Below are 57,504 nucleotides of genomic sequence, written 5' to 3'. Positions count from 1 at the left end.
CAAGAAAAAGCCTTGCCGGTCATTGAGATCATTCCGAAAAATGAATTTTATGACTACGAGTCAAAATATGCAATCGGTGGATCGGAACATATCTGTCCGGCGCAGTTTAACGACAAGACGACACAAATCTTACAGGAATGGGCCGTTTTAGCCCATCAAGTGTTAGGATGCGCCGGTTATTCGCGGTCCGATTTCCTTGTTCCCGATGAAGGGGCACCGGTTATTCTGGAAACGAATACGTTACCGGGGATGACCTCTACGAGTCTGTTCCCAGATGGTGCGCGAGCTGTCGGAATCGACTATCCGGAACTGGTCGAAACATTTATTGAACTGGCGATTACGCGTCATCAAAGTGAATCGGCAAGCAAAAAAAAGTGAAAATGAAGTAGATGGTAGAAAGCGCTTACAAATATGGTGACAACCCCTTTCATTACGGCTCGGAAAAAGGTATACTTTATCCGAACAAGGAAACGGCATAGGGGATGCCACTTATGGGGAGGAACGTTGGAATGATCACTGACCAACAACACGCAAATCATCGCAAGAATGTACTCGAAGCAACACAAGAAATCGTCAAGGAAGCACTTGAAAAACTTGGTTACCCAGACGAGATGTATGAACTGTTGAAAGAACCACTTCGGATGTTGACAGTCCGGATTCCGGTTCGAATGGATGACGGATCGACCAAAATCTTTACCGGTTACCGTGCTCAGCATAATGATGCTGTCGGTCCGACGAAAGGTGGAATTCGTTTCCATCCTAACGTAACGGAAGTCGAAGTCAAGGCATTGTCCGTCTGGATGAGTCTCAAGGCAGGAATCGTCGATTTACCTTACGGCGGGGGTAAGGGCGGAATCATCTGTGACCCACGTGAAATGAGTTTCCGTGAAATTGAACGGTTAAGTCGCGGATATGTTCGTGCCATCAGTCAAATCGTTGGTCCGACGAAAGATATTCCGGCACCGGACGTCTTCACGAATTCACAAATCATGGCGTGGATGATGGATGAGTACAGTCGAATCGATGAATTCAACTCACCAGGCTTCATTACAGGGAAACCATTAGTGCTTGGAGGTTCCCATGGTCGTGAGACGGCAACGGCAAAAGGTGTCGCCATCATGATTCGAGAAGCGGCTGCCAAAAAAGGAATCACGCTTGAAGGGGCACGTGTCGTCGTTCAGGGATTCGGTAACGCCGGAAGCTTCTTATCGAAGTTCATGCATGACCTCGGTGCGAAAGTCATCGCCATCAGTGATGCATACGGAGCATTACACGATCCGAACGGTCTTGATATTCCGTATCTACTCGATCGTCGCGATTCATTTGGTACTGTGACGACCCTTTTCAAAAATACGATTTCGAATAAAGAGTTGTTGGAACTGGAATGTGATATTTTAGTCCCGGCAGCCATTGAAAATCAAATCACAGAAGACAACGCCCATGACATTAAAGCGAGTATCGTGGTCGAAGCGGCGAACGGTCCAACGACGAACGAAGCGACGAAGATTTTAGCGGAACGTGATATTTTGATTGTTCCGGACGTTCTCGCTTCAAGTGGTGGCGTAACAGTCTCTTACTTTGAATGGGTTCAAAATAATCAAGGATACTACTGGACGGAAGAAGAAGTGCATGAAAAACTTGAAAAAGTGCTCGTAAATTCCTTTAATCAGGTGTATCAAACGGCTCAGACAAGAAATGTCGACATGCGACTTGCGGCATACATGGTAGGTGTCCGGAAAATGGCGGAAGCGTCACGATTCCGTGGTTGGGTTTAATCTAAGTCAAGCTCACTTCTAAGTGAAGTGAGCTTTTTTTGTATGGTTATTTCTTTCTTCGGCCGGAAAGATTTGCTAAGATGAAAAAAAAGCAAGCGGAAGAGGCGAAAGAGATATGTTGGATTGTATCGTCATCGGCGCAGGACCTTGTGGGTTATCAGCTGCAATTGAAATGCAGGAACGGGGATTGTCCGTCGAAGTCATTGAAAAAGGAAATATCGTGGAAGCCATTTATCAGTACCCGACACACCAGACGTTTTTTTCAAGTAGTGAAAAGCTGGAAATCGGCGGTGTGCCTTTTATTAATAAAGAATTGAAACCGAAACGACAAGATGCACTCGTCTATTACCGGGAAGTAGTACGGCGAAAAGAAGTTACCGTGCGACCATTTGAAACGGTTCAACACGTCGCGCGCATCAACGGCGGGTTTAACGTGACTTCGCTTCGCAATCAGCAAGTCGTGACACGGGAAGCCAAATCGGTTGTTCTCGCGACCGGTTATTATGGACTGCCGAATAAGATGAATATACCGGGCGAAGAGTTGCCACACGTTTTCCATTACTTCAAAGAAGGTCATCCGTTTTATGGCCAGGATGTTGTCGTAATCGGCGGGAAGAATTCGAGTGTCGATGCAGCAATTGAACTTGAAAAAGCAGGTGCCCGTGTGACCATGTTGTATCGCGGCGAATCGTATAGTCCGTCGATTAAACCATGGGTCCTGCCGAATTTTGAATCCCTGGTCCGGGCAGAAAAAGTGACGATGGTGTTTGACGCAACAATCGAAGAAATTACGAATGCGGAAGTGTTATATTCTGTTCACGGCGAACAGTTGGCCGTCAAAGCTGATTTTGTCTTCGCGATGACGGGTTATACACCGGATATCGGACTGTTCGCCGATGCCGGAATTGAAATCGATTCAGAAACAGGAATCCCTGTATTTGATGAAGCGACGATGGAGTCGAACATCGACGGCATCTATATCGCTGGTGTTGTTGCAGCTGGATATGATGCCAATAAAATCTTCATCGAAAACGGACGATTCCATGGTGAATTGATTGCAGACAGTCTTCTGTATCGTCTGAAACAAGAAACTGCACGATCATAATGTATATGCACACAAAGGGAGAGGCGTTCATAGCCCCTCCCTTTGTTGTCTGTTCTTCTATTCGACGCGGAAAGATTCTTCCAAAGCATGGTGCGTCGCACTAATCTCAAGTTCGATCATTAATTTCAACCGTGCTTTTTGAGAATTCAGTCCATTTGAGAAAATCACACCGAGTTCTTTTAATTGTTGTCCGCCCCCGGTATACCCGTATACATCCTGGACGATCCCGTTGAAACAACGACTGACGATAACGATCGGCATTTGTTGTGTCAGTGTCTGAATCGCATCTACCAGGCTCGGCGGCACGTTTCCTTGACCGAGTACTTCTAGCACAAGGCCATCGTAACCGAGTTCGCTGACCGCAAGCAGTAAATCAGGCTCCATCCCGGCATAGACTTTGAGGACGGCAACGCGTTTGCTCAATTGTGTCACCATATGGGTCGGTTTGAGAAGCGGTGTGTTAAATAAGTAAACATGATCTTTCGTCACCATACCCAGATTTCCGAAATGGACGGATTTAAAAGTATCGACTGAAGAGGTATGAGTTTTTGTGACGTTAAACGCAGAGTGGATTTCCCCGTTGAAGACGACGAGGACCCCTTTGTCTTGAGCAGCCTTACTGACGGCCACCCGTAAGGCGGTAATCAAATTAAATTCACCGTCTGATCCGACCTCATTGGAAGAACGCATCGCACCAGTCAAAACGATCGGGATAGGCGCTCCAATCGTGAGCTGGAGAAAGTATGCTGTTTCCTCTAACGTATCCGTGCCGTGTGTGATGACGACGCCGTCATACGAGCCATCCTGTAATTCCTTACCGATGAAGTGAGCAAGTCGTAACATGATTTCTGGTGTGATATGCGGAGACGGCAGATTGGAAAAGTGACGTGTTGTAATGTCAGCAATGTCGGTCGCTTTGGGCAATGAGGCATCCAGCGGATTGATTTCATTAGGTAAAACGTGACCGGAATGGTTTTGCGCCATGGCGATGGTGCCTCCGGTATGAATCAAAAGTAGTTTTTTCATTAAGTAGTCGTCGTCGTAAAACGAGCAACCTTCACCTTCTTTCCCGTCATTTTCATTAACATTGTACCCTTTTTTTCCAGAGAAACAATGGGTGCTGTTTTCTTTTTCGACAGAAACCTTTATTCTAAGAGAATAGGAAGGGGGAGGAGACGTGTTACCAATCGTTTTCTCAGGAATTGCCCCAGGAATTGCATTGTTGACATATTTTTATCTGCGCCACGAACATGAATCAGAGCCCGTAGGGTATATCCTACGTAGTTTTATTTTCGGGATACTTCTTGTTTTTCCTTTAATGTTCATCGAATACATCATTCAAAATGAGTTTGGAGGACTGGAACCGATTCAATTGGTTCGTTCTGCCGTGACGGAAGAATTTGCAAAATGGTTTGTTGTGTTTTATACCGTCTATATCCATCAGCGGTTTAATGACTATTATGACGGTATCATTTATGCAGTCGCTTGTTCCTTAGGATTTGCGACACTGGAAAATATTTTATATTTAATGGTCAATGGGACGGTTGAACATATGATTTTCCGTGCGTTGTTACCGGTCTCAGGACATGCTTTATTTGCAGTCATCATGGGATTTTTTATGGGAAAAGCTAAGTTTTCGAATCATCCGTATCGTTGGCTCGGATTATCGATTTTTGTTCCGATGATTGTACACACTATCTTTAATTTGTTAATATTGGAAAATGGTGGTATATCTATTGTGCCGATTTTATTTATGATTGGATTATGGACGGTCGGTCTGTATCAAATTCGAAGTGCGAATCGTTTGAACCAACGCCACAATAGAAAAAGTAACTGAATAGAATGGGCTGGGAGAGAGTAAGATGATAGAAACTGGAGATTTAGTCATGTTGACCAATCAAGAGGACCGGCAAGGGCGAACGAAAGTGACAGCCGTGACGAACCGACTGATTTGGATTGAGGCACCAAGTGAAGTCTCGACGTTAAAAACTTTTATCTTGTCGGATCAAGAACAAGTCGGATTTTACTTTTTTAAGGAAAAAGGAAAGCTGTATGGATTTGAGACGGAAGTCGTCGAACGTCAAAATGATCCGTTACGAGGTCAACGGTATGCGTTACGTCGACCAAAAGAAGACATGATTCAGCGTGTCCAGCGCCGACAGTTCGTCCGCGTGCCTCAATTATTGGATGTAGCTGTTCATCCACATAAAACGGCTTTTGAACCGTTCACTTCTGTGACGCTCGATTTATCGGCAGGCGGAATTTTAGTATTGGCTAATCAAATTCCAATTGAAGTGAAGGAAGAGCTGGAATTAACCTTTTTACTGCCGACGGGAGACGGTGTGACACATACAGTCGATGTTTTGGCAGAACTCGTCCGTGTTGACCCGAGAGAAGCCCGTTATGAATTAGCCTTTCAGTTTACTCGGATCAATGACCGAAGTCGTGAACTGGTCTTACGGCACTGTTACCAAGCGCAAATGAAAAATTCACGACGTGGAACGAATCCATTCACGTAAGGGCTTTTTTTTGCTATGATAACGGTCGATACTATACACCACTTACGTTGGTGATGATGGAAGGAACGAAATCACTCATGAAGAATATTCAAATTGCCTTAGACGGACCAGCAGGAGCCGGGAAAAGTACGATTGCCAAACAATTAGCAGCACATCTCGATTATGTGTACATCGATACAGGAGCCATGTATCGTGCCGTCACGCTTGCCGCGTTAGAACAGGGGCTTGATTTAGAAGATGGACCGGTCCTTGGAGAATTGATGAAATCACTCGATCTTCGTCTGACACCGGGAGAACACGGACAACGGGTCTTCATCGGAGAACGGGAAGTGACGGAAGCGATTCGAACGAATGAAGTGACGAATAACGTTTCGTTTGTCGCCCGCCAAGCAGAAGTCCGGTCGGCGCTTGTCATTGCCCAACGCAAACTGGCAGAACATGGGGGGATCGTCATGGACGGTCGTGACATCGGGACGGTCGTCTTGCCTGAAGCCGAACTGAAAGTCTTTCTGACGGCATCGGTCGAAGAACGAGCGAGCCGCCGTCACCGTGAGAATGTCGCCCGTGGAATAGACAGCGACTTAGAAGCATTGCAGGAAGAAATCGCCCTGCGCGATCAGCGGGATAGCGAACGGAAGGTTTCGCCGCTTAAGCAAGCAGAAGATGCCATTTACCTCGACACGACAGAATTGAACATTGATCAGGTCGTCGCCCGGTTAACTGAACTTGCAGAAGGTGTCCTGAAATGAAAAAGAACGAATTTGTTTATCGATTAGCACGATTCATCGTCCTGATGATTGCTAAAACGGTCTTCCGTTTAAAAGTGACGGGGAAGGAAAATATTCCGTCTGACGGATCACTCTTAGTCTGTGCCAACCACAGTTCCAACTGGGACCCGGTCTTTTTAGTCAGTGCTATTCCGACCAGCCGCTCCGTACGCTACATGGCGAAAGAAGAATTGTTCAATATCCCGGTTCTCAAGCAAATCATGATTTCAGCCGGAACCTATCCGGTCGGTCGCGGACAAGGTGATCGCCAAGCACTGAAGCGGACGATTGAATTGTTAAATTCGGATGAAACGGTCGGAATTTTTCCGGAAGGGACCCGATCGGCACCAGGAGAGTTTACATCAGCCCAACCCGGCGTCGGATTCTTCGCTTTGCGTTCACCGGCCCAAATCTTACCGATTGCAATCATCGGGGATTACCGTCCGTTCCGAAGAATGCGCGTTGCCATCGGAAAACCGGTTGACATTACGGATTTAAGAGATCAGCGAGGGGCGGCGAAGGCGATTTCCGAACGGATTTTGGAAGAAATCAAAACCGTCTACTTCAATCACGCGTAATGCCTTGACAAATAGTCAGAATTGTAAGAAGTTAGAAGAAGGATAAACGTATTCATACGTTTCTTGTACTCATCGTGAGGAGGTTGTGTTGGAATGGTCGAAGAAATGAAAGATATGCCTGATTTTGAAATTCATCGGGACCAGGTGATAACCGGAACGGTCGTGAAGATTGAAGACAAGCAAGCACTCATTGATATCGGATATAAGACAGAAGCAATCCTGCCGATTAGCGAAGTATCGAGTCTCCACTTGGATGACATTCAAGGTGCGCTCAAAGTCGGTGATGAACTACAAGTAAAGGTCAAGAAAATAACAGATGAAGAAGTAGTTGTTTCCAAACGTGAAGTGGATGCCTTGCAGGCATGGGAAAAAGTCGAAGCGAAATACGCATCAGGTGAAATTTTTGATGTTGTTGTAAAAGATATCGTCAAAGGCGGACTTGTCGTCGATATCGGTGTTCGTGGATTCATTCCGGCTTCTCTTGTAGAACGACATTACGTGGAAGACTTTTCGGATTATATTGGTCGAACGATTGCTGTTAAAGTCGTCGAACTGGATCAAGAAAAAAATCGTGTCATTCTCTCGCATAAAGCCGTTGTCGAAGGCGAACTGAATGCGAAGAAAAAAGAAACCCTCGAGCAGCTCGAAGTGGGCCAGATTTTAGAAGGAACGGTTCAACGCTTAACGGATTTCGGTGCGTTCGTTGATATTGGCGGTGTGGATGGTTTAGTCCACATTTCTGAAATGGCACATCATCGTGTGGAACGGCCGTCTGATATCGTCACGGAAGGACAACAAGTCGAAGTGAAAGTACTTGGTGTCGACCGCGATACGGAAAAAGTAAAACTTTCGATCAAAGAAACGCAGCCGGGTCCATGGCAACAGATGGAAGGTAAAATCGAAGCGGGAGATATCGTCAAAGGACGTGTCCGTCGAATCGTCCAATTCGGTGCGTTTGTTGAACTAGCGCCACAGGTGGAAGGACTGCTTCACATTTCGCAAATCGCGAACCGTCACATCGGGTCGCCGTCAGAAGTGCTTGAAGAAGGTCAGGAAATTGAAGCAAAAGTTCTTGAAGTGCATCTTGCGGAGCATAAGATTTCCTTGTCAACACGTGTGCTGGAGCAGGAAGAATCGTCGGAAGATGACTATTCTCAGTATACGGATCAAAACGAAGGATTTTCAGTTGCTGATCTTGCTGAGAAAGAATCGGATTCAAAAGAATAACGTAGTAAAAGTGAACACGAAACGTGTTCACTTTTTTTATGTTCCGATAGATATGGTATAAAACCGCTTCATTTGGTACAATAGAACGGCTATGAAGCGAGAGAAGAGAAAGAAGGTGTTGGGATGGCAATTCCAGTAGTGGCGATCGTAGGTCGCCCAAATATCGGAAAGTCGACGATTTTTAACCGGGTGATTGGAGATCGGGTTTCGATCGTAGAAGACAAGCCAGGCGTTACCCGCGACCGTATATACGGAACTGGAGAATGGCTGAATCGTCATTTTCATTTGATTGATACAGGTGGAATCGAAGTCGGGGATGAGCCCCTACTTCAAATGATGCGTCATCAGGCGGAACTCGCTATCGATGAAGCGGATGTCATTATTTTTATGGTCAACGGCCGTGAAGGCATTACATCAGCAGATGAAGAAGTCGCAAATATGTTATTCCGTTCAAATAAACCCGTTGTCATTGCGGTCAACAAAGTCGATAACTTTGAAATGCGCGATTTGATGTACGAGTTTTATTCATTAGGATTTGGTGATTTGTATCCGATTTCCGGAACGCACGGTTTAGGACTCGGAGATATGCTTGACCGTGTGCTTGAGCTTGCACCGGATAAAGAAGAGATCGAATACGATGAGGACACGATTAAGTTTGCTTTAGTCGGACGTCCAAACGTCGGGAAATCAAGTATGACGAACTCGATTCTCGGTGAAGAACGGGTCATCGTGTCTAGTGTCGCCGGTACAACGCGTGATGCAATCGATACACCGTTTTCACGGGATGAACAAGAGTATGTCATCATCGATACAGCTGGTATGCGCAAACGCGGAAAAGTCTATGAATCAACAGAACGATTCAGTGTCATGCGTGCACAAAAAGCCATCGAACGGGCGGATGTCGTCTGTGTCGTATTAGATGGTGAAGAAGGCATCATCGAGCAAGATAAAAAAGTTGCCGGTTATGCCCATGAAGCAGGTCGTGCTATCGTGATCGTCGTCAATAAATGGGATGCCGTTGAAAAAGACGATAAAACAATGAAAAAAATGGAAGAGGAAATTCGCGAAGAATTCCGGTTCCTTGATTATGCACCAATCGTTTTTGTCTCGGCGAAAACAAAACGTCGTTTACAAACGTTACTTCCTGTCATCAAACAAGCAGCGAAGAGTCATGCACAACGCATTCAGACAAGTGTCTTGAATGATGTCATCGTAGATGCGGTAGCAATGAATCCTGCACCAACGGATAAAGGTGTTCGTTTGCGGATTAACTATGCGACACAGGTCGCTTCTCGTCCGCCTACATTCGTTTTATTCGTCAATGATCCGGAATTGTTACACTTCTCATATAAACGTTATCTGGATAACCGGATTCGTGAAGCTTTTGATTTTACAGGAACACCAATTCGGATTTTGGCACGTCAAAAACAATAAGGACAAGGTGAATCATGATGAAAAAAATCGCAGTCATTGGAGCCGGGAGTTGGGGAACCGCACTCTCACTCGTTTTAGCCGATAACGGTCATGAGGTCACTCTCTATGGTCGGGATCAAAAAAATGTTGATGCCATTAATCAAAATCATGAAAATACGCAGTTCTTACCAGATGTGACGTTGCCGGAATCACTTCGGGCAACAACTGTTTTAAGCGAAGCTGTTGAAGGGGTCTCACATATCTTGATTGTGACGCCCTCTTCTGCGATTCGTTCTGTATCGCGTCAGCTGAATGAATTGTTGACGGAACCGGTCGTGTTGATTCATGCCTCGAAAGGGATTGAACCTAAAACACATTTGCGGCTGTCGGAATTGATGGAACAAGAAATTGATGCCTCTAAACGTTCAGCAATTTGTGTGTTGACGGGTCCATCCCACGCGGAAGAAGTCGCATTACGGAAGCCGACGACTGTGACGGTTGCTTCCACTGATATGGCAGAGGCGGGACGTGTGCAGGAATTGTTTACGAATGATAACTTCCGTGTCTATTTGAATGCCGATATCATCGGAGCAGAACTGGGCGGAGCATTCAAGAATATCATTGCTTTAGCAGCCGGAATGGCAGACGGGTTAGGGTACGGTGATAATGCCAAAGCTGCCTTGATCACCCGTGGAATGGTTGAGATCGCACGACTCGGCACATTGTTCGGCGCTAATCCGATGACCTTTACCGGATTGACCGGCATGGGAGATTTGATTGTGACGTGTACATCGGTCCACAGCCGGAACTGGCGTGCAGGAAATGCGATTGGCCGGGGGGAAAAACTCGAAACTGTTCTTGAAAACATGGGGATGGTCGTCGAAGGTGTCCGGGCGACGCAAGCTGCTTACGATTTAGCGGAAACCAAACAATGTGAGTTACCCATCACGACAGCGCTCTATCATGTCTTATTTGACGGACACACTCCGGCAGAAGAAGTACAGAAGTTGATGCGCCGTCCGCAAAAAAATGAGATTGAACATCTGTTTACAATGAAAGATTAACGGAGTGGGGTGGAAACCTTGAGTCCTGGATTACTAAAAATGTGGATTTCGTTCGCCGGGATCGGTTTGTTTGCGATCAGTGTCTTATTGGTCACAATCAGTCGGACGAAATTATCCGGAGGTTGGCAATTTTTGATGTCGACCATTGCTTTTCTTTGTTTTATCGTTGCATCGATCATCATGATCTTTATCGTCATGGCAGGTCCGAGCGCATGAAAAAACTTTTGGTGGTTTTCATGTTGGTCCCGGTCATGTTGTTATCCGGTTGTCTGTTTCCAGACAGTCAAAAACCGTCGAATCGGGTTCCTTATCCGGAACAGATTCGGACGGTACAAAATGCAGTGGACGCGTATCAAAAGGATACGGGAGTTTTACCAATCAAAACAAGAGAAGCAGATACGCCATTAATGGAACGCTATCAAATCGAACTGGGACGTCTGATTCCGCGATACATGAGTGACCCGCCTCCAAACAGTTTTGAAGGTGGCGGTACATTCATTTATTTACTCGTCGACGTCGAGAAAAAACCGACAGTCAAATTGATGGACTTGCTTGTAGCAGAAGAACTTCAAAAGCTCCAAGTCCGAATTGATACGTACCGTAAGAAAAATGACAAGTATCCTTTCAAAGGTTCGATCGGGAAAAATCAGTTTACGCTGGATTACAAAAAGCTGTTTATTAAAGATGAACCAAAAGTGCCGAGTCCGTATTCAGACGAAAAACTGTCGATCTATGTAGACGGGCAAGGACAGTTGTTTATCAACTACTTGCCTGAACTTAAAAAAGCCGTCGAAACAGCGAAGAAAAAGCCGAAAGTCGGCCAAGATATTCGGCATTTGCTCTACGATGAGCAACCTTTTGTTCCTGCGTACTCCCAAAGTTACACAATCAACAAAAAAGGCGAACCTGTGTTTTCTGAGAAATCGATCGAAGAATCAGAAAATTAATGGGGATTCTAACGAAAATGTTGTAATATCAACGTTTATAAGGTATGATTAGCCTCGAAGAAGTGATTGGGAGGGGGTGAACGTAATGAACAAAACTGAACTCATTCAAGCAGTTGTCGAAAAATCAGGTCTGACTAAAAAAGACGTGACGAAAGTTGTAGAATCAACATTCGAATCGATCACTGAGACACTTCAGTCTGGAGAGAAAGTCCAATTGATTGGCTTTGGTAACTTCGAAGTCCGTGAACGCGCAGCTCGTAAAGGTCGCAACCCACGTACAAAAGAAGATATCGAAATCCCAGCAAGCAAAGTACCGGCTTTCAAACCAGGTAAAGCATTGAAAGATGCGGTTAAGTAATTCGGCTACATAGTCGTTCGAGGAAATCCTCGGACGGCTTTTTTTGTGGACATTGAGAGACGAGAAAACGGACTGATTATGGTATATTAAAAAAGAAGAAAATCCATCAACGAGATGGCACTGGAGATCGGGGGGTAAAAGCATGAATCATCAAGAGCTGCTCGTGGAAGAAATGGTCACTGCACTCACTACAAAACAAACAACACAATTGGCTCGGCATGTGGATTTCCCTTCCATCAATCGTGAACAAATCAGTTGGTTGATCGATGTCGCCCAAAATGAAACGTTGGCTTGGCAATCACTTGTCAAAGGTGTGCACTATGCACAAGTGGCCTTACTGTTACATGAACGTGTCGGAGAGACCGAGAGAGGTTCAAAAGAACGACAATTGCTGGTTTTGGCCGGAGATTTGTTTTCGAGCTATTTCTTCGAAGAATTGGCTTCTCTTCCCCAAACGGCACTCGTAACACTCGGACGGACCGTTCAGCATGTGAACGAAGCAAAATGTGCCCTTCATGAGGAAAACTACGATTCGACCGAAGAGTATGTCTTATTGTGGTTAAAGGCAGAATTCGGATTGGTTCAAGGACTAGCAACGATTAGCGGAAGAGACTGGTTGACGGAGGACGGACAACGTTTAATCCGTCAACGGGCACGAAGCTTACAGGCAAGTGCTCAACAACTGTTATTATCTCATCTGGAACAGATGGCAGTAGCGTAATATCTTCGAAAGGGTGAACTGCGTGCAGACACAAGAAAAAGAGAAAAAAGTATATGAAGTGTTTCAATCGATTTCAAGTAATTATGATCAGATGAATTCCATCATCAGCTTCCGCCTTCATAAATTGTGGAGAAAAGAAACGATGCGGCGGATGAATGTGTTTCCGGGAGCAAAGTGTCTCGACTTATGTTGCGGAACTGCCGACTGGACGATTCAACTTGCGAAAGCAGCCGGTCCGACGGGTGTGATCAAAGGACTCGATTTTTCTGAAAACATGTTGAAAGTCGGCGTGGAAAAAGTTGAAGCGCTTGAAATGAAAAATGTCGAATTGATTCATGGAAACGCGATGGAGCTTCCGTTTGGCGACCATTCGTTTGATTACGTGACGATTGGCTTTGGGCTGCGGAACGTTCCGGATTATCTGCAAGTCATTAAAGAAATGCACCGGGTCCTGAAACCGGGCGGGACGGTCGTTTGTCTCGAGACGAGCCAACCGACAGCACCGTTATTTAAAGAAGCATACGCACTATATTTCGGGAAAATCATGCCGCAAGTCGGTCGTTTGTTTGCGAAATCCTATGATCAATACAATTGGCTACAAGAATCAACAGAAGTCTTTTTAGATCGTGTCGAGCTGAAGCAACTGTTTGAACAGGCCGGTTTTATGCAAGTTGAAGTAAAAGCATTTGCAGGTGGGGCGGCTGCAATGCACCTCGGAAAGAAGTGGTGAGATGTCACTGCATTCAATTTATCGGGATGTAACAAAAGAAGTGAATTTAGTGGATGAATTTTTGATCAGTCACATCGCATCGAACGATCCGACAATCGATGCTGCCGGACAACAATTGCTTCAAGCAGGCGGCAAACGGATTCGGCCTGCGTTTGTTCTGTTGGCATCAAAATTCGGTCGGGCGGACCGTGATGAACTCGTGCGAGTCGCAGCCAGTCTTGAACTGGTTCACATGGCTTCGCTCGTGCATGATGATGTGATTGATGATGCCGAATTGCGACGCGGAAAACCAACCGTCATGCAACATTTTGATGAAGAAGTTGCCCTCTATTCCGGTAACTTTTTATTTGGGGAAGCAGTTAAGTTGATTGGTGAAGTCGGGAAACCGGAACTTGTTCAAGTGATGGTCCATGCGATGCGTGAAATCTGTGAGGGCGAAATCGAGCAGATTTACGATCAGTACGACTGGGAACAATCCATCAAACGGTATATCAAGCGGATTGAACGGAAAACGGCGATCTTGATTGAAGCCAGCTGTCACCTTGGGGCGATTGTCGCGAACTGTTCACCGGAAGATACAAAAGCGTTACGACAATTTGGGCGTGACATCGGTCTAGCTTTCCAAATTGCAGATGATTTGCTCGATTTTACGGCCAAGCGGACGGAACTCGGAAAACCTGTCGCGGAAGATTTGCGGCATGGTCATAAAACTTTGCCTGTGTTTTATGCTTCGGAAGATCAAGACTTCTTTCGTGAGTTACAAAAGATCCGTTCGATGCCGAGTCATGAAGAAGTGGCTCCTTTACTGGACCGGTTGCAACAATCAGATGCGTTGGAGCGCACGCAACAAACCGTTGATTTATACATCCGACGGGCGATTCTCCGCTTGAATCATCTGCCGAAATCGTCAGCAAAACGTTCCTTGGAAGAAGTCGCCCGGTATGTCGGAAAACGCAAAGGTTGAAAAAATGTAAAAAATTTCTTGCCGCTTGTCCATTTACGCAGTAAACTTACTATGTAAGCGCTTTTTTATCTGCATTTCATAGGGGGAACTAGTAATGGAACAAACGTTTTTAATGGTAAAACCGGATGGCGTTGAACGAGGTTTGATTGGGGAAATCATCGCTCGTATCGAACGTAAGGGATTTGTAATTCGTGAAATGAAAATGATGCAGGTATCTGAAGAATTGGCTCAAGCTCATTACGCGGAACACGCAGAAAAACCATTTTTCGGAGAGTTGGTCACTTTTTTGACATCTGGTCCAGTCGTCGCGCTTCGTGTTGAAGGCGAAGATGTCGTCACGGTTTCACGGATGATGATCGGGAAAACGAAACCGACGGAAGCACTGCCAGGAACGATTCGGGGCGATTTCGCGAACACGATGAGCGAGAATGTCATTCATGGTTCAGACAGTGTGGAAAGTGCCGAGCGTGAACTCGGTCTTTGGTTTCAAGGACAACCATTAAACGTTTAATGTTGGCAAGACGATTGAGCAACTGCTCAATCGTCTTTTTTTGTTTTTTGGAAAGGAAATGGCTTTATGCTAAGATAGAAAATAAGATAGGGAGTGTGTTAGAAACAATCCCGACAGAGAGAGGATTTGTGAGGTGGACTATGCAGGACTATGAGCTTTTCATCCAGCGTTTCTTAAAAAAATCAGGAATTGATTTAGGACAATATAAAGAAGCCCAGATGAAGCGACGATTGACAGCGCTACGCGATAAAAAAGGATACAGTACATTTGCTTCTTATATGCAGGCGATGGAAAAAAGTGCGACATTGTATGACGAATTTTTGGATCGCATGACGATTAACGTCAGCGAGTTTTTCCGGAATCCGATTCGGTGGCAACAACTCGAACAAGATATCTTGCCTGTATTGCAAGCCCGTGCTCACGGACGAATCCGGACCTGGAGTGCTGCCTGTTCGACAGGGGAGGAACCGTATTCGTTAGCGATGATCTTAAACGAAAAGATGGATCCTGCACAATTTACGATTCAGGCAACGGACTTGGATGACCTGGTTCTCGAAAAGGCGAAACAAGGCCGTTACGGGGCATCCGCTTTAAATGAAGTGGAGGAAGCACGAAAAAAACGGTATTTCATCGAACAAGAACAACAGTTTGAAGTCGTTCCCGAAATCAGACGTCTCGTTCGGTTCAGTAAACACAATTTGTTGGGTGACCGATATGATACCGGATTTGATTTGATCATCTGCCGGAACGTCTTGATTTATTTTACAGAGGAAGCCAAGGCGCATGTCTACCGTTCATTCGTCGATGCCTTAAAACCGGGCGGCATTTTATTCGTCGGTGGAACAGAACAGATTTTCCAACCAGAACGATTTGGTCTGAAGATGAAGCAAAGCTTTTTTTACGAAAAAATCTAAGGGTAAGAGGGGATGAGGCAACATGCGTTATATGACAGCAGGTGAATCACACGGTAAAGGATTATCGGTCATCATCGAAGGAATCCCTTCTGGTCTTATCATTGATTTTGACAAAGTACAACGTGAGATGACACGTCGCCAAGGTGGTTATGGTCGAGGACGGAGAATGCAGATCGAACAGGACGCGGTAGATGTCCGTGGGGGAATCCGCCATGGCTATACGACGGGCGCACCAATCAGCCTGTTCATTGAAAATAAAGATCATACCCACTGGACGCAAGTCATGCAGGCAGAACCGTTGCAAGAAGAGTTGGATCGTCCGCGGACGCTAACCCGTCCAAGACCGGGACATGCGGATTTAGTCGGCGGATTGAAGTATGGGCACCGGGATTTACGGGATGTCCTCGAACGTTCGTCTGCCCGGGAAACGGCGGCACGTGTCGCTGTCGGTGCGATTGCCAAACAACTGTTGAGCCAACTCGACATCGATTTATTCTCGCATGTCCGTTCGATTGGTGGCGTCGATGCGGATGTCATCAATCCACTAACATATCGTGACGCGATTGAGACATCACCTGTCCGCTGTGCCGACGAAGCGGCAGCGGAGCGAATGATGGCAGCGATTGATCAAGCCAAAAAAGACGGAGATACGTTAGGCGGGGAAGTCGAAGTGGTCGTGACGGGTGTCATGCCGGGAATCGGCTCCTTTACGCAAAACGAGACGAAACTCGACAGTCGTATCGCCCGGGCTGTCATCAGTGTCAATGCGATGAAAGCAGTCGGATTCGGAGACGGATTTGAGCTGGCTCGACGAAAAGGCAGTACCGTCCAAGATGAAATTCTGCATGATGAGACAGGTTATTTCCGTAAAACGAATCATCTGGGAGGAATCGAAGGAGGTATGTCGACCGGAATGCCGATTCGGGTCCAAGTAGCGATGAAACCGATACCGACTCTGTATCGTCCCCTGCAGTCAGTCGACATTGAAACAAAAGAACCGTTCGTTGCCCAAATCGAACGAAGTGACGCGTGTGCCGTTCCGGCTGCTGCGGTCGTACTTGAGGCCGTCGTAGCCGTTGAGATTGCTGCAGCTGTCCTTGAGATGTTCGGTACATCGACGCTTGGTCGTCTTAAGCAGGCTGTTACAGACTACCGGGAGGAGGTGCGTCTCTTTTGACGCATCTGATCATCGAGGCAAGCCGTCCTTATCCGGTCTATGTCGAAACGAAGGCTATCCATCATATTCGTGAAATCAAACAAGCGCAAGAAGCAGATCAGTTTTGGATCATTACGGATCAGACCGTAGCGGATTTGCACATGGTGTCGATTCGAAGTCAGCTCGAAAGCTGTTTTCCATTGACAGATCAATCTGTCAGTATCGTCGAGCCGGGAGAAGACAGCAAATCATTATCTGTCTATCAACGGTTATTGGAAGAGGGAATTGAGCAGGGAGCAACCCGTAAGACGATGATCCTTGCAGTCGGAGGCGGCATGATTGGTGACTTGGCCGGATTCGTCGCGGCGACTTTCCTGCGCGGAGTTCCGTTTATCCAAATCCCGACGACCCTGCTTGCTCACGATTCGAGTGTCGGGGGAAAGGTTGGATTAAACTTACGTTGGGGTAAGAACTTAGTAGGTGCTTTTTATCAGCCTTCTGCTGTTTTGTACGATCCCGCCTTTTTACAAACATTGCCTGACCGCGAATGGAGAAGCGGTTTTTTTGAATTATTGAAGCACGGATTATTGGCGCGTCCGACATTTGCTGAAGATTTGATCGGACTTGAATTGGCAGATATCAAACAGTTAGCGCTGGCAGACTGGATTTCAGCCGGGATTAAAGTGAAACAACATATCGTCGAGCAGGATGAACGTGAGGCGGGCATCCGCGCCTTTTTAAATTATGGACATACGTTTGGCCATGCGGTTGAATATGCGAGTGCAGATCTTTCCCACGGAGAAGCGGTCGGAATTGGACTGGTCTTTGTATCGTTACTCGAAGGAAATGAGCGTCAAGCCTGTCAGCTGGTGGAACTGATTGGTCGAATCGGTGTCGTATTACCGGAACGTCAACCGTTTGAAAGATACTTGGAGTTGATGAAACGGGATAAAAAAAATGATGCGTCGATTCGATTTGTCTTACAAGGTCAAGACGGATTTGGCTTAGAAGCAATCAACCGGAAACGTCTAGAAGAAGCATACGATCAAACAGTGAGGTGTTTAAAGTGGGGTTAAAAGGGACAGTACGCGTACCAGGCGATAAATCAATGACCCATCGTGCATTTTTGATGGGCGGAATCGCAGAGGGGACAACCGTGATTTCAAACGCCTTGCTAGGAGCAGACTGTCTGGCATCACTCGCAGCAGTCGAGGCACTCGGGGCACAAATTCACCGGACGGAACAAGACATTCGGATTACCGGTACCGCTACTCTGAAGGCGGCAACGATTGACTGCGGCAATTCAGGAACGACAATTCGTTTGTTGAGCGGGATTTTGGCCGGCGGACAGGAAACATACATTTTAACAGGAGATGCTTCGCTACAGCGACGGCCGATGGACCGGGTGACTGTTCCGCTTGCGACACTTGGAGCGGACATTGAGGGCACATATGCCCCGCTGACGATTCATGGTCAACCGCTTGTCGGCACGACCTACACATTGCCGGTAGCGAGCGCTCAAGTCAAAAGTGCGGTGTTATTGGCCGGATTGTTTGCAACAGGAGAGACGACAGTCGTCGAACCGATTTTATCGCGGGATCATACGGAACGGATGTTACCGAAATTCGGAGCAGATCTGACGATTCAAGAACTGGAACAAGGCCGACAGATTCGTCTGCAAGGACCGGTCCGACTAAAGGCAACGACGATCGATATTCCGGGTGACCCTTCTTCTGCGGCTTTTTGGTGGGCAGCAGCGGCTTTAGGAGACGACAGCCAAATCACGACGGAACATGTCTTGATGAATCCGACCCGGACTGGATTTTTGCAAGTGTTACGCCAAATGGGCGCCAGTGTCGAAATCACAAATCGCCGTGAAACGGCGGGAGAAGAGACGGCGGATGTAACCCTGACGACGACTCACTTGCAGGCAGTAGCCATCGAAGGGGAGCAAATTCCCTCGTTAATTGATGAAATCCCGTTGCTTGCTTTGCTTGCGACACAAGCAGAAGGGCGGACAGTCATCCGGGATGCAGCAGAACTGCGTGTCAAAGAGACAGATCGAATTGAGACGGTCGTATCCACCCTTCAAAAAATCGGGGCAAAGATTGAAGCAACGGAAGATGGCATGATTATTGATGGACCGACACCACTCACAGGAGCGACGGTCGACAATGCGGGGGACCATCGTCTGGCCATGATGTTGACGATCGCCTCAACATTACAGCCGGAAATTCAAGTCCTTGGGAATGAAGTAGTTGAAGTCAGCTACCCAACGTTTTATGATGATTTAAAGACACTGCAACAAACGAATCCCTGAAAAAGATCGCGAACAGTGAAATAGAGGAAAGTGAGGCGTTTGCCTTGAACGAAAACGTATTAAAAGAGATCGTCGAAAGTCTCGAACATGGTCACACGTCAGAAGCATTAACGGCGCTCGAACAGCTCGAAAAAACCGGGACGGATGAAGATCGTTTAGCGGTCGCCGATTTGTATATCGAATTGGGCTTATCCGATCGGGCAGTCGATTTACTGGCACCTTTGTATGTCGATTATTCGGGAAATGCCGGTGTAGCTTTATTACTTGCAGAATGTTACATCGATTTGGACCGAGAAGAAGAGGCCATCACTGTGCTTGAGCAGGTCGATGTGACGGATATTGAGAATGGTCCCCGGACATTGGTTTTGCTGGCTGACCTGTATCAGTCCCAAGGGCTCGATGAAGTAGCGTTAGCTAAATTAAAACAAGCGCGTGACTTGGCCCCAAACGAACCATTGCTGGCGTATGGACTGGCGGAACTCTATATGACACTCGGTGCTTTTGATCAAGCCGTTCCTTTGTTTGCGGAAATCGCGGCCGATCCGCTCTTACGCGAAGAGTTACCGCTTGATGCCCTCTATGCGGAATCACTGGCGATGATCGGTGAGTTTGAAGAAGCGATTCCACTATATGAACGCGCGGTTGCCGAGCGCTCGGATCTGCATACGTTATTCGGTCTCGCCATGACGGCCCACCGGGTCGGACAACACCAAAAAGCGGTCGAGACATTCCAGCAACTGATTGCGCAGGATCCCGACTATACGTCGGCCTATGTTCCATACGCGGAAAGTCAGTCGGAACTCGGCTTGACGAAAGAAGCGCTCAATGTCATCAAGCAAGGAATCGAACGTGATGATTACAACGACGAGTTACGGACGATGGAAGCCTTGTTCCTCTTGAAACTTGGTGATCGGGAAGGCAGTGTCAAAGCGTTACGTGAAGCATTGGCCCTCAACCCAGAATCCCTTGTCGCAGCCGAACGGCTGTTGGCCTTACTCGCAGAAGACGAAGATCATGACGCGACGCTCGAGACGATTTCCGCCATCGAAGAACATGTGACGGCACCGATCTTAACGTGGTATCGCGCCCGGTCGTTATACGCGCTTGAAGAATATACGCAGGCGATGGAGAAATATGCGCAAGTGGAAGCTGCTTTTGCAGATGATGCATTATTCTTAAAAGAGTACGGGTATGCTCTCGTAGAAGAAGGGCGCCGCGACGAAGGACTGGTCTTATTACGCCGGGCAGCCAATCTGACACCGGAAGATGCCGATTTAGTCGACTATGTCGAACGAATGGATGGATGATTTCACTGGAGAAGGGAGTAGGATTAAGATGACAGAGAGAAAGCAGCGTTTCTTGCGCCGCATCTTGACCTATTATACGTTGAAACGTCGGGAATCAAAGTGGATCATCGATTATTGGCTTCGAAACGATTCGAAGCTCGAACAGGTTCATTTTGTTCAAAATGCCATGTTTGCGCCCAAGGCAATAATCATTACGACCTATGGATTTGATGCAGACCCTTTTCTCTTTAAAAAAGGAGAGGTCAAGACGACCGATCCGGAAAAAGCCTATCATGATATTCGTTTGACCGATGAGCCGATCTATATCGAGTTAAACTTTCAAGGAATGATGATGGATGACGAGTACCTCTCGCTGTTAGAGGAAAATCCTTTTCGACCGGAAGTGGCCGTTGAACCGAAATTGGCAGATGCGGCAATGAATTTTATTGCGGCGACCGTCAACCGTCAAGAAGAAGAACGTTTGGTCCGATTGATTGACGAGGCGCTCGACGCCCGGGATAAAAATCGTTTCCAATCGCTTTCGGACGAATTGCGGATTATTCGCAGTCAACTTTGATCGGAAAATCGAGTCGTTTGCCTTCCTTCGACTGAACCGAAGGAAGGCTTTTTTTCGAAATCGAAACTAAGGGGAAAATATGAAGAAAAATTGTAGCTAATTTCATAAAACGTTCACATTAAAGAAGCAGTTCCAAAAGCGGATATGATACATTAAATGTGACGAAATGTAAGTGAACAGGAAAGGGGGGAATGACTTGCGTTTCAAACCATCCGATGTTCAAAGGACGAGAAACGAACAAGCGTATATCGATACGTTGATTGTCCCATTGATTCCCGTCGGATTCGACGAAGCGATGCATGCTTTCTCGGAATGTGCAGATATGACGATGACTGTCGCGACGGAAGTCGAACGGCAATTGTCGGGACGGGCGATGCTTGTTCCGCCAATGACATATATTGGTGAACCGTCCATTGACCAGCTCACCAGTTGGGAGCAGGCCGCATCTTCAGAGCAGTTTCGATTTGTAACGTTCATTACTGCCGATTTACGGTGGAAAGAGACATCGGTCACGGACATCATTTATGTCCCACGTTTATCGCTTGAGACGATGAGTCGCGATCAACAAGGTCAGATGGTCGGGAATTTTGTCGGGCAAGTCTTAGAGCAGTTAGGAAACCGCTGGACCGCGCTATGAAGCGGTTGACGCAATGATTTTATTAAGATACTATTACCATGTGAGAAATTTGTGTGAAGTACTGTGGTCTTGGGGCACAGCGTACATCACGAGGGGGGATCGAGATGGCTCAAAACGGGTCTAACGTAACACGTCGTCAATTCTTGACGTATACATTGACTGGAGTCGGCGGCTTTATGGCGGCGACGATGGTCATGCCGATGGTCAACTTCGCAGTTGACCCAGTCCTGAAGAAATCAGGAGCAGGCGATAAAGTAAAAGTAATGAAGTTGTCGGACATCACGACAGAACCAAAACGGGTCGACTTCAAAAAACAGACACAGGATGCGTGGTATGAGTTTGAAGAAACGCTATCTGCGTGGGTGTTTAAAAACGATAAAGGCGAAGTATTGGCCTTATCACCGATCTGTAAACACTTAGGATGCCAGGTCAGTTTTGGAGCGGATCCGACGCACCCAGAACAATTCTATTGCCCATGTCACTTCGGCCGGTATACGAAAGATGGCGTTAACGTACCAGGTACGCCTCCGACGAAACCGCTTGATGAATATGAAAAGCAAGAGAAAGATGGTTTCCTTTACCTAGGTAAACCAGTCGAAAGAGGTGCGTAAGCGATGATGCAAAAAATTTATGATTGGATTGATGAGCGCGTTGATATTACGCCACTTTGGCGCGATATCGCCGATCATGAAGTTCCAGAACACGTTAACCCGGCCCATAACTTCTCAGCATTCGTTTATTGTTTTGGCGGGTTGACATTCTTCACGATTGTCATCCAGATTCTTTCAGGGATGTTCTTGACAATGTATTACGTACCAGACATCATCAATGCGCATGCGTCCGTGTACTATCTTCAAAATGAAGTAGCGCACGGTCAAATCGTCCGTGGTATGCACCACTGGGGTGCATCGGTCGTCATCGTAATGTTGTTCCTACATACATTACGTGTCTTCTTCACAGGTTCATACAAAAAACCACGTGAATTGAACTGGGTTGTCGGCGTACTGTTATTCTTCGTTGTCTTAGCACTTGGTCTGACAGGATATCTGTTGCCATGGGATATGAAAGCATTGTTCGCAACGAAAGTTACGATTCAAATTGCGGAAAGTATTCCTGTCATCGGTGGTATCGCGAAAACACTCCTGGCGGGTGGGGAAATCGTCGGTGCAAGCACAATCGCTCGATTCTTTGCGATTCACGTCTTCTTCCTTCCTGCAGCATTGTTCGTCTTGCTCGGGGCCCACTTCATGATGATCCGTAAACAAGGGATCTCTGGACCACTTTAAACCGACACTTATCATTAGACAACTAAAAGGGGGAGAACACGATGCATCGTGGTAAAGGAATGAAATTCGTCACCGATTCACGGGTGTCGATCAACAACCGGATGCCGAATAAGTCAAAAGACTATTCGGAGTATCCAGGTCGGACGGAAGCGTTCTGGCCAAACTTCTTGCTTCGCGAATGGATGGTAGGAGCGGTCTTCCTGATCGGCTTCATGACATTGACTATCGTTGAAGCAGCACCGCTTCAAAATATCGCTGACCCGACGAATACGTCGTACATTCCACTTCCGGACTGGTACTTCTTATTCCTCTATCAGCTCTTGAAATATCAATTTGCGGCTGGTCCGTATATTTTGATGGGTACCGTCATCCTTCCTGGGCTTGCGTTTACGGCACTGTTAGTTGCGCCTTGGCTCGATCAAGGACTCGAACGTCGCCCGGCAAAACGTCCGATCGCGGTCAGCATGATGTTACTTGCGATCGTATCGATCGTCTTCTTGACATGGGAATCAGTTCAGACAACACACTGGGATACTATCCATAAACAAGGTGAGTTGACAATGAACGAAGGTCCAAAAATCGATACAGCAGCAAAAGGTTTCGAGATTTACTCGAATCAATCATGCGTCAACTGTCATGGTAAGAACCTCGAAGGCGGCGCAGCAGCTCCAGCCCTCGTCGGGACGAAGAAGACAGAAAAAGAGATTTATGATATCGCAGTTAAAGGTATCGGTTCGATGCCTGCTGGACAGTTCAAAGGTTCAGATGCAGATCATAAAGAACTTGCTAAATTCATCGCATCATACGGTGAAGGCGGAGAAAACAATAAATAAGACAACCGGCCGGGGGAATTTTCCTCCGGTTTTTGTCTATCATGAGGTGACGATATATGCCGTTCATTCATATTTTAAAACATAAAGCTGTGCTTTGGCCGCTTGCATTGATCAATCTGGGCGGAACATTATACGGCTATTACTGGTATCAGCCGCAACTCGCGCAGTCGAAATGGTACTATTATCCGTTCATTCCGGATAGCCCGACAGCCTCGCTCTTTTTTACGATTATCGTCTTTTTATGGATTTTCAATCGACGATCGCGTTTATTTGAAGCCCTTGCTTTCGTCACCTTGATTAAATACGGGGTTTGGGCAGTCGTCATGAATGCGTTGATGTTACAGGAACTCGGGACGGATGATTCCTTTTTGACCGCAATGGCTTTGATGCTGATGGTTTCACATGGTGCGATGGCATTTCAGGCACTCTTGTATGCGCCTGTCATGACGTTTCGGATCAAGGAACTGGTTCTCGTCTCAATTTGGGTCATTCATAACGATGTTGTGGATTATGTGCTCGGACAGTGGCCGCGGTATCCGGCACTTGCCGAACATATCCAGTGGATCGGATACGGTTCGTTTTGGTTGACCGGATTATGTCTTTTGATGGGATATTGGTTTGTCGCACGCGATTCGATTGACAATAAGTTCGCTTGAACATAAAATAAGACTATAATCTTTTTTTATGAAAGGAAGCGATGATATGGCGAACTATTTAATCTATCTGGCAATCATCATCATCGTGCCGATTTGGGCACAGATGCGTGTCAGAAAGACGTACAAAAAATATCAGGAAGTTCCGATTCACAGTGGAGTGACGGGAGCGCAGGTCGCAGACTTCATCATGAAGCAAAACGGGATTACCGATGTTCGTCTTGAGCCGATTGGCGGGACGATGTCCGATCATTACGACCCAACGAACAAGGTCGTCCGCCTGTCGGAAGATGTCTATTACGGTTCGACGGTATCAGCGGTTTCGATCGCGGCACACGAAATCGGCCACGTCATCCAAGATGCGACGGATTACGGAATGATGCGGGTCCGTCACCGGATTGCTCCGGTGGCTTCGATTACGTCTAACTTGTCATTCCCGTTACTATTGATCGGTTTCTTGGCGGGTATGAGTGGACTGGCGATGCTTGGAGTCATCTTGATGCTCGGAGCAGTCATCTTCCAACTCGTGACGTTGCCGGTTGAGTTTGATGCTTCAAAACGGGCGATGGTCCAGTTAACGGAACATGGAATCATCGATGCAGAAGAAGAACGCGGTTCGCGCCGTGTCCTGAATGCAGCGGCTTGGACATATGTCGCTGCGACGCTCGTTGCGGTTGCTGAGTTTATTCGCTTAGCATTGATTGTCTTTGCACCGTCAAGCGATGATTAAAAACAGGTAAATAAAAAGACGAGGAATCCAATCGGATTTTTCGTCTTTTTTTTGTATGCTGCCCAATCACGTTTCTTTGATCGGAATTCGGTTTTCATCGAAGGTGAATCCTTCTCCGGTCACTTCATAAACGTCATGCAGGGTGATGAAGGCATGTTGATCGACTGATTTGACAAGTGTCTTCAATCGTGTGATTTCATTTCGGGCGACGACGACGTACAGTACTTCCAAGTCGCGTCCTGAATACCCGCCCTTGGCGATCAAGCGAGTCGTCCCGCGATTCATCGTCGCATGAATACCATCCGCGATTTCCGTTCGTTGATCACTGATGATCATCGCGGCTTTTCCGGCATACGTCCCTTCTTGCATCCAGTCAATGACGCGAGCACCGACATAGACGGCAAGTAACGTGTACATCGCCTGTTTGTAATCGAGATAGCTCAGTGATGCGATAATGACAAAAAAGTCGAAGACCATGAATGTCCGGCCGATCGACCAGCCGAAATACCGTTTTGTTAAGCGGGCGATGATATCGACACCACCGGTCGTGCCGCCGTTATTGAAGATGATGCCGAGACCGACACCGATAAAGACACCGGCAAATAAAGCTGCGAGGACCATATCATCTTTCAAGAAAATTTCAAGCGGTGAGTATTTGGCAATCAATCCATACCAAATTGAAAAACTGAACGTCCCAATCAACGTATAGACGAACGTCGTCCGCCCGAGCAATTTATAACTGACGAAGAATAATGGAATGTTGAGCAACAAGTTCGTGACAGATGGGGAAAACCCGAATAATCCTTTTAAAATCAAGGTGATCCCTGTAAATCCTCCCTCGGCCAACTCGTTCTGCACGTTAAAATGATAGATACCAAAAGCGAAAATAAATGATCCGATCAAAATCCAAATGATATTTTGAATACGAATCGGAAACTGAAATGGGGGTGCCATCTGATTGCTCCTCTCTGACATGACTCTTTCTCTAGGGTAACGGCAGACGTCAAAAAAGACTAGCTTTTCTGATGAAAATCACTTGAAAAGTGGCAGATGTAGTTTTTAGTCGGCAATTTGATTACAATGAGCAGGGGACAGGACATTACTTAATGAAGAGAGAGTGAACTAGATATGAAAAAAGCGATTGGGATTCTCTGTTATCCATCGGTCGGTGGCAGTGGTGTCGTAGCGACGGAACTCGGCATGAAATTAGCAGACCGGGGACACGATGTACACTTCATCACATCGAGCATTCCGTTTCGACTGACGGAGTACCGGCCGAACATTACCGTCCATCTCGTCGAGGTGAATCAATATTCGGTTTTTAAATATCCACCGTACGACATCACGCTGGCGTCGAAAGTAGCGGAAGTCATTGACTTGTTTGATCTTGATGTCATTCATGCCCATTACGCTGTGCCGCATGCCGTTTGTGCGGAGCTCGGGCGAAACATGGCGAAGAAAAAGGGTGTGGCTGTCGTAACGACTTTACACGGGACGGATATTACCGTCATTGGACAGGATTTAGAGATGCAACCGGCGATCCGGTACGGCATCGAAAGTTCGGATGCCGTCACGGCAGTTTCCGAAAGTCTGGCGCTTGAAACAAACATGACATTAAACGGACAGTATACGATTGAAGTCATCCCGAACTCAATTGATGAAAGTATGTATTATCCGATGCGGGATGAACGATTGAAACGCCACTACGGCATCGAGCCGGATGAGGTCGTTGTCATCCATATTTCGAATTTCCGACCGGTCAAACGAATCGATGATACAATCGCTGCCTTTGCGATTGCTTCAAAGGATCGTGCCATGCGCTTGTTATTGGTCGGAGACGGTCCGGAAATGGGGCAGACGCGACGCCGGGCAAAGGAACTGGGGATTTACGACAAAATTATTTTTGCCGGCAAACAGGAGCATGTCGCCCAGTTGCTGGCGATCAGTGATATTCATTTACTGTTGTCGGAAAAAGAAGCATTCGGACTTGTCGTCCTCGAGGCAATGGCTGTCGGTGTGCCGAGTGTCGTCTCGAGTGCCGGTGGATTGCCGGAAGTGATTCAAGACGGGAAAACGGGATTCATCGTACCGACGTATGATGTCAAGGCCGCAGCGGACCGGATTGGACAGTTGGCGGATGATGCGACACTGCGGGAAGAATTGGCAGAGGAAGGGATTCGCGATACCCGGAGACGGTTTGATTCCAATCAAGTCGTTCGTGCCTACGAACTGCTGTATGAACGGGTGTGTGCACGCTATGAAAATGCTTGACTACGCCAATCAGATCATTCGAACGATTGAAGAAGCGGGCGGCGAAGCTTATATCGTCGGTGGAGCGGTCCGGGATATGTTGCTCAAACGGGAACCCGGAGATTATGACCTGGCCACTTCGCTTCTTCCGGAAGCAGTCATGCACCTCTTTCCGGTCGTGATTCCGACCGGACTCGATCATGGCACGGTCACGGTTGTCCTCGATCATGTCCCGTTTGAAGTGACGACATTTCGTTCGGAAAGCACGTACAGTGACCGCCGGCGTCCGGATGAAGTGACGCTCGGTGTCAGCTTGGAAGAAGACTTGACGCGTCGTGACTTTACAATCAATGCGATGGCATTGAAGCCGACCGGACTCGTGGATCTGTTTGGCGGTCAAGACGACTTGGCAGCAAAAGTCGTCCGGACGGTCGGTCGAGCGGAAGAACGCTTTAATGAAGATGCCCTGCGGATGATCCGGGCATTTCGATTCATGAGCCAGTTGGAATTTATGCTCGACCAGGAGACGGAACTGGCGATCAAAAACCAAAAACAGCATCTTCAATCGGTTGCCGTTGAGCGCATTGCGATTGAGTTCGAAAAACTGTTGTTAGGTCCCGGACGTGAAGCGGCTTTAGCGGCGATGCTCCGAACCGGAATCCAGCAGTATATGCCCGATCTGAACGAGACGATCATCAAGCAGTTGATGACGTTCCCGTTTAATGGTGTATCGTCAGATGACGTCTGGACACTCGTCTTAGTCGCAGGACTCCGACCGGAATCGTTAAGGGCCTGGAAACGTTCGAAAAAACAGGAAGGGCGTGCGAAGACACTGGCTCCGCTTGTTCAGGAAGCGACGTTATCCGATTGGCAACGTTACCGGCTATCGGACGAAGAGTTGGAACATTTGAACGAGATGACAGGACGCCGACATGAAGGGCGGATGTCCTTGCCGATCCGTCGTCTGCAAGACTTGACGGTCAACGGGCGTGACATGATCGAGCTCGGGTTGCAAAAAAACCAGATTAAAGAAGCGCTTCATCACCTGGAGCGACAAGTCGTACACCGCCAACTGGACAATCAACGCGAGATTCTGTTAAAGGAAGTGAAGAGTTGGAAAAATCAACACGGGACCGAGTCCTCCACGCACTGATGCAGACCGACTGGATATCGGGACAAGAGTTGGCTGATCATTTAAATATTTCACGTACCGCCATTTGGAAACAAATTGCGGCATTAAAAGAAGCCGGATACATCATTGAAGCGAATAAAAAAACAGGCTATCATTTAGCCGATCAAGGTGACCGGTTGACCCCGCTTGCGATTCAGCAACATTTGCGGACGCAGGCGCTTGGACAACAGATCATCCATCTCGAACAGACAGAAACGACGCAACGCATTGCCCATGAACAAGCTCAGCAAGCAGCAAACGAAGGCTCACTGATTGTCTGTGACTTTCAAACCGGCGGTCGGGGGCAACTCGGACGCACGTGGTATGAGACGCGGGGAGCGGGCATTGCGATGAGTTTGATTTTGCGACCGGCAACACCGCTTCACCAAGCCGGTCAATTGACATTACTTGCCGGTATCGCCTTAGCTGAGACGTTCCGGACACTCGATGTTCCGGCGACGATTAAATGGCCGAACGATTTGCTGATCGGTGGACGAAAAGTAGCCGGTATCTTGACAGAAATGCAAACGGAAGCGGATCGTATTAATTCCGTCATCATCGGAATCGGTATCAACGTTCATCACGAACAGTTTTCGGAAGTATTGGCAGACCGGGCGACATCATTAAAAATAGCGACAGGGAAATCAATTGCCCGCGCTGAAATCGTCGCGTTGTTTTTAAATACGTTTGAGCCGATGTACCGGAAGTGGTTGACGGACGGATTCGCATCATTTGTTCCGGCGTGGGAGAGACATGCCGACCGGTTGAACGATCTAGTAACGTTACGCACACGGCAAGAAACCGTGACCGGAATCTTACGTGGAATTCGGACGGATGGTACTTTGCAGATCGAAACAGAGACGGGCCTGACAACATTTCATTCCGCCGAATTGATTTACTGGACGGAAATGTAAGCTCGGACGTTTGCAGTCTGCTTTTTGAATCATGTATAATGAATGCGAGGATGATAGCCATTTGGAGTCATACCGGTTAGAGGCTTTTATTCATAACGTTTATTTGACTGCCTTGATCCTACTCGGACAGGGACAGAAGGATGATATTGCACTTATCCACGCCTTCTTTCCTATGGATTATTTTAGGAAGGAAGGCGTTTCCTTTTGTCCTCTCTAAACTACGAAGGAGAGAACACACATGCACACGATGACACCTTTATTAAAAAAACAACAGGCGGGCGAAAAACTCGTCATGCTGACGGCATACGATTATCCGTCAGCCAAACTGGCAGAAGCCGGACAGGTCGATTTGCTACTTGTCGGTGATTCACTCGGGAACGTCATTCTCGGCTATGATTCGACGATTGCCGTGACCGTAGACGATATGGTCCATCATGCGAAAGCCGTTCGGCGCGGGGCGCCGGCGACATTCATGGTCGTCGACATGCCGTTTGCCAGTTACCATGGTTCGTTTGACCGGACGCTTGAAGCAGCAGCCCGTATTTTCCAAGAAAGCGGAGCAGACGCCCTGAAACTTGAAGGGGCCGGAGACATCTTGACGACAATCCGCCGTCTTACCGATACCGGGATGCCGTGTGTCGCGCACTTAGGACTGACACCACAATCTGTCGGGGTGCTCGAAGGGTTTAAAGTCCAAGGGAAATCGCTTGAAGCAGCGGAACAGTTGATTGCCGACAGTTTGGCAGCAGAACAAGCCGGAGCGAAGATGCTCGTCCTCGAATGTGTACCGCATCCCCTCGCAAAACGTGTTCAGGAACTCCTGAAGATTCCTGTCATCGGGATTGGTGCAGGGGCGGATGTTGCGGGTCAAGTATTGGTTTATCATGATCTTTTGACGTACGGTGTCGGCCGGCTTCCGAAATTCGTCAAAGCGTACACGGATTGGAACACATCAGGTACGGAAGCGATTGCGCAGTATGTCCAAGAAGTCAAAAACGGAACTTTCCCTGAACTCGCCCATTCCTTTATGATGGATGAAGAATTGATCGGGGCGTTATATGGAGGATCAAAAGAATGAAAATCATGCAGAGTGTTGAACAACTGCGGGAAGCGTTGGCAGGACAAACATCGATCGGATTCGTTCCGACGATGGGGTTCTTGCACGAAGGACATGCCTCATTATTGAATCAGGCACGTCAGGAAAACGATATCGTTGTCTTGAGTATCTTTGTCAATCCGACCCAATTCGGTCCAAACGAAGATCTAGACCGTTATCCGCGCGATGAACAGCGCGATCAACAACTGGCGCAAGCAGCAGGTGTCGATTACCTCTTTTATCCGACGAATGATGTCATGTATCCGCTCGATATGGCGCGGGTTACCGTTCGTTCGGGTGATGACGTCTTATGTGGCGCATCACGTCCGGGACATTTTGACGGGGTCTTAACGGTCGTCAGTAAATTGTTTAATATTGTCCAACCGACGCGTGCCTATTTCGGATTAAAGGATGCACAACAATTGGCATTGATTGAAGGATACGTCACAGATTACTTCGTCCCGGTCGAAATCAAGCGGTGTCCGATCATTCGCGAAGCGGATGGACTGGCGAAATCGTCGCGTAACGTCTATCTGTCGGAAGCAGAACGCAAGCAAGCGCCGGGGATTCAACACGCATTGCAGGAAGCAAAACAAGCGCTCGACTCCGGGAAACCACTTGAAACCGTTCTTGCACAAACCCGTACGTCCCTTCAATTTGAAGGAACGACGATTGATTATGTGGAAGCCGTCGCCTATCCGACGCTCGGACCGGTTGAAGCGACAACGGAAACGATTTTACTGGCGGTTGCCGTTCAATTTGCATCGGCCCGGTTGATTGATAACTTACTATATACGAGAGGAGCATGATTATGTTACGCACATTCATGCATGCAAAATTACACAAAGCCCGTGTCACGGAAGCAAATCTCCATTACGTCGGCTCGATTACGATTGACGAGGATTTGCTCGATGCGGTCGGGATTCTCGAAAATGAGAAAGTCCAAGTGACGAATAATCAAAACGGCGCACGGATTGAGACGTATGCGATCAAGGGTGCCCGCGGTTCTGGCGTGATTTGTTTGAACGGAGCAGCTGCCCGTCATTTCCAGATCGGAGATGAAGTCATCATCATGGCCTATGCGCAGTTGACGAACGAAGAAATCTCATCACATGTTCCGAAAGTCGCGGTCCTTGATCAGGATAATTCAATCAAGCAGATGTTATCGCAGGAAATCGCACATACGATCTTATGATTTTTGAGGGACCCGAGATACATTCGGGTCTCTTTTTTGTTAAGATGGAACTTGAGATGCCATATATATAAGATATGGATGGTTAAAGGTGGAGATGAGTCGTGGAAAAGAAGTTTGTTGTAGTGGATTTAGAGACGACCGGACATTCGATTAAATCCGGCGATGAGATGATTGAAATCGGAGTGGCAGTAATTGAAGATGGTCAGATTACAGATCGTCTGTCGGCATTTGTCCGTCCGCAAAAACCGATTCCGCCGTTTATTTCTCAGTTAACCGGTATTAAAGATGAGGACGTGGCGCAGGCGGAGTCCTTCGCGACCATTGCACCGCGTGTTCTTCAATTACTCGATGGCGGTGTGTTCGTAGCCCATAATGTGCAGTTTGATTTGACCTTTTTGAATGAAGCACTAGAGGAAGAAGGGTATTTACCGTACTCCGGTCCTGTCATTGATACAGTGGAGCTGGCAAGAATCTTATTGCCGACTGCCGAAAGTCATTCCTTGTCCCATTTGACGGAAGCGTTACAACTGACGCACCATGAAGCACACCGGGCTGGGAGTGATGCCGAGGCAACAGCGGAATTGTTGCTCCATCTACTTACGCGTCTACAGGATTTACCGCTCGATACATTACGACACTTACGTCGGTTAGCGGGAAAGCTGTTTAGCGCCATTGAAGAAGAAATCGATCAAGCGATTCAAACGGTGGGACTGGAGCCGGATGACCGTTTTGATTATTTCCGTAAGCTGGCTTTAAAGAAACGCACCGAACCGGAAGAATGGATGGAACGGACAGAACTGGAACCATTCAGTCCGTTCGTCGACCGCTTGAATGAAACGGTATTCCCGCAACTGTTTCCTGGATATGAACCGCGTATGGGACAACTTGAAATGATGCGTCACGTCTATCAATCGCTTGATCAAGAAACGCCATTACTGGTCGAGGCAGGAACGGGAACCGGGAAATCGCTTGGGTATCTTGTACCGGCGGCGCATTATGCGATTGAACATGAAACGCCGATCATCGTCAGTACGCACACGATTCAATTGCAGGAACAGTTATTTGCCCGGGATCTGCCGCTTTTACGCCAATTGTTTGAAGCACCGGTTGACATCACCCTGTTAAAAGGCCGCAGCAATTACATGGACTTGCGCAAGTTCGAGTTTTTTCTCAGTGAAACGGAAGAACCGTATAACTTCACGCTCGCTAAAGCGATTTTGTTAGTCTGGTTGACGCAGACCGAGACAGGAGACCTGGAGGAAGTCAGTTTACCCGGCGGGGCAGCGCAAGGTAATATCGCCATCAAACAACTGATTCAGTCGGACAGCCAGTCGCAACTCGGACGGTTTGACCCCTGGTACAGCCGTGATTTTTTCCATCATGCAGTCCGACGGGCAAAACAAGCGACGATTATCGTCACGAACCACGCTTTGTTGTTTAGTGATATTCAATATGAAGCCGGCGTCTTACCAAAGGGATGCCCCTTGATTTTAGATGAAGCACATCAAATCGAAGAAGTGGCCAGTCATCATTTTGGATTGGTTTTTGACGGCCATTCCTTTGACCGGATTTTCAGACAGCTTGGATTCTCTTCCGATAAAAAATTATTAACGCGTCTGATTAGTTTATCGGATCAATATGACTTGACGGAGTTGGTCGAAGCGCACAGTGAAACGATCGATGAGACGTTGACAGCACTGCTTGAAGAAGCAGACGGACTGTTGACGATCATTCAAGCCTACGGTCTTGAACTCGCATCACGAAAAGAACGGCGTGAAGGACGGGTCACGGTTCGTTTCAAACGACTGGATCATTCAATGCGTGCCGTACAGGAGAGCGCGAAACGGGTCGAACTTGTCTTAAGACGGTTACGGCAAGCCATTCGGGCGATTCATAAACTGTTCCATGATCAACGGGAACATATGAGTTACCGTGAGCGCTCGGTCGTAGCCGATCTAAAGGCTGTCATCGGCCAACTGGAGGAAGTCGAACAGGCGATTTTCGAGACGATGCTCGCACCTCACGACGAGACGGTTTCCTGGATTGAAACGACAGCTAAAAATCGAAAGTTAACAAGGATTTATACGCAACCGATTGATATTTCAGACCGTCTGCACCGGGAAGTGTTTTCGAAACGGACCTGTATCTTAACGTCTGCGACCTTGACGGTTTCGAATAAATTCCAGTTCATCGAAAAACGGCTTGGACTATCGGAACTTGAGACACGACGTTTCATCGTTCCGTCACCGTTTGGCTATGCAGAAAAAGTCCGGCTGATGGTCCCGACCGATTTACCGTTATTGCAGGACGTGCCGCAAGCGACGTATTCTGAAGTCATTGCGGACGCTATCATCCGGATTGCCGAAGTGACGGAAGGCCGGATGTTGGTACTCTTTACGTCAAACGAGATGTTGCGTCAAACGCATGATGCGACGAAAATGGCCTTGCCGGAACGGTTTACGCTACTGTCCCAAGGAATCACCCAAGGGTCACGACAACGGTTGATGAAACAATTCAAACAGCTCGATGCCTGCATCCTGTTCGGTACAGCCAGTTTCTGGGAAGGCGTTGACGTTCCGGGTGATGATCTCAGCTGTCTTGTCATTGTGCGTCTGCCGTTTGCACCACCCGATCAACCAATCGTTCAAGCACGTTCGGAGCAGATTGAACAGCAAGGCAAATCGTCGTTCTTCGAATACAGTTTGCCGCAAGCGATCATTCGCTTCAAACAAGGATTTGGCCGCTTGATCCGGACGACAAATGACCGGGGGGTCGTCTTCATTTTTGACCGCCGGATCGAGACGACACGGTACGGAAAACGGTTCGTTTCCAGTCTGCCCAATGTCCCGCTTTTAGCGCAACCGCTCGACGAATTAACGGCCGAGTTGGAATTGTTCTTAAATGAGACGGATTGAGTCTGTTAAAATAAGCATTATCGCATTATAATAGATGTAGAAAAATGAGGGAGGATATAAGATGGATTCGAAAATCGAGACGCTAGCAACCGTCAAGGTCAACCGCCATGACGATACGTACAAGATTGTAGACTTATTGAATCGCACGTTAAAAACAGAAGATTTGATGTTTGGTCTGGCATTGGACGAAAAAGATAAGGAGCAGATGGTCTTTACCATCTACCGCACATGAAGTGGAAGATCGTCATTGGTCTGATCGGCTTCATCCTTTTGATTACGCTCATCGGGACAGGTGTGTATCAATTCACCGTTGCTGAGGCAAAAGAACGCGAACAAACCGTTGCCGTACAGGCGGAATCACGTTTGAAAAAAGAAGTGGCACCGCAACAGATTCAATTTGATTATGTATTTAATGGAAAAACCCAGTATAGTGTCTTTACGATTAAACAGGATGGTCAAGCATTACGGGCATTCGTTCCGAAAAAGGGTAAAATCGAGACGAGACGTGTCAAGGATGGGATGAAGATTGCCGATGTCATTCGACAAGCGGGCAATCCGGAGAACATCGTTTCAGCGAAATACGGTTTTGAAGACCGGGCGCTGATTGAAATTGTCACTAAAACGACGACCGGATACGATTATTCGTATTATACCTATCAAGAGGGATCCTTCATCAAACGATTACGGATCAACTAAAAAAGGAGTGGGCAGGATGTTATCGAAACGGGTACAACAACTGACACCGTCAACGACACTGGCGATTACTGCAAAAGCGAAAGCCTTGCGTGAAGAAGGACAAGATATCATCGGACTCGGTGCAGGCGAACCGGATTTCAACACTCCAGAATTTATCATCCAAGCGGCATTTGCAGCAGCTGAAGCAGGCGATACGAAGTACACGCCGTCCGGCGGAACAGTGGCTCTAAAAGATGCAATCATTGAAAAAACCCGCCGTGATTTATGGGTATCATATGACCGCTCGGAAGTCATGGTCGCTTCCGGAGCGAAGCATGCCTTATCGACATTGTTCCAGGCGATTTTAGATCCGGGCGACGAAGTCATCGTCCCGGCTCCGTATTGGGTCAGCTATCCGGAACAAATCAAACTGAGTGACGGCGTTCCGGTCATCCTCGAGACGACGGAAGCATCACGCTTTAAAGTAACGCGTGATCTGCTCGAGCAGCATATCACGCCGAAAACAAAAGCACTTGTTTTAAACTCACCTTCGAATCCGACAGGGATGGTCTACACGAAGGAAGAACTTGAAATGGTCGCAGATGTAGCGATTGCCCACAATTTGCTTGTCATCAGTGATGAAATTTACGAAAAGCTGTTATACAACGGTGTGACGCATTTATCGATTGCGACGTTACCACATATGCGCGAGCGGACGGTCATCATCAACGGCGTGTCGAAATCGCATGCCATGACAGGCTGGCGGATTGGTTATGCCATCGGACCGAAAGACATCATCAGTGCGATGACGAACCTTGCCAGTCATTCGACTTCAAATCCGACATCGATCGCGCAAGCGGCATCGGTCGCAGCCTATGCGGAAGGTGACGCACCGGTCGAGGCGATGCGTGTTGTGTTTGAAGAACGCTTGGAACAAATTTACGACCGGTTGATTCAAATTCCAGGCTTAACCTGCCTGAAGCCGGAAGGTGCTTTTTACTTGTTCCCACATGCCTTACGGGCAGCCGAAATGTGTGGCTTCTCAAACGTCGATGACTGGTGCACAGCGGTCTTGTCGGAAGCGAAGGTCGCCCTGATTCCGGGCTCCGGCTTCGGCGCACCAGAATATGTCCGGTTATCGTATGCGACAGACCCGAAACGGGTACTTGAAGCATTAGACCGGATCGAAGGATTTATCACGGCACATACGGCCGTTTAATAGAGAGAGGATGTTGACTTTTGAAAGCAATGATTCGGGATGTAGAGAAATACGTAGGCGAGGAAATCACGATTGGCTGCTGGCTCGCAAATAAACGTTCGAGCGGAAAAATCACGTTTCTTCAATTACGCGATGGTTCAGGCTTCATGCAAGGAGTCGTCGTCAAGGAAACAGTCGGGGAAGAATTGTTCAAAACGGCGAAAGGCTTGACGCAGGAAACATCAATGTGGGTGACTGGCGTCATCAAGTCGGATGGTGGACGGACAGCAATCGGTCACGAAATGGAAATCACAGCGATCGAAGTGATTCATGAAGCGGTCGATTATCCGATTACACCAAAAGCGCACGGAACGGATTTCCTGATGGATAACCGTCACCTCTGGTTACGATCGAAACGTCAACATGCCGTCATGGTTGTCCGGAACGAACTGATTCGGGCGACATATGAATTCTTTAACCAAGAAGGATTCATTAAAGTTGATCCTCCGATTTTAACCGGCAGTGCACCGGAAGGAACAACTGAATTGTTCCATACGAAATATTTTGACGAAGATGCCTACTTGTCGCAATCCGGTCAGCTTTATATGGAAGCAGCTGCGATGGCACTCGGCAAAGTCTTCTCATTCGGTCCGACGTTCCGTGCCGAAAAATCAAAGACACGCCGCCACTTGATCGAGTTCTGGATGATGGAGCCGGAGATGGCGTTTTATGATCACGACATGAATCTCGAAGTTCAGGAAAACTATGTGTCGCATCTTGTTCAATCGGCTTTGAAAAACTGTCGTCCAGAGCTCGAGTTGCTCGAGCGTGACTTGACGGTTCTCGAAAACATTCAAGCCCCGTTCCCGCGTGTAAAATATACGGAAGCGATTGACATGCTGAAAGAACAAGGTTTTGACGATATCGAATTCGGCGACGATTTTGGTGCGCCTCATGAAACGGCAATCGCCAATACGTTTGCGCGTCCCGTCTTCATTACACACTGGCCGAAAGCCATCAAACCATTCTACATGAAAGAAGATCCGGAAAACCCGGGCTTCGTATTATGTGACGATTTGATTGCGCCGGAAGGCTATGGAGAAATCGTTGGTGGTTCACAACGGGAAGAAGACTATGAGAAGTTGCTTGCCGGTATGAAGGAACATGACCTGGATGAAACCGGTGCTTACAAATGGTACTTGGAAACACGTAAATATGGATCAGTACCGCACAGTGGTTTTGGTCTTGGACTTGAACGGACTGTCGCCTGGATCACAGGAGTCGAACACGTCCGCGAGACGATTCCATTCCCGCGTCTGCTGAACCGATTGTATCCGTAATAGTGATCGAAATCGACCCATCCCTCGGACGGGTCGATTTCTTGCTTACAATAAAGAATCGAGGAAGTATCATGGATCATAATTTAATTCAGCTGTTTGAAGAAGGAACGGTTGTCCTTCCCAAACGATTGTTTACAGAAGCCAAACGTCTTGGCATCAGTTTTGTTGAGTTTACGCTGATTGGACAATTGTTTGCCTGTCGCGCCGAAGGGATGGAGATGCCGTCGCCAGAGGAGCTCAGTAACCGGCTCGGACTTTCAGAAACGGAAACAATTGAGACGACACTCGGATTGCTTCAAAAAGGATTACTCGCCATGGAGAACGTCGCCGGCTCGGAACGTTATTCCCTGGTGCCGCTCTATGAAAAGTTAATGGCACCCCCGGAACAGGAAGCGCCAAACTTCGATACGATCAATCCGTCTGTCTTCCAGCATTTTGAGCGCGAACTTGGGATGATGTCCCCGTTTCAGATGGAACAGATCATTCAATGGTTGACGATTGAAAACATTGCAGAAGAACTTGTTCTCGCAGCTTTACGGGAAGCCGTCTACCATAATGTCCGGAAGATGACGTACATCAATCAAATTCTCCGAACGTGGGAACGAGAAGGCATCAAGACGCTCGAAGATCTTGCGACGAGAGGGAGCTGACAAGGATGTTACGCAAAGCAGAGATTGATCGAATTGAATCGACACTCGAAGAGATGTTTCCGGAAGCTTTCTGTGAACTGGTTCATCAAAATCCGTTCGAACTCGTCGTCGCCGTGGCGCTCAGTGCGCAAGCAACCGACGTCTTGGTCAATAAGGTGACCCCGGGGCTATTTGCCGCTTATCCGACACCGGATCAGTTGGCTGCAGCACCGGTCGAAGAGATTGAGGAAAAAATTAAACGGCTTGGTTTGTACCGCAACAAAGCAAAAAACATTAAAGCGTTAGCGGAGCAATTGCTGGTGTTACACGATGGTGAAGTCCCGACGGATCGCGCAGGGCTTGAAGCCTTACCGGGCGTCGGACGAAAAACAGCGAATGTTGTATTATCCGTTGCATTTGACGTGCCGGCCTTCGCGGTCGATACGCACGTCGAACGGGTATCGAAGCGCCTTGGCATCTGCCGCTGGAAAGACAACGTCACGCAAGTCGAACAGACCTTGATGAAACGCTTTAAGCGGGAACGATGGTCGAAGCTGCATCACCAGTTCATCTTTTTTGGGCGATATCACTGTAAGGCTCAACGACCGAACTGTCTGGAATGCCCGTTGCTCGATATGTGTCGGGAAGGGAAAAAACGGACAAAAGGATTATTGCCGCCTGTTGAGGGAGAATGACAAAACAGCGTCCTGCCACTTTTGGCGGGACGCTGTTGTTGGTTGGAAAATTACCCGTTCCACGGTGTATCGGACCACTCGCGGCGCTTTTTTGTAATCGGAACCTTTTTGAAGCCCCAGTTTCGGAAATCCTGATCGGGACTGTCACGGCGGATATAAATTTTATTTTTGATGGCTTTGAAAATTCGGTTTTCGTCCCCATAATGGACAAACCGGGGTTTCACCTCAATGACACCACGTCGGACGCGGGAAAGAGGAAGACAGACGAGATCGGCAATCTCAAGACCCGATTGGTAGAGGTCGCTATCTTTTTCAGCAAAAATAAAACCTTTGATTTTTTGACGGCTTTTCTCCACATCCAAATGAACGGTACCGGAGTTAAAGATATCAAAAAATGCTTTTTGAATCAGTAGATTCTGATAATCATCCCGACTTTCAAGCACGACACGGGCGCTTGTTGCTTCCGTCTCCTCAAGAAACGCGTAAAACGATTTCATCAGGTGGGCAAAGGCAACGACATACGGATCTTTCGGTGTCGAATAAAATTCCTGTAGTTTTTGTTTATCGACTTCGACGCTGACGATCGTACAATCAATGTCGACTAAAAAGTCCGGTAAGGCGACCCAAAAATGCCGTAACATATCAATCGTGATTCCGTCTTCTTTGCCATACGGGTGTTCCGCCTTTAAGATTTCTTTCAGATGAAGCGGAATATGCGGATCTTCAAAAACAGACGATTTGAATGCCATTAATCGTTTGCGTAATGGACTGGGTTCACCGGTTTCGTCTGAGTCGATGGCGTATTTATATTCCATCAAGACACCGGTCAGGTTAAATTGGGTGTTTCCTTTTGGTGTCCCGGTCTCATCAACGAACATGACGTATTTTTTGGCTGTTGGGTTTGTAGTCCTAGGAAATCCTTTGACATCAACGTTTTTCACGTTTCTTGGTTCTCTTTTATTCAAGCGAATCTCCTCCAATTGCACACATACTGCACACTTTTATTAAAACCAAGCACATTTATTACCTCTTTATGTAACTTTACACTGACACGGCTATATAAATCCATGGTTATTGCACAACTTGCATGACCAATTTTTTCTCGACACGGTTCTGTGGACTTCGTCCAGACAGACGAGGATGTGTCTCAGTATCGCTTTTCTCGTTCATCGCATCCAAAGCAGATTCGGACTGCCCGTTTACCGGTAGTGGGGGTCTTTTTTTATATTCGTCATATAGCTTCTGCTTCCTGCCTGATTATGACAGTGGGGATATTTTTCGTGAAATGGACGATGGATCAAATGGCACCACACCCCCCATAAAAAAATGAGAAGCGTAACGTGATGAAGTGACCCGGTCATTTACTCGAATAGGAGAAGCTTCGGGAAAAGACAACAGGATGTTTCTTGTTAAAAAAGGAATGAGCAGCTCGATAGAAGAGGGGGGAGATTGTTTTTAATTAGACTTGTTATACAAAAAAGCCGTCCTATAGACGGCTGGGATGTTACCATTCAAATCCTTCTTCACTGTAAGATCCATCAGAATTAAAGAATTTTTCTTCTGCTTTACCGCTTGACGTATTCGTATAGATGACATAGACATCGAGTTGATCGTACGTATCCGCCATTTTTTTTGCGGCTTTACGAGCATCCGCCTCATTCGTAAACGTTTCAGTCATAGTTGCTTTTTGATGGTTCTCTACACCGTGCTCTTCATAACCTTCTACCGACCACATTTTTTTGGATGACATAAACAACTTCCTTTCGTAGCAGAGCGAGTTGTGTAACGCTTTGCTGTTTCTCATTATGCTTTGTTTGATTAAAATCCGTCAAATTGTCATTCTGACATTTGTAGAATGAGTCTCCTTTCGGAGTGTATAAAAATCCTTATTTCACATTGAAAATATATCAGAAGATGATATGCAAAGAAAGGTATCACGAAACTTTCTAAATTGCCTATCTGAAAACAGAAGTCCTCTGACTCATTGCATTAGTTGATCGATATAACGGACAGACTTGATGGTTTCGTTAAAGCGTTTTAAACTGGTTTTCGGTTGAAATGCCTGGACGGACAGTTGTTTTAACTGGTCAACGGCACTCTCGACCATCGCCGGGCGCAAATAAGGACTGTTCTGTGCATTTTGTTGCCAGGCTTCAATCAGGACGTCTGCTTGTGCGACGAAGGGGATGACATCCGTTTGAAAGTCATATTCCTGACCATTTCGTCCAGCCTGGTAAATCCGTTCGATATCCTGAAGTAACGGTTCTATTGTCATTTGTTTTTAACTACTCCTCTCGGCCGATACGATACAATCACATATCATGGTACAATAAACGCGTTAGGAGGGGAATCCTTTTGAATTACCCGAACGGTAAAAAATTTCAGAAACCAGTAGAACCGCATGGTATGGCGATCCGAAGTGCACGCTCTAAGGAATCGACTTTTTCAAATCGCGGAATGAAGCTTGAGAAACTCATCAATGAAAGTAATATGTTTTATTTGACGCATAATCGGGCAATCATTCACAAGAAACCGACCCCTCTACAAATCGTCCAAGTCGATTATCCGAAACGGTCGGCAGCCGTCGTCAAGGAAGCGTACTTCAAGCAACCTTCGACAACCGACTATAATGGTGTGTACCGCGGAAAATACATCGATTTTGAAGCGAAGGAAACCAATCATAAAACATCCTTCCCCTTAAAAAACTTTCATACCCATCAAATCGAGCATATGCGTCAATGTATCGCACATGGAGGAATTTGTTTTGTCATCATTCGATTCAGTATGTATAATGTGCAATATGTGTTGTCTGCAGAGCATTTGTTCCCCTGGTGGGAGCAACTGGAAACGGGCAGAAAATCGATTCCGCTAGACGAAATCGAACGGCATGGAAAAAAACTCGAGACAGGTGCGTTTCCTGCGATTGATTATTTACCAGCAGTGGACGAGTTATATTTCACTTGAGAAACTTTACAGATTGAAGGAGAAGGATAGCATATGGAAAGAAGTCGTGTCGCACGTCGTGAAGAAACGAAGACGTCAGCCAAACAAACGAATCGGACAAAACGTCCGAAAAAGAAAAAATCAGGCGGGACCGGCGGTAAAGGTCCACTTTGGAAAAAGCTCCTACTGATCGCGACAGGATTGTTCATCCTGATGATGATTGCAGGTGGAGGATTCGCAGCATATGCTGTCGCGACCGCACCGGAACTTGATGAATCAAAGTTACGTGATGCACTCCCGCTAAAAATTTATGCGAGCAATAAAGAAGAAATCAAAAAGGGTGGGACGAGTCGGGAGTATGTGTCGATTAAAGAAGTTCCTGATGTCGTAAAAGATGCCTTTATTTCAATCGAAGATCGACGCTTCTATCAGCATAACGGAATCGACTTCCGTCGCTTGGGCGGCGCCATCATTGCCAACATCACAGATGGTTTTGGTTCTGAGGGAGCTTCAACGATCACGCAACAGGTCATCAAACAATCGTTTTTAAGTTCAGACAAGACCATTACCCGGAAAGTCCAGGAACAATGGTTAGCGATCCGGTTGGAACGGGACTACACGAAAGAACAGATCCTTGAGATGTATTTGAATAAAAACTATTACGGTCAAGAATCATACGGAATTCAAACGGCTTCAAAAGCCTACTTCGACAAGACGGTCGATAAGTTGAACTATGCAGAAGCGGCGATGCTTGCCGGCTTACCGCAACGTCCATCGGCTTACGATCCGATTCAAGGAGATCCGAAGTTAACGAAATGGCGTCAAACGCAAGTCTTGGATGCGATGTTGACGACAGGTGTCATCACGCAACAACAACGTGATAAAGCAGTCAATCAACCGATTTCAAAATTGATCAACCCAGCACCAAAATCAAAAGACGATGCGGCTTACGACAGCGTCATCTTTGATATGGTGTCGCAAGAGTTGGAAGACGTCTTTGGCTTAGAAGGCAAGGATATCTACGGTCAAGGATTGAAAGTTTATACATCAATTGATAAGCCGATGCACGATTATATGAACGAAGCGATTAAAAAAGATCAAGTCGTCCAGTTGCCGGATTACGCGGAAGCAGCGGCCACGGCGGTCAATACACAAACGGGTGAGATTTTAGGGATTGTTGACGGGAAAAAACCGGGTACAGGCACTTCGCGGCGTAACTTTGCCAAAGAACCGCATCAACCCGGTTCATCAGCGAAACCATTTTTCGCATATGGACCAGCCATTGAAAATGAGAAATGGTCAACGGCTAAAATGATGACCGACCAGGAAACAGAAGTAAACGGCAAAAAAATCGGCAACTACTATGACGGTTACCGTGGAACAAATACAATTCGCTACTGGCTGAAGATTTCTGCCAATACGCCTGCCATTCAAACGTTCCAACAAATCGGCGGCGATACGGTTGAAAGTTTTGCAGCTAAGTCCGGATTAGGTTTAGAAAAAGACGAATCGATTTCACCGGCTTATGCAATTGGCGGGATGAAACACGGCTTCAATACGACGCAAATGGCTTCTGCCTATGCGACGCTTGGTAATGGCGGTGACTACATCAAACCGCATATCATCAAAACGATTGAATACAGCGATGGTTCAAAAATCAAATCACCGGTCAAACCGAAAAAAGCAATGCAGGATTATACAGCCTATATGTTAACGGATATGTTACGTGATGTTCTCAAACCGGGCGGGACGTTCCCGAGTGCCGCTCTTGCTTTTGACGCAGCAGGTAAAACCGGAACAACCAATGCCTACAAAGATGTTTGGTTTGCCGGTTACACCTCTGATGTCTCGATCAGTGTCTGGACGGGAACAACGAAGTCGGGTAACAACAACGGTGCCGGTTTAAGCGGACCGACAAACAGTACGATGGCGCAAAACATTTGGAAAGATTTTGTCACGAAAACGCGTGACCGGACACCTGCTCCGTTTGAGCAACCGAGTTCTGTCCTCAGTATCGGGGAGGAACTGTATGTCAAAGGGACAAAAGAGCCGGTTGTCGAAAAAAAGGCAGTACCAGCTCCGACTGGCTTACAAGCATCTTACAATGAAGACTCGGAGTCTGGTGAACTGACATGGAGTTACAATGATTCTGCCCTTCGGACAAACGGCTATGACAGCGTGTCGTTTGAAGTGACGATGACGGATCCGGATGGAAAACAGTCGGTGCTTGGCACCAGCTCAACGAATCGGATGGGCATTAATCGACTTGATCCGGGTCGGACGACGTTCACAGTCGTTGCGAAAGCATCCGGGGAACAGTCTGGTCCGGTATCAACGACTGTGACTGTTGCAGACGTCGAAACAGAAGAACCGACGACGGACGAGCCGACGACGGACGAACCGACGACGGATGAACCGACAACGGACGAACCGACGACGGACGAACCGACAACGGACGAGCCGACAACGGATGAACCGGCAACGGACGAACCGGCAACGGACGAACCGGCGACAGACGAACCTGCAACGGACGAACCGGCGACAGACGAACCGGCAACGGATGAACCGGCAACGGATGAACCGGCAACAGATCAACCGGCAACGGATGAGCCAGCCTCAAGCGACGGAGCATCTACTCAGTCGGACAGAGGAAATTCATCAAACGGCAACCAAGGGCGCGGTCAGGATAATGCGCCCGCCGAGCAACAATCAGAATCAGAAAATCAGCAATAACGAGTAAAGAGATTACTTGAAGAAGATAAGACCGAAGAAACACACCCGTTTCTTCGGTCTTGCTTCTCTTTTTTTGTATAATGGAGGTCAGGAAGGAAGTGGGGCAATGGAATCAAGACAATCACTTGTTACCTATTTAGAAGAATTAAAAGCCGATCGTTCCTTCATGGAACGTGTCACATATATGAAAACGATGGAAGCGACTGCCGGACGTTATGAACCGTTTCCGAAAGCGATGCCGGAGCGTTTACGCCAGGCACTGGAAGGCAGAGGCATCACATCGTTGTATCGCCATCAGGAATTAGCGTTTCGAACCGTCCAAAGCGGTGCATCAACGGTGATTGTAACACCGACGGCTTCAGGGAAAACCTATTGCTTTAATTTACCGATTTTATCCTATCTCTTAGAAAATCCGAATGCACGGGCACTGTATCTGTATCCGACTAAAGCATTGGCCCAAGATCAAAACAGTGAGTTGTTGGAGCTGATTGATGAGATGGAAGCGCCGATCCGTTGTTTTACGTACGATGGGGATACATCACCGACGATTCGGACAAAAGTTCGAAAAGCCGGGAACATCGTCATTACGAATCCGGATATGTTGCATTCCGGAATCTTGCCACACCATACGAAATGGATTGAATTGTTTGAAAATCTATCGCATATCGTCATTGATGAACTGCATACGTATCGTGGGGTATTTGGAAGCCATGTAGCGAATGTCATTCGCCGGTTGCGACGGATCTGCCGTTATTATGGAAGTGATCCGATCTTTATCATGACAAGTGCAACGATTGCCAATCCGCAAGAATTAGCGGAACGTTTGACAGAGAAAAAAGTCCAATTGATTGACGACAACGGGGCACCAACCGGTCGGAAACATTTTATCGTCTATCAACCACCAATCGTCAATGCACAGCTTGGTATCCGTCGTTCGGCAACCCTTGAGACAAAACAATTGGCATCGCGATTTATTAAAAAGAAATTCCAAACGATTGTTTTTGCCCGCTCACGGGTACGGGTCGAAGTGTTATTGACCTATCTCCGAAGTTTGATCCGGTTTGAACTGGGACCGAAATCAATTGAAGGATATCGAGGCGGATATCTTCCGAGTGAACGCCGGGATATTGAAAGACGGTTGCGTAAAGGTGAAATCACCGGAATCGTTTCGACGAATGCGTTAGAGCTCGGTGTCGACATCGGGCAACTACAAGTCTGTATCATGAACGGTTATCCGGGAACGATTGCTTCGTTATGGCAACAAGCCGGTCGAGCCGGTCGACGACAAGACGACGCGTTGATCATCTTAGTCGCTTCTTCCGGGATGCTCGATCAGTATGTCGCCGAACGTCCTGAATTGTTTTTAAATCAATCACCGGAAGCGGCACGGCTCGACCCAGATAATCTGATTATTGCAGTCGATCACATTAAATGTGCGGCATTTGAACTGCCGTTCCGGCAGGGCGAGACGTTCGGGACATTGGAGACAGAAGATATCCTCGAATACCTGGTCGAAGAACGTGTTTTGCATCAACGCGGGGAACGTTATTATTGGATGAATGATGCGTTTCCGGCTCATGGTATTTCTCTGCGCTCCAGTGATCAGGAAAATGTCATCATCGTAGACCAAACAGAAGTCCCGAATCGTGTTATCGGAGAAATGGATACGTTCAGCGCGATGACCCTGTTGCACGATGAAGCCATCTATTTACATGGGGCGGATCAATATCAGGTCGAGGTCTTGGATTTTGAAGAGAAAAAAGCCTTTGTTCGTGCCGTCGACGTCGATTACTATACAGATGCCAATTTTTCAGTCGAACTTTCCGTGCTCGATGAGGATGACAGTTACACGAACGGAGATTTCAGTGTCGCCAGAGGGGATGTCAGTGTCCGCGGTATGGCCACGATGTTCAAGAAAATAAAGTTCGGAACACATGAAAACATCGGATCAGGTCCGATTCATCTTCCGGAACGGGAAATTCACACGACGGGTGTCTGGTTTTCGTTGCCGGAAGAAGCTTCCTCGAGTACGGAACTGGAACAAGTCATCGAAGGCGTCGCGAACAGCTTAAGACGTGTCGCCCCGCTGTATTTGATGTGTGATGCCAGTGATGTCTTCGTTGTGCCCCAGGTCAAAGCGACGCATACACAAAAACCGACCATCTATTTGTATGACCGTTATCCTGGTGGTGTCGGATTGGCAGAATCGATTTACAAACAACGTGGTGTCATGCTAAGGGCTGCCCGGGACTCGATCGAGACCTGTCCTTGTCAGGATGGTTGTCCGGCGTGTATCGGAATGATTGGTTTGTCTGATGAAAAAGAGCGGACAATCAGAATGCTAGCTGAAATGGAGAAGGAATTATCATGAAAAATAAGCTGAGACGGATGTTGAAGACGACCGAGACCGAGCCGACAAGCTCCTCATCGACGGATCAGGAGCAAATGACATCAGCGGAACAAACCGCATGGCTGGATCGAGGAGCAGATATCCTCACGTTTGAAGAGGAATGGATTGTCCGGATCGATCACCGGTATCCACTGGAAGCCAAACATGGACATCGTTCGTATGCCGAAGTGTTTGAATCGTTGCAGTTGCCGCATCCGCCACTCGCCCTCGATGTCCCGCTCGAACAGGTCATATTTTTCGATACGGAGACGACCGGATTAAAGGGAACGGGGACGACGATTTTTTTGCTCGGATTTGCCCGCTTTGAACAGGGGGAGTTGCTGATGCGGCAGTATTTTTTACCGCACCCGCATTATGAGGCGGCTCTCTATCACCATTTTCTGCATGATATCGGGGATGATGTCCGATTCGTCACCTACAACGGAAAAAGTTTTGATTGGCCGCAGATTAAGACACGTCATGTCTTTGTCCGCGAACGTGTTCCCCGTCTGCCGAAAGTCGGTCATTTGGATTTACTCCATGTCTGCCGGCGAATGTTCAAAGGTCTGTACGATTCGTTCCGCTTGACGGCGATGGAAGAGCGGATCGGATTTGAACGAACAGATGATTTACCGGGATTTTTAGCGCCGATGCATTATTTTCAATATGTTGAACACCAGAATCCGGCGATTATGGAAGGCGTACTTGAACATCATCTGCACGATTGTTTAACACTGGTGAGTTTATATGATGAATGTAATCGGCTCGTGACGCACCGTCAAGAAGCCACGTCACGGATCCGTGAGAATATCGGGGTCTGGTTAGCGGATTTAGGTATAAATGAACAATCAGCCGAACATTTTGGACAAGCTGACGAATTGACGGCTCAAGGCTGGTTGCGTCAAGGGCGCTTATATAAAAAATTGCACCAACATGAGAAGGCCAAAATCTGCTTTGAAAAAAGTGAAACGTATGAAGGATTCATCGAACTGGCAAAATGGGCCGAGCACATTGCCAAACAACCATCCGTTGCTTATGATTATACTGAACAAGCCAAACGTCTATTGGAAAACCAGCAGTTGTTAGCTTCGCGGCGAGAACGATTGTCTGCTGAGTTAGCCCATCGGAGCTTACGCCTGCAAAGGAAGTGTCGCGGATGAATGTCGTCGCAGTAACAGGATATAAACCGACGGAACTCGGGATTTTTGATCAAAAACATCCAGGAATCAACATTTTGAAAGCTGCTTATCGGGAACGGATAATCCGTTTGATCGAAGACATGGGTACGACCTGGTTCATTACAAGTGCCACGCCGGGATGTGAACTTTGGGCATGTGAAGTCATTCTGGAACTTAAACAGGAGTATCCGGAAATACGGTTGGGAATCCTGCTTCCTTTTTTGGAACAAGAGTCAAAATGGAAAGAGCCGGTTCAAGCGCAATACCTGGCTGTGTTGAATCAAGCGGACTTCGTGGATGCCATCAGTCAAAAACCGTATGAAAATCCATCCCAGTTCCGAAATAAAACAGAATTCATGATTCAAAAGAGTCAGGGATTGTTGTCTGTCTATGATGAAGAACACGGTGGATCCGCCAAGTATTTAGTGGAACGTGCTAAACTAGAGATGGAACGTTCGGATTATCAATTGTTTCTGATTACGCAAGATGATTTAGCGATGATGGAACAAGAGCAGAACTACAATGAACAGTGGGAGTGAAGCATATGTATAAGCCGTTATTGACAGCAGATGATATTTACAAAAAAGAGTTCAAAACCGGACTACGCGGATATGTGATTGAAGATGTCGATGGTTATCTTGATCAAGTCATCAAAGATTATGAAGGATTTGAACGGGAAATCGAGCGTTTAAAACGAGAACTGGAAGAAGCGAAATCTTCATCATCTTCTTCTGTCGGTTTCAAACGGGAAGAACGAAGAGTGGAACCGGAAGTGACGGCTCCACCATCTAATTCGTCAAACTACGATATGTTGCGCCGGATTTCTAATCTTGAAAAAGCAGTTTTTGGACGTCCCCATCAAGAAGATTGATTTCTGTCTTACTTATAGCAAATATCATGGTATGCATGAAAAAACGGATTCTCTGCATAGAGAATCCGTTTTTCGTATTACGAACGATGCAAAAGCACTTCTGCTTCCGGTAACTCTTCTTTTAAGACATAAAGTGCTACACGATCATCTAAATCCTTACTGAATCTACGGAACAGAAACGATGTTTTGACGCCGCGTTCCATCCGGACATGAAGTCCTGCTTGTTCGAGCCGGTCATGATCACGGGCCAACCGTTCTCCCTTTTCTCCAAACTCTTCGCCTAACAGCACCCAACGCAACGATTCTTTTGTCCGCCGTGTCACGATGAAGAGAAAACATAAAACAAGTACTACAATCAATATAATCCGAATCGTATTAAAGTCCATGAAAATCTCACCTCATCTTTATCATACGTTCTTAACGGGCATAAAGTAAACGTTCAAGATAACGTGAGAAGGATTGAATCTTCAAACCTTGTTGACGATACGCAATGTACCCGTCTGGTCGAATCAAATAGAGACCGGCTTGTTTGATTCCGAACTTCCGGGCGAGTTCGCCACCTTGGTCGACGACACCGTCGTCTTTCAGTTCCTGATGAATCGGAACGGTCTCAAACAGATCTGGATAAGAATAAGCTAATTCCTTAAACGGCAGGAGAATTTGTTCGTTCGCTTCCCGGGGGAGAAACAGCAAGAGCAGGAAATTGCGGTCCGCACGCCGTAATAACAGTTCATTTTTTTTCGTTCGCGGATTCACGACTTCACTATAAGGCATCGGTTCTCCCGGACGTGGTGTCAAAAGAGGGAACCGTCCTTGTGTAACAAACAACCGTGACGTTTGATAGTTGCTGTTAAGTTGCGCGATCCGGTTCGTGACGTAGTGATGTAACGGTGTAATCTTTAGGCTGTTCCGAATGACTTTTTCCTGGAGCGGTAGTAAAAATGGAACGTTAATCTGTAATAATTCAGTCGCGAGGTTCGTAGAACGTAGAATACCGCGTGCCGCTTCACGCCGCTCGACGCTGTAAGAATCGAGTAAGGGGAAACTTGCCTTGAAGCGGTGAACACACCAGAGTTTCCAGGCTAAATTCATCGCATCGGCGATTCCGGTGTTCATGCCCTGCCCGCCAACCGGTGAATTGATATGGGCAGCGTCACCTATTAAATAAATCCGGTGGTGCCCGAATTTTTCAATGATTCGGTTGTGCACCCGGAACATGGAATACCAGTGGACCTTCTTCAATGTAAATGGAACCTTTGCGCGATTTTTTAAGAAATCTTCAATGGCAGAATGATCGGTCGGGACAGTCCCGTTTGTCAGGTTTCCTGTTATCCGGAAAAGATTCGACTGAAGTGGGAAGGATTCAATGACACCATGATCAGAGAAGAAGATATGCACTTCTTCGGAAGATAATGGCCAATCGACTTCAATGTCGGCCAGTGCCCAAGATTCCTTAAAAGACTTACCGCTGAACGGAAGTCCGAGTTCGCGCCGGACGAAGCTGTTGGCTCCATCCGCCCCGATGATAAAAGAAGCATCAACGGTTTCCGTGACATCGTTTTTTCGAATCGATGCGGTAACGAACGTCGGAAATTGTGCGAAGCCGGTCAACTCTGTTTCACGTTCGACTGTATGACCGTCTTCTTTTAAACGCGTTTCAAGAATACGCTCTGTTTCGCTTTGCGGCAACAACGTGACGAAAGGAAACGGTGTATTTAAATCCGTAAAATCAAGTTTGGCCTGCCAGGCTCCATTAACATATAAGTTCCCTTGATTGATTTTAATGGCATTCTCCATCAAAGCATCCGCTACACCAAGGCGTGCAAACAATTCGAGCGACCGGGCCTGAATGCCGATTGCTTTTGAAACGACAGATGGACCGCTTGCGCGTTCGATGATTCGAAACGTCAGTCCGTAACGGGACAAGGCAAGCGCTAATGTTAAGCCGGTCGGTCCAGCCCCAATGATCAGTACATCTATTTTTTTCTTCACGGATAGCCCCCCTTATTTTACTTCTTAGCCGAAACTCGCTACCATTAAACTATCGACTGGACGGCAAACCGTCTGAAAGGATGAGAGCAGTGAACGAGCAATTATTTACGACAGAACGTTTGGTGACTAACTTTAGAGAATACATGCAGCAAAACGAAGCGTACATGACGAAAATTCAAGCGTTAAATGCCTATTATAAGGTTGTAGCCGGATCAATTTTAGCGGATCGAATTGCCAAAAATGCCGATTTAATCGTTCGGATGCGCCATCTCGAAGAAGCGTATCAGAAAGTGGCACAGGAAACACGATGAAGGATTTCCAATTAAATGATGTCAAGCGTGCATTTACGTCTTCGACGGAACAACTTCCTAAAAATGCCGCTGCAGTTTTAGTTCCTTTAGTGGAGCGGGACGGAGAAGTGCATCTGTTGTTCCAAGTTCGGGCGAAGACGTTACGATCGCAACCGGGAGAAATTGCTTTTCCGGGTGGAAGGATTGATCCGGGCGAACAACCAAGAGAAGCGGCGATTCGTGAAACGGTGGAAGAACTGAACGTCAGTTTTACGGATATTGAGATCATCGGGACATTGGAACCACTCGTGACTCCCAATCGCTCCATCATCTATCCGTACCTCGGCATTCTGACAGCGGAGGAAATCGACCCATCCCCGATGGAAGTCGACCACATCTTTTATGTAGCGCTCGCTGACTTACTTGCAGCGGAACCGATTCAAGGCGAAATGGAGTGGCGAATTCGTCCCGGTAAAACCGTGCCGACGGATCGTCTGGCGAATCGTGATGCATACGTCGACCGGACGTATAAAACGGTCGAACATTTTTATGAACATGAAGAGTATTTAATTTGGGGGCTGACAGCCAAAATTTTACGGCAGATGTTACGGACGTTGACGCAATACTAGCTTTTTCACAGGTTCTTTTATATGATTAAGAATATCTGAACGTGTCAGGAGATGAAGAAGATGGAAGAAGAAGAGTTATTTGATTATATCGTCGGTGATATGGTAAAAACAAAAGAAGGTTGGGTGGCAGAAGTCACAGCTGTATTAACCAATACAGTAGTGGGTGACCTCTCGCATACTAAAAACTTTGAATCTCTCGGTTTTGAATTCGAAAAACAAGTTTTGATCAAATCAGAGATTGAATTATTAGAGCGTAAAACAAAATAAACAGCGAACCGGACAGAATCTTCTGCCGGTTTTTTTGTGTTTTCCATTCTTGTAAAGCAGGTTTCAGAAAAGTTAAATGAGGGAAATTTTACAAAGATAATTAAAGAATAGACTTGATTACATTAAGGTGTTGGAGGGATCGTACGTGATTGAATTTAAAGCAGTTGGAAAAACATATCCAGATGGAACGAAAGCGGTCCGCGATTTAAACTTTACAGTCAATCAGGGGGAAATCTTTTGTCTGATTGGTCCGTCCGGTTGTGGGAAAACAACAACGATGAAAATGGTCAATCGATTGATTGATCATACGGAAGGACAAATTTGGATAAATGGTCAACCGATTATGTCGATCGACGAACATGAGTTACGTCGTCAAATTGGTTACGTCCTTCAGCAAATTGCCTTATTTCCGCATATGACGATCGAAGAAAATGTAAGTGTCGTGCCGCATTTACTGAAGTGGGACAAAAAGAAGGTGGAAGAACGTGTCCATACCTTGTTCCAACTCACAGGATTAAATGAGAATTTAAGAAAAAAGTATCCGGGTGAACTTTCAGGCGGACAACAACAACGCGTCGGTGTCATGCGGGCGTTAGCGGCAGAACAAGACGTCATCTTAATGGATGAGCCGTTCTCGGCACTCGATCCGATTTCGAGAGATCAATTACAAAATGATTTATTGCGATTGAACGCAGAACTCGGTAAAACAATCTTATTCGTAACCCATGACATGAATGAAGCGTTAAAACTCGGCAGCCGGATTTGTTTAATGAACGAGGGCGAGATCGTTTTAATCGGGACAAAAGAAGAAATCTTGGCCAGTAAGGATGAATTCGTTCAAGAGTTCATGGGGCAAGTCAGGGGGACTTTCCAATGACAGGATTGTTTGAGACGTATCAGGACCGGAAAGCTGAATTACTGCAAGCTTTAATTGAACATATTCAACTGTCTGTTCTATCACTTGTGATTGCCTGTCTGATTGCAATTCCCCTCGGCATTTATCTGTCGCGGCATCAAAAATTCAGTGAATGGTCAATCGGCGTCACGTCAGTCATTCAAACGATTCCTTCACTTGCGTTGCTTGGCTTGATGATTCCGCTCGTTGGAATCGGGACGGTTCCTTCAGTCATCGCTCTTGTTTTGTATGCTCTTCTTCCGATTGTTCGTAATACGTACACCGGCTTGGCGGAAGTAGACCCTTCCTTGAAAGAAGCGGCACGTGCTTGCGGGATGACACCGATGCAAAGCCTTATGAAAGTCGAGTTGCCGCTCGCTTTACCCGTCATGATGGCCGGCATCCGGACAGCAATGGTCCTGATTATCGGGACAGCGACGATTGCCGCTTTGATTGGTGCCGGAGGACTCGGCTCAATTATTCTGCTCGGGATTGATCGGAACGATAATTATCTTCTCTTACTCGGTGCAATTCCTGCCGCTTTGTTGGCACTTTTGTTTGATGCGTTGTTAAGACAGACGGAAGTTGCTACAAAAAAACGCCAAACGGGTCGACTCGTCGTCGCACTTGCTTTAATCGCGACATTGATCATCACTCCGTTTGCGCTCGGACGGACCGAACAACCGGATTTGGTCGTTGCCGGTAAATTAGGTGTCGAACCAGAAATTCTGATGAATATGTACAAATTAGTCATCGAAGACCAGACGGATTTGAATGTCCAAGTCAAACCGAACTTCGGAAAAACGACATTTGTTTATAAAGCCTTACAGTCCGGCGACATTGACTTATATCCGGAATTCACGGGAACAGTCCTTGCCAGTCTAACCAACGAAAAGCCGGTCTCAAACGATAAACAAGCCGTCTTTGAACAGGCACGCGACGGACTTGTCAAACAAAAACTGGCATTACTGCCACCGATGAACTACAACAATACGTATGCCGTTGCCGTTCCGAAAAAAGTAGCGAATCAATACAAATTAAAGACGATTTCCGATTTACAGCAAGTGGCGGATCAATTAAAAGCCGGATTCACATTAGAATTTAAAGATCGTCAAGACGGTTACAAAGGGATCCAGGAAAAGTACGGCGTTAATTTTAAAGAAGTAGTGACGATGGAGCCGAAATTACGGTATAAAGCTGTAGAGTCGGGAGACATCCAAGTCATTGATGCCTATTCGACCGATCCGGAAATCGCAAAATACAATATGGTTGTCCTGGAAGACGATCAACAGTTATTCCCGCCTTACGAGGGAGCACCTCTTCTTCGTCAAGAGACGTTAGATGAGTATCCGGAAGTCGAACAGGCATTAAAACAGTTGGACGGAAAAATTTCCGATAGTGAGATGTCGAAAATGAATGAAGCGGTCGCTTATGGTGGAAAAACAGCGAGCGAAGTCGCACGCGACTATTTACGGAAAGAAGGAATTTTGAAATGAGATTATTATTGATCAGTAACCCGACGGCAGGAACGAACCGCGCCGGACTTTTACAGGATGTGATTGATCCGTTGGCAGCGATGTTTGATGAAATCGTCATCCGTCAGACGGCTCAAGCCCTCGATGCCTTACGTTTCGCAGAAGAAGCGGATGGTTTTGACGCGCTCGTCGTCATTGGCGGAGACGGAACAGTTTTTGAAGTCATCAACGGGATTGCGAAACTAGAAAACCGTCCGATTCTCGGTATCATTCCAGGAGGAACATGTAACGACTTTGCAAGGACTTTGGGCTTGCCGATGGTTCCAAGACTAGCCGCTGAGATGATTGCGACCCAGCAAATCGTCGAAGTCGATCTTGGTCAAGTCAATGATACGTACTTCTTGAACTTCGTTGGTCTGGGTCTTGTTGCGGAAGCGTCCATCGGGATTGATACGGAAGAAAAAGCACGCTTGGGTAAAATGGGATATTACCTCTCGACAATCCGGTCGAGTATGGAAGCAGAGCCTTTTTCGTACGAACTGGAGTTAGCGGAAGGTCAAAAAATGACCGGGGAAGCGGTCTTGATTTTAGCAGCGAACGGCGAATCACTTGGCGGCATTGAAACCAACCTGTCGCAAGGGGCTTACAATGATGGAAAACTGGATCTCGTAATCGTCGACGAAGTGAACTTGACGACGATCCGCGATGTCATCTTACAAAAAATCGGTCTAGCGACGGAACCGTCGTTTACGCATGTTTTGACTAGCGGTTTCACTCTAAAAACCGACTCTCCGAAAGTCATTGATACGGATGGAGAAAAGGCGATGCATTCGCCAATCGAAGTCAAAGTATTACCGGAATATTTAAAGATGTACAGTGGTCGAATCGATACATTAGTATAAAGTGTCCACCAATTGAAACATTTACTAATCGAAGTCCATTACGCGGACTTCGATTTTTTTATCTTAAAATCCATTCGATTTATCGCGAATATGCGGTTATGCTTTGACGCTTTAAAGAAAATGTTTGATAAAGGATGACTTCCCGGACGAACTTTTGTACAATGGAAAAGTATTTTTGAAAAGGAGGTCGAGTGCCATGAAAGGAAATGCATGGGCTTCGAAGGTCGGATTTATTTTAGCGGCAGCTGGATCAGCGATTGGGCTGGGTGCCATTTGGAAGTTTCCCTATACAACGGGAACAAACGGAGGTGGGGCATTTTTATTATTATTTTTAGCCTTTACGCTCTTGCTCGGATTACCGGTCCTGATTGCAGAGTTTTTAATCGGTCGGACAAGTGGAAAAACAGCGTTACAGGCTTTTTCAGAGCTTGGTCATAAAAAATATACGTTTATTGGTTGGCTCGGTGTCATCGCCTGTTTTCTGTTACTCTCGTTTTACAGTGTCATCGGTGGCTGGGTACTCATCTATATCGTGTTAGGATTTTCCGGTAATTTAACGGCGATGAACGGAGCCGATTTGGGTGAATTATTTGCGACAGTCTCCGGTTCTCCCGCTTACGCCATTACTGGACAGCTGATCTTCTTGCTCATTACATGCGTGATCGTCTTACGCGGCGTACAGGCAGGAATCGAAAAAATGAGTAAAATCATGATGCCGCTACTGTTTCTGTGTTTCATTATTCTTGTCGTCCGTTCGTTGACGCTTGAAGGCGCAGGGGCAGGAGTCCGCTTCTTTATCGAACCGGACTTCTCCGCCTTAAACCGGACATCGGTCCTTAGTGCGTTAGGGCAAGCATTCTTTTCTTTATCGTTAGGCGTATCAGCGATGCTGACTTATGCTTCATACATGAAGGAACGGGGACAAATCAATCGTTCCGCGATCTGGATCGTGTCGTTGAATGTAGTCGTCTCTTTGCTTGCAGGATTCGCTATTTTCCCGGCTGTTTTCGCATCCGGTCTCGATCCGGCGGAAGGACCTTCGTTATTGTTCATCGTCCTGCCGACGGTGTTTAGTCAAATCCAATTCGGATCGTTGTTTTTGGTCCTGTTTTTCCTCTTGTTTGCATTCGCATCGATCACTTCTTCCATTGCGATGCTTGAAGTGGTGGTGTCCGCTATTACGGACCGGAAAGAAACCGCAACGTTCCGGGATAAAAAACGAAATACGATCATTGCCACGATATTAATCGGGGTAATCGGTATTCCATCGGCTCTTTCATTTGGTATGGCAGCTGACATCACATGGATGGATAAAACGGTTTTTGACTGGATGGACTTTACCGTTTCCAATATCCTTATGCCGATTGGTGCCTTGTTGATTTCATTTTTTGCCGGATTTAAATTGGACCGGACCCTGGTTGAACAAGAACTTGTGACAAGCCCGATGATGAAACGCTTACTGCCATTCTGGCGTTTTAGTATTTGTTATCTGAGTCCGGTTGCGATTTTGATTATCTTGATTTGGCCGTTGTTCGGTTCTTAAGGAACATATAGTAACTACTTGTCTTTTGAAAAAGTCCGTCTGCATTTTTTTGCGGATGGGCTTTTTTTGTTTTTGGTAAGGTCGCAGAAATCAAACTTGAGGCGGATGCAACACGTCAAAGATTATGGTGAAATAAGAAATACAGAGGACTAACATTTCGCTAAAACGGGAAACTTTTTGTTATATGATTCGTAATGGTAAGATATAAGTAATAAATAACTAACTTGAAGACAGATAGAAGAAACAAT

At 46.9% G+C, this 57,504-nt stretch carries 62 protein-coding genes (1 of these 62 running past the window's edge); 55 read left to right on the top strand and 7 right to left on the bottom strand.

Annotated elements, in window-relative coordinates; genetic code table 11:
- The 3 genes from AC3IRK_RS09615 to AC3IRK_RS09605 all read left to right on the top strand — a co-directional run.
- Positions 1 to 378 carry the final stretch of a D-alanine--D-alanine ligase gene (locus tag AC3IRK_RS09615; protein ID WP_131502548.1) on the top strand. 570 nt of this gene lie to the left of the window's left edge, so only the last 378 of its 948 coding nucleotides appear in the window; its start codon lies off the left edge, out of view; the stop codon is at positions 376 to 378.
- Between the two features lie 131 nt (positions 379 to 509).
- Positions 510 to 1,775, top strand: coding sequence for a Glu/Leu/Phe/Val family dehydrogenase (locus tag AC3IRK_RS09610; RefSeq protein WP_012370683.1), 1,266 nt, complete (start codon positions 510 to 512; stop codon positions 1,773 to 1,775).
- A 115-nt stretch (positions 1,776 to 1,890) separates the two neighbouring features.
- Positions 1,891 to 2,880, top strand: coding sequence for a YpdA family putative bacillithiol disulfide reductase (locus tag AC3IRK_RS09605; protein WP_131502547.1), 990 nt, complete (start codon positions 1,891 to 1,893; stop codon positions 2,878 to 2,880).
- A gap of 57 nt (positions 2,881 to 2,937) precedes the next feature.
- On the opposite strand, the gene AC3IRK_RS09600 is transcribed toward AC3IRK_RS09605, so the two are convergent.
- A complete protein-coding gene (locus tag AC3IRK_RS09600) occupies positions 2,938 to 3,906 on the bottom strand; it encodes an asparaginase (RefSeq protein ID WP_188004488.1) in 969 nt (322 codons plus the stop codon).
- 151 nt (positions 3,907 to 4,057) lie between these two features.
- On the opposite strand from AC3IRK_RS09600, the gene prsW reads away from it, so the two are divergent.
- The 26 genes from prsW (at position 4,058) to AC3IRK_RS09470 (ending at position 25,071) form a co-directional block, all read left to right on the top strand.
- Complete coding sequence (gene prsW / locus AC3IRK_RS09595) at positions 4,058 to 4,717, top strand: glutamic-type intramembrane protease PrsW (RefSeq protein WP_114595549.1); 660 nt, start codon at positions 4,058 to 4,060, stop codon at positions 4,715 to 4,717.
- Between the two features lie 25 nt (positions 4,718 to 4,742).
- Entirely contained in the window at positions 4,743 to 5,399 is a 657-nt protein-coding gene (locus tag AC3IRK_RS09590; RefSeq protein ID WP_131972533.1) for a flagellar brake protein, read from the top strand.
- 77 nt (positions 5,400 to 5,476) lie between these two features.
- Complete coding sequence (cmk, locus tag AC3IRK_RS09585; RefSeq protein ID WP_131502544.1) at positions 5,477 to 6,148, top strand: (d)CMP kinase; 672 nt, start codon at positions 5,477 to 5,479, stop codon at positions 6,146 to 6,148.
- Entirely contained in the window at positions 6,145 to 6,744 is a 600-nt protein-coding gene (locus AC3IRK_RS09580) for a lysophospholipid acyltransferase family protein (RefSeq protein ID WP_114595552.1), read from the top strand. Before cmk ends, AC3IRK_RS09580 begins: the two co-directional genes overlap by 4 nt.
- Before the next feature lie 93 nt (positions 6,745 to 6,837).
- A complete protein-coding gene (gene rpsA, locus AC3IRK_RS09575) occupies positions 6,838 to 7,971 on the top strand; it encodes a 30S ribosomal protein S1 (protein ID WP_114595553.1) in 1,134 nt (377 codons plus the stop codon).
- A gap of 123 nt (positions 7,972 to 8,094) precedes the next feature.
- Positions 8,095 to 9,405 carry a ribosome biogenesis GTPase Der gene (gene der / locus AC3IRK_RS09570; protein ID WP_026828069.1) on the top strand — a complete coding sequence of 437 codons (1,311 nt, stop codon included), beginning with the start codon at positions 8,095 to 8,097 and terminating at the stop codon, positions 9,403 to 9,405.
- A gap of 17 nt (positions 9,406 to 9,422) precedes the next feature.
- The gene (locus AC3IRK_RS09565) at positions 9,423 to 10,448 is read left to right on the top strand and encodes an NAD(P)H-dependent glycerol-3-phosphate dehydrogenase (RefSeq protein WP_188005444.1); all 1,026 of its coding nucleotides are present in this window, start codon (positions 9,423 to 9,425) and stop codon (positions 10,446 to 10,448) included.
- 39 nt (positions 10,449 to 10,487) lie between these two features.
- Complete coding sequence (locus tag AC3IRK_RS09560; RefSeq protein WP_131972534.1) at positions 10,488 to 10,664, top strand: DUF2768 domain-containing protein; 177 nt, start codon at positions 10,488 to 10,490, stop codon at positions 10,662 to 10,664.
- Complete coding sequence (locus AC3IRK_RS09555; protein WP_188004486.1) at positions 10,661 to 11,395, top strand: hypothetical protein; 735 nt, start codon at positions 10,661 to 10,663, stop codon at positions 11,393 to 11,395. The genes AC3IRK_RS09560 and AC3IRK_RS09555 overlap by 4 nt, the downstream gene beginning before the upstream one ends.
- Positions 11,396 to 11,480: 85 nt before the next feature.
- A complete protein-coding gene (locus tag AC3IRK_RS09550) occupies positions 11,481 to 11,753 on the top strand; it encodes an HU family DNA-binding protein (RefSeq protein WP_012370671.1) in 273 nt (90 codons plus the stop codon).
- A 142-nt stretch (positions 11,754 to 11,895) separates the two neighbouring features.
- Entirely contained in the window at positions 11,896 to 12,474 is a 579-nt protein-coding gene (locus AC3IRK_RS09545; RefSeq protein WP_114595557.1) for a heptaprenyl diphosphate synthase component 1, read from the top strand.
- A 22-nt stretch (positions 12,475 to 12,496) separates the two neighbouring features.
- Positions 12,497 to 13,204 (top strand): demethylmenaquinone methyltransferase, encoded by a 708-nt coding sequence (locus tag AC3IRK_RS09540; RefSeq protein WP_131502541.1) that lies wholly within the window; start codon positions 12,497 to 12,499, stop codon positions 13,202 to 13,204.
- A gap of 1 nt (position 13,205) precedes the next feature.
- The gene (locus AC3IRK_RS09535) at positions 13,206 to 14,168 is read left to right on the top strand and encodes a polyprenyl synthetase family protein (protein WP_131502540.1); all 963 of its coding nucleotides are present in this window, start codon (positions 13,206 to 13,208) and stop codon (positions 14,166 to 14,168) included.
- Between the two features lie 94 nt (positions 14,169 to 14,262).
- A complete protein-coding gene (gene ndk / locus AC3IRK_RS09530; RefSeq protein ID WP_131502539.1) occupies positions 14,263 to 14,679 on the top strand; it encodes a nucleoside-diphosphate kinase in 417 nt (138 codons plus the stop codon).
- A gap of 140 nt (positions 14,680 to 14,819) precedes the next feature.
- Positions 14,820 to 15,593, top strand: a complete 774-nt coding sequence (locus AC3IRK_RS09525; RefSeq protein WP_131502538.1) for a CheR family methyltransferase — start codon at positions 14,820 to 14,822, stop codon at positions 15,591 to 15,593.
- Between the two features lie 22 nt (positions 15,594 to 15,615).
- Complete coding sequence (aroC, locus tag AC3IRK_RS09520) at positions 15,616 to 16,770, top strand: chorismate synthase (protein ID WP_131972536.1); 1,155 nt, start codon at positions 15,616 to 15,618, stop codon at positions 16,768 to 16,770.
- Positions 16,767 to 17,825, top strand: coding sequence for a 3-dehydroquinate synthase (aroB, locus tag AC3IRK_RS09515; RefSeq protein ID WP_489169911.1), 1,059 nt, complete (start codon positions 16,767 to 16,769; stop codon positions 17,823 to 17,825). The genes aroC and aroB overlap by 4 nt, the downstream gene beginning before the upstream one ends.
- Positions 17,816 to 19,069 (top strand): 3-phosphoshikimate 1-carboxyvinyltransferase, encoded by a 1,254-nt coding sequence (gene aroA, locus AC3IRK_RS09510; RefSeq protein WP_489169910.1) that lies wholly within the window; start codon positions 17,816 to 17,818, stop codon positions 19,067 to 19,069. Before aroB ends, aroA begins: the two co-directional genes overlap by 10 nt.
- A 44-nt stretch (positions 19,070 to 19,113) precedes the next feature.
- Positions 19,114 to 20,376, top strand: coding sequence for a tetratricopeptide repeat protein (locus AC3IRK_RS09505; protein WP_114595565.1), 1,263 nt, complete (start codon positions 19,114 to 19,116; stop codon positions 20,374 to 20,376).
- 28 nt (positions 20,377 to 20,404) lie between these two features.
- Positions 20,405 to 20,932, top strand: a complete 528-nt coding sequence (locus AC3IRK_RS09500) for a ReoY family proteolytic degradation factor (RefSeq protein ID WP_114595566.1) — start codon at positions 20,405 to 20,407, stop codon at positions 20,930 to 20,932.
- A 196-nt stretch (positions 20,933 to 21,128) separates the two neighbouring features.
- Positions 21,129 to 21,569 carry a DUF2487 family protein gene (locus AC3IRK_RS09495; RefSeq protein WP_114595567.1) on the top strand — a complete coding sequence of 147 codons (441 nt, stop codon included), beginning with the start codon at positions 21,129 to 21,131 and terminating at the stop codon, positions 21,567 to 21,569.
- 104 nt (positions 21,570 to 21,673) lie between these two features.
- A complete protein-coding gene (locus tag AC3IRK_RS09490) occupies positions 21,674 to 22,180 on the top strand; it encodes a ubiquinol-cytochrome c reductase iron-sulfur subunit (protein WP_026828085.1) in 507 nt (168 codons plus the stop codon).
- Positions 22,181 to 22,183: 3 nt separating this feature from the next.
- Positions 22,184 to 22,855 (top strand): menaquinol-cytochrome c reductase cytochrome b subunit, encoded by a 672-nt coding sequence (qcrB, locus tag AC3IRK_RS09485; protein ID WP_012370658.1) that lies wholly within the window; start codon positions 22,184 to 22,186, stop codon positions 22,853 to 22,855.
- 41 nt (positions 22,856 to 22,896) lie between these two features.
- Positions 22,897 to 23,688 (top strand): menaquinol-cytochrome c reductase cytochrome b/c subunit, encoded by a 792-nt coding sequence (locus tag AC3IRK_RS09480; protein ID WP_114595568.1) that lies wholly within the window; start codon positions 22,897 to 22,899, stop codon positions 23,686 to 23,688.
- Between the two features lie 56 nt (positions 23,689 to 23,744).
- Complete coding sequence (locus tag AC3IRK_RS09475) at positions 23,745 to 24,344, top strand: DUF1405 domain-containing protein (protein WP_131502533.1); 600 nt, start codon at positions 23,745 to 23,747, stop codon at positions 24,342 to 24,344.
- A 46-nt stretch (positions 24,345 to 24,390) separates the two neighbouring features.
- Entirely contained in the window at positions 24,391 to 25,071 is a 681-nt protein-coding gene (locus AC3IRK_RS09470; RefSeq protein ID WP_114595570.1) for a zinc metallopeptidase, read from the top strand.
- A gap of 66 nt (positions 25,072 to 25,137) precedes the next feature.
- On the opposite strand, the gene AC3IRK_RS09465 is transcribed toward AC3IRK_RS09470, so the two are convergent.
- Positions 25,138 to 26,025, bottom strand: coding sequence for a YitT family protein (locus tag AC3IRK_RS09465; RefSeq protein ID WP_114595571.1), 888 nt, complete (start codon positions 26,023 to 26,025; stop codon positions 25,138 to 25,140).
- Between the two features lie 174 nt (positions 26,026 to 26,199).
- Here AC3IRK_RS09465 and bshA point away from each other — a divergent pair, with 174 nt between their 5' ends.
- The 13 genes from bshA to nth all read left to right on the top strand — a co-directional run bounded on the left by bshA (position 26,200) and on the right by nth (position 39,149).
- Positions 26,200 to 27,342 carry an N-acetyl-alpha-D-glucosaminyl L-malate synthase BshA gene (gene bshA / locus AC3IRK_RS09460; protein WP_026828089.1) on the top strand — a complete coding sequence of 381 codons (1,143 nt, stop codon included), beginning with the start codon at positions 26,200 to 26,202 and terminating at the stop codon, positions 27,340 to 27,342.
- Positions 27,329 to 28,474 carry a CCA tRNA nucleotidyltransferase gene (locus AC3IRK_RS09455; protein ID WP_251138583.1) on the top strand — a complete coding sequence of 382 codons (1,146 nt, stop codon included), beginning with the start codon at positions 27,329 to 27,331 and terminating at the stop codon, positions 28,472 to 28,474. The genes bshA and AC3IRK_RS09455 overlap by 14 nt, the downstream gene beginning before the upstream one ends.
- Positions 28,435 to 29,406, top strand: a complete 972-nt coding sequence (locus tag AC3IRK_RS09450) for a biotin--[acetyl-CoA-carboxylase] ligase (RefSeq protein WP_131502531.1) — start codon at positions 28,435 to 28,437, stop codon at positions 29,404 to 29,406. The genes AC3IRK_RS09455 and AC3IRK_RS09450 overlap by 40 nt, the downstream gene beginning before the upstream one ends.
- Positions 29,407 to 29,644: 238 nt before the next feature.
- Positions 29,645 to 30,484: a 3-methyl-2-oxobutanoate hydroxymethyltransferase gene (panB, locus tag AC3IRK_RS09445; RefSeq protein ID WP_489169909.1), complete on the top strand. Its 840-nt coding sequence runs from the start codon at positions 29,645 to 29,647 to the stop codon at positions 30,482 to 30,484.
- Entirely contained in the window at positions 30,481 to 31,311 is an 831-nt protein-coding gene (panC, locus tag AC3IRK_RS09440) for a pantoate--beta-alanine ligase (RefSeq protein ID WP_131972539.1), read from the top strand. Before panB ends, panC begins: the two co-directional genes overlap by 4 nt.
- Before the next feature lie 2 nt (positions 31,312 to 31,313).
- Positions 31,314 to 31,697 (top strand): aspartate 1-decarboxylase, encoded by a 384-nt coding sequence (gene panD, locus AC3IRK_RS09435; RefSeq protein WP_026828094.1) that lies wholly within the window; start codon positions 31,314 to 31,316, stop codon positions 31,695 to 31,697.
- 101 nt (positions 31,698 to 31,798) lie between these two features.
- Positions 31,799 to 34,612, top strand: a complete 2,814-nt coding sequence (gene dinG, locus AC3IRK_RS09430; RefSeq protein ID WP_131502529.1) for an ATP-dependent DNA helicase DinG — start codon at positions 31,799 to 31,801, stop codon at positions 34,610 to 34,612.
- Between the two features lie 61 nt (positions 34,613 to 34,673).
- On the top strand, positions 34,674 to 34,844 hold the full coding sequence (locus tag AC3IRK_RS09425) for a YpmA family protein (RefSeq protein WP_012370646.1): 171 nt from the start codon (positions 34,674 to 34,676) through the stop codon (positions 34,842 to 34,844).
- On the top strand, positions 34,841 to 35,308 hold the full coding sequence (locus AC3IRK_RS09420; protein WP_131502528.1) for a hypothetical protein: 468 nt from the start codon (positions 34,841 to 34,843) through the stop codon (positions 35,306 to 35,308). The genes AC3IRK_RS09425 and AC3IRK_RS09420 overlap by 4 nt, the downstream gene beginning before the upstream one ends.
- Positions 35,309 to 35,324: 16 nt before the next feature.
- Complete coding sequence (locus AC3IRK_RS09415) at positions 35,325 to 36,506, top strand: pyridoxal phosphate-dependent aminotransferase (protein WP_131502527.1); 1,182 nt, start codon at positions 35,325 to 35,327, stop codon at positions 36,504 to 36,506.
- A gap of 20 nt (positions 36,507 to 36,526) precedes the next feature.
- Positions 36,527 to 37,825: an asparagine--tRNA ligase gene (asnS, locus tag AC3IRK_RS09410; protein WP_489169908.1), complete on the top strand. Its 1,299-nt coding sequence runs from the start codon at positions 36,527 to 36,529 to the stop codon at positions 37,823 to 37,825.
- A 71-nt stretch (positions 37,826 to 37,896) separates the two neighbouring features.
- Complete coding sequence (locus tag AC3IRK_RS09405) at positions 37,897 to 38,475, top strand: DnaD domain-containing protein (RefSeq protein ID WP_026828099.1); 579 nt, start codon at positions 37,897 to 37,899, stop codon at positions 38,473 to 38,475.
- A 5-nt stretch (positions 38,476 to 38,480) separates the two neighbouring features.
- The gene (gene nth / locus AC3IRK_RS09400) at positions 38,481 to 39,149 is read left to right on the top strand and encodes an endonuclease III (protein WP_214852631.1); all 669 of its coding nucleotides are present in this window, start codon (positions 38,481 to 38,483) and stop codon (positions 39,147 to 39,149) included.
- Between the two features lie 50 nt (positions 39,150 to 39,199).
- Here nth and AC3IRK_RS09395 read toward each other — a convergent pair whose 3' ends face one another.
- The 3 genes from AC3IRK_RS09395 to AC3IRK_RS09385 all read right to left on the bottom strand — a co-directional run bounded on the left by AC3IRK_RS09395 (position 39,200) and on the right by AC3IRK_RS09385 (position 41,424).
- Complete coding sequence (locus AC3IRK_RS09395; RefSeq protein ID WP_148206622.1) at positions 39,200 to 40,090, bottom strand: DUF3800 domain-containing protein; 891 nt, start codon at positions 40,088 to 40,090, stop codon at positions 39,200 to 39,202.
- A 563-nt stretch (positions 40,091 to 40,653) separates the two neighbouring features.
- Entirely contained in the window at positions 40,654 to 40,899 is a 246-nt protein-coding gene (locus tag AC3IRK_RS09390; protein ID WP_131972541.1) for a hypothetical protein, read from the bottom strand.
- Between the two features lie 231 nt (positions 40,900 to 41,130).
- Positions 41,131 to 41,424 carry a DUF1798 family protein gene (locus AC3IRK_RS09385; protein WP_026828103.1) on the bottom strand — a complete coding sequence of 98 codons (294 nt, stop codon included), beginning with the start codon at positions 41,422 to 41,424 and terminating at the stop codon, positions 41,131 to 41,133.
- Between the two features lie 74 nt (positions 41,425 to 41,498).
- Here AC3IRK_RS09385 and recU point away from each other — a divergent pair, with 74 nt between their 5' ends.
- The 6 genes from recU to gpsB all read left to right on the top strand — a co-directional run bounded on the left by recU (position 41,499) and on the right by gpsB (position 49,263).
- A complete protein-coding gene (gene recU / locus AC3IRK_RS09380; RefSeq protein WP_188005442.1) occupies positions 41,499 to 42,113 on the top strand; it encodes a Holliday junction resolvase RecU in 615 nt (204 codons plus the stop codon).
- 33 nt (positions 42,114 to 42,146) lie between these two features.
- A complete protein-coding gene (locus tag AC3IRK_RS09375) occupies positions 42,147 to 44,825 on the top strand; it encodes a transglycosylase domain-containing protein (protein ID WP_489169907.1) in 2,679 nt (892 codons plus the stop codon).
- Positions 44,826 to 44,931: 106 nt separating this feature from the next.
- Complete coding sequence (locus tag AC3IRK_RS09370; RefSeq protein ID WP_489169906.1) at positions 44,932 to 47,196, top strand: DEAD/DEAH box helicase; 2,265 nt, start codon at positions 44,932 to 44,934, stop codon at positions 47,194 to 47,196.
- Positions 47,193 to 48,374 (top strand): ribonuclease H-like domain-containing protein, encoded by a 1,182-nt coding sequence (locus AC3IRK_RS09365; protein WP_131972544.1) that lies wholly within the window; start codon positions 47,193 to 47,195, stop codon positions 48,372 to 48,374. The genes AC3IRK_RS09370 and AC3IRK_RS09365 overlap by 4 nt, the downstream gene beginning before the upstream one ends.
- Positions 48,371 to 48,931: an SLOG family protein gene (locus tag AC3IRK_RS09360; RefSeq protein ID WP_131502519.1), complete on the top strand. Its 561-nt coding sequence runs from the start codon at positions 48,371 to 48,373 to the stop codon at positions 48,929 to 48,931. The genes AC3IRK_RS09365 and AC3IRK_RS09360 overlap by 4 nt, the downstream gene beginning before the upstream one ends.
- 5 nt (positions 48,932 to 48,936) lie before the next feature.
- Positions 48,937 to 49,263, top strand: coding sequence for a cell division regulator GpsB (gene gpsB / locus AC3IRK_RS09355; RefSeq protein WP_131972545.1), 327 nt, complete (start codon positions 48,937 to 48,939; stop codon positions 49,261 to 49,263).
- Between the two features lie 77 nt (positions 49,264 to 49,340).
- On the opposite strand, the gene AC3IRK_RS09350 is transcribed toward gpsB, so the two are convergent.
- Together AC3IRK_RS09350 and AC3IRK_RS09345 are read right to left on the bottom strand one after the other, a co-directional pair.
- Positions 49,341 to 49,649: a hypothetical protein gene (locus AC3IRK_RS09350; RefSeq protein ID WP_114595589.1), complete on the bottom strand. Its 309-nt coding sequence runs from the start codon at positions 49,647 to 49,649 to the stop codon at positions 49,341 to 49,343.
- Positions 49,650 to 49,680: 31 nt separating this feature from the next.
- A complete protein-coding gene (locus AC3IRK_RS09345) occupies positions 49,681 to 51,255 on the bottom strand; it encodes an FAD-dependent monooxygenase (protein WP_131502516.1) in 1,575 nt (524 codons plus the stop codon).
- A gap of 89 nt (positions 51,256 to 51,344) precedes the next feature.
- On the opposite strand from AC3IRK_RS09345, the gene yvfG reads away from it, so the two are divergent.
- The 7 genes from yvfG to AC3IRK_RS09310 all read left to right on the top strand — a co-directional run bounded on the left by yvfG (position 51,345) and on the right by AC3IRK_RS09310 (position 57,256).
- Entirely contained in the window at positions 51,345 to 51,566 is a 222-nt protein-coding gene (gene yvfG / locus AC3IRK_RS09340) for a protein YvfG (RefSeq protein ID WP_131502515.1), read from the top strand.
- Complete coding sequence (locus AC3IRK_RS09335; protein WP_214852621.1) at positions 51,563 to 52,174, top strand: NUDIX hydrolase; 612 nt, start codon at positions 51,563 to 51,565, stop codon at positions 52,172 to 52,174. The genes yvfG and AC3IRK_RS09335 overlap by 4 nt, the downstream gene beginning before the upstream one ends.
- Before the next feature lie 60 nt (positions 52,175 to 52,234).
- Complete coding sequence (locus AC3IRK_RS09330; protein WP_012370627.1) at positions 52,235 to 52,441, top strand: hypothetical protein; 207 nt, start codon at positions 52,235 to 52,237, stop codon at positions 52,439 to 52,441.
- A 145-nt stretch (positions 52,442 to 52,586) separates the two neighbouring features.
- The gene (locus AC3IRK_RS09325) at positions 52,587 to 53,318 is read left to right on the top strand and encodes an ABC transporter ATP-binding protein (protein WP_114595592.1); all 732 of its coding nucleotides are present in this window, start codon (positions 52,587 to 52,589) and stop codon (positions 53,316 to 53,318) included.
- Complete coding sequence (locus tag AC3IRK_RS09320; RefSeq protein ID WP_131502513.1) at positions 53,315 to 54,832, top strand: ABC transporter permease/substrate-binding protein; 1,518 nt, start codon at positions 53,315 to 53,317, stop codon at positions 54,830 to 54,832. Before AC3IRK_RS09325 ends, AC3IRK_RS09320 begins: the two co-directional genes overlap by 4 nt.
- Positions 54,829 to 55,713 carry a diacylglycerol/lipid kinase family protein gene (locus AC3IRK_RS09315; protein WP_131502512.1) on the top strand — a complete coding sequence of 295 codons (885 nt, stop codon included), beginning with the start codon at positions 54,829 to 54,831 and terminating at the stop codon, positions 55,711 to 55,713. Before AC3IRK_RS09320 ends, AC3IRK_RS09315 begins: the two co-directional genes overlap by 4 nt.
- A gap of 196 nt (positions 55,714 to 55,909) precedes the next feature.
- A complete protein-coding gene (locus AC3IRK_RS09310) occupies positions 55,910 to 57,256 on the top strand; it encodes a sodium-dependent transporter (protein WP_131972548.1) in 1,347 nt (448 codons plus the stop codon).
- The last annotated feature ends 248 nt before the right edge of the window (positions 57,257 to 57,504 follow it).

It is taken from the genome of Exiguobacterium sp. GL_137 (assembly GCF_057834585.1).
Note: the sequence above shows the minus strand (reverse complement) of the source record. Positions and strands in the feature narration are given on the sequence as shown.

What these genes read in the sequence shown, in the direction of transcription:
- AC3IRK_RS09610 (WP_012370683.1), top strand. Translation starts at nt 510, where the DNA reads ATGATCACTGACCAACAACACGCAAATCATCGCAAGAATGTACTCGAA.
- AC3IRK_RS09605 (WP_131502547.1), top strand. Translation starts at nt 1,891, where the DNA reads ATGTTGGATTGTATCGTCATCGGCGCAGGACCTTGTGGGTTATCAGCT.
- AC3IRK_RS09600 (WP_188004488.1), bottom strand. Translation starts at nt 3,906, where the DNA reads ATGAAAAAACTACTTTTGATTCATACCGGAGGCACCATCGCCATGGCG.
- AC3IRK_RS09590 (WP_131972533.1), top strand. Translation starts at nt 4,743, where the DNA reads ATGATAGAAACTGGAGATTTAGTCATGTTGACCAATCAAGAGGACCGG.
- cmk (WP_131502544.1), top strand. Translation starts at nt 5,477, where the DNA reads ATGAAGAATATTCAAATTGCCTTAGACGGACCAGCAGGAGCCGGGAAA.
- AC3IRK_RS09580 (WP_114595552.1), top strand. Translation starts at nt 6,145, where the DNA reads ATGAAAAAGAACGAATTTGTTTATCGATTAGCACGATTCATCGTCCTG.
- rpsA (WP_114595553.1), top strand. Translation starts at nt 6,838, where the DNA reads ATGGTCGAAGAAATGAAAGATATGCCTGATTTTGAAATTCATCGGGAC.
- der (WP_026828069.1), top strand. Translation starts at nt 8,095, where the DNA reads ATGGCAATTCCAGTAGTGGCGATCGTAGGTCGCCCAAATATCGGAAAG.
- AC3IRK_RS09565 (WP_188005444.1), top strand. Translation starts at nt 9,423, where the DNA reads ATGAAAAAAATCGCAGTCATTGGAGCCGGGAGTTGGGGAACCGCACTC.
- AC3IRK_RS09560 (WP_131972534.1), top strand. Translation starts at nt 10,488, where the DNA reads ATGTGGATTTCGTTCGCCGGGATCGGTTTGTTTGCGATCAGTGTCTTA.
- AC3IRK_RS09555 (WP_188004486.1), top strand. Translation starts at nt 10,661, where the DNA reads ATGAAAAAACTTTTGGTGGTTTTCATGTTGGTCCCGGTCATGTTGTTA.
- AC3IRK_RS09550 (WP_012370671.1), top strand. Translation starts at nt 11,481, where the DNA reads ATGAACAAAACTGAACTCATTCAAGCAGTTGTCGAAAAATCAGGTCTG.
- AC3IRK_RS09545 (WP_114595557.1), top strand. Translation starts at nt 11,896, where the DNA reads ATGAATCATCAAGAGCTGCTCGTGGAAGAAATGGTCACTGCACTCACT.
- AC3IRK_RS09535 (WP_131502540.1), top strand. Translation starts at nt 13,206, where the DNA reads ATGTCACTGCATTCAATTTATCGGGATGTAACAAAAGAAGTGAATTTA.
- ndk (WP_131502539.1), top strand. Translation starts at nt 14,263, where the DNA reads ATGGAACAAACGTTTTTAATGGTAAAACCGGATGGCGTTGAACGAGGT.
- AC3IRK_RS09525 (WP_131502538.1), top strand. Translation starts at nt 14,820, where the DNA reads ATGCAGGACTATGAGCTTTTCATCCAGCGTTTCTTAAAAAAATCAGGA.
- aroC (WP_131972536.1), top strand. Translation starts at nt 15,616, where the DNA reads ATGCGTTATATGACAGCAGGTGAATCACACGGTAAAGGATTATCGGTC.
- AC3IRK_RS09500 (WP_114595566.1), top strand. Translation starts at nt 20,405, where the DNA reads ATGACAGAGAGAAAGCAGCGTTTCTTGCGCCGCATCTTGACCTATTAT.
- AC3IRK_RS09490 (WP_026828085.1), top strand. Translation starts at nt 21,674, where the DNA reads ATGGCTCAAAACGGGTCTAACGTAACACGTCGTCAATTCTTGACGTAT.
- qcrB (WP_012370658.1), top strand. Translation starts at nt 22,184, where the DNA reads ATGATGCAAAAAATTTATGATTGGATTGATGAGCGCGTTGATATTACG.
- AC3IRK_RS09480 (WP_114595568.1), top strand. Translation starts at nt 22,897, where the DNA reads ATGCATCGTGGTAAAGGAATGAAATTCGTCACCGATTCACGGGTGTCG.
- AC3IRK_RS09475 (WP_131502533.1), top strand. Translation starts at nt 23,745, where the DNA reads ATGCCGTTCATTCATATTTTAAAACATAAAGCTGTGCTTTGGCCGCTT.
- AC3IRK_RS09470 (WP_114595570.1), top strand. Translation starts at nt 24,391, where the DNA reads ATGGCGAACTATTTAATCTATCTGGCAATCATCATCATCGTGCCGATT.
- AC3IRK_RS09465 (WP_114595571.1), bottom strand. Translation starts at nt 26,025, where the DNA reads ATGGCACCCCCATTTCAGTTTCCGATTCGTATTCAAAATATCATTTGG.
- bshA (WP_026828089.1), top strand. Translation starts at nt 26,200, where the DNA reads ATGAAAAAAGCGATTGGGATTCTCTGTTATCCATCGGTCGGTGGCAGT.
- AC3IRK_RS09455 (WP_251138583.1), top strand. Translation starts at nt 27,329, where the DNA reads ATGAAAATGCTTGACTACGCCAATCAGATCATTCGAACGATTGAAGAA.
- panB (WP_489169909.1), top strand. Translation starts at nt 29,645, where the DNA reads ATGCACACGATGACACCTTTATTAAAAAAACAACAGGCGGGCGAAAAA.
- panC (WP_131972539.1), top strand. Translation starts at nt 30,481, where the DNA reads ATGAAAATCATGCAGAGTGTTGAACAACTGCGGGAAGCGTTGGCAGGA.
- panD (WP_026828094.1), top strand. Translation starts at nt 31,314, where the DNA reads ATGTTACGCACATTCATGCATGCAAAATTACACAAAGCCCGTGTCACG.
- AC3IRK_RS09425 (WP_012370646.1), top strand. Translation starts at nt 34,674, where the DNA reads ATGGATTCGAAAATCGAGACGCTAGCAACCGTCAAGGTCAACCGCCAT.
- AC3IRK_RS09420 (WP_131502528.1), top strand. Translation starts at nt 34,841, where the DNA reads ATGAAGTGGAAGATCGTCATTGGTCTGATCGGCTTCATCCTTTTGATT.
- AC3IRK_RS09415 (WP_131502527.1), top strand. Translation starts at nt 35,325, where the DNA reads ATGTTATCGAAACGGGTACAACAACTGACACCGTCAACGACACTGGCG.
- AC3IRK_RS09405 (WP_026828099.1), top strand. Translation starts at nt 37,897, where the DNA reads ATGGATCATAATTTAATTCAGCTGTTTGAAGAAGGAACGGTTGTCCTT.
- nth (WP_214852631.1), top strand. Translation starts at nt 38,481, where the DNA reads ATGTTACGCAAAGCAGAGATTGATCGAATTGAATCGACACTCGAAGAG.
- AC3IRK_RS09390 (WP_131972541.1), bottom strand. Translation starts at nt 40,899, where the DNA reads ATGTCATCCAAAAAAATGTGGTCGGTAGAAGGTTATGAAGAGCACGGT.
- AC3IRK_RS09385 (WP_026828103.1), bottom strand. Translation starts at nt 41,424, where the DNA reads ATGACAATAGAACCGTTACTTCAGGATATCGAACGGATTTACCAGGCT.
- AC3IRK_RS09375 (WP_489169907.1), top strand. Translation starts at nt 42,147, where the DNA reads ATGGAAAGAAGTCGTGTCGCACGTCGTGAAGAAACGAAGACGTCAGCC.
- AC3IRK_RS09370 (WP_489169906.1), top strand. Translation starts at nt 44,932, where the DNA reads ATGGAATCAAGACAATCACTTGTTACCTATTTAGAAGAATTAAAAGCC.
- AC3IRK_RS09365 (WP_131972544.1), top strand. Translation starts at nt 47,193, where the DNA reads ATGAAAAATAAGCTGAGACGGATGTTGAAGACGACCGAGACCGAGCCG.
- AC3IRK_RS09360 (WP_131502519.1), top strand. Translation starts at nt 48,371, where the DNA reads ATGAATGTCGTCGCAGTAACAGGATATAAACCGACGGAACTCGGGATT.
- gpsB (WP_131972545.1), top strand. Translation starts at nt 48,937, where the DNA reads ATGTATAAGCCGTTATTGACAGCAGATGATATTTACAAAAAAGAGTTC.
- AC3IRK_RS09350 (WP_114595589.1), bottom strand. Translation starts at nt 49,649, where the DNA reads ATGGACTTTAATACGATTCGGATTATATTGATTGTAGTACTTGTTTTA.
- AC3IRK_RS09335 (WP_214852621.1), top strand. Translation starts at nt 51,563, where the DNA reads ATGAAGGATTTCCAATTAAATGATGTCAAGCGTGCATTTACGTCTTCG.
- AC3IRK_RS09330 (WP_012370627.1), top strand. Translation starts at nt 52,235, where the DNA reads ATGGAAGAAGAAGAGTTATTTGATTATATCGTCGGTGATATGGTAAAA.
- AC3IRK_RS09320 (WP_131502513.1), top strand. Translation starts at nt 53,315, where the DNA reads ATGACAGGATTGTTTGAGACGTATCAGGACCGGAAAGCTGAATTACTG.
- AC3IRK_RS09315 (WP_131502512.1), top strand. Translation starts at nt 54,829, where the DNA reads ATGAGATTATTATTGATCAGTAACCCGACGGCAGGAACGAACCGCGCC.
- AC3IRK_RS09310 (WP_131972548.1), top strand. Translation starts at nt 55,910, where the DNA reads ATGAAAGGAAATGCATGGGCTTCGAAGGTCGGATTTATTTTAGCGGCA.